General features: G+C 69.4%; 48 protein-coding genes (2 of these 48 running past the window's edge). 30 read left to right on the forward strand and 18 right to left on the reverse strand.

Features of this window, described 5'->3' with window-relative positions; all coding sequences use genetic code 11:
* The 3 genes from GZ67_RS0114320 to GZ67_RS0114330 form a co-directional block, all read left to right on the forward strand.
* Positions 1-1,013, forward strand: the 3' portion of a protein-coding gene (locus GZ67_RS0114320; protein ID WP_029262273.1) for a glycosyltransferase. 373 nt of this gene lie to the left of the window's left edge; only the last 1,013 of its 1,386 coding nucleotides appear in the window; its start codon lies off the left edge, out of view; it ends in the stop codon at positions 1,011-1,013.
* Between the two features lie 162 nt (positions 1,014-1,175).
* Positions 1,176-1,601, forward strand: a complete 426-nt coding sequence (locus tag GZ67_RS0114325) for a YciI family protein (RefSeq protein ID WP_029262274.1) — start codon at positions 1,176-1,178, stop codon at positions 1,599-1,601.
* Positions 1,601-2,896, forward strand: a complete 1,296-nt coding sequence (locus GZ67_RS0114330) for an RNA polymerase sigma factor (protein WP_029262275.1) — start codon at positions 1,601-1,603, stop codon at positions 2,894-2,896. Before GZ67_RS0114325 ends, GZ67_RS0114330 begins: the two co-directional genes overlap by 1 nt.
* A 61-nt stretch (positions 2,897-2,957) precedes the next feature.
* Here the strand turns inward: GZ67_RS0114330 and GZ67_RS0114335 are convergent, their stop codons facing one another.
* Positions 2,958-3,230: a GlsB/YeaQ/YmgE family stress response membrane protein gene (locus tag GZ67_RS0114335; protein WP_017203627.1), complete on the reverse strand. Its 273-nt coding sequence runs from the start codon at positions 3,228-3,230 to the stop codon at positions 2,958-2,960.
* Between the two features lie 160 nt (positions 3,231-3,390).
* Positions 3,391-4,317: a Bax inhibitor-1/YccA family protein gene (locus GZ67_RS0114340; RefSeq protein ID WP_029262276.1), complete on the reverse strand. Its 927-nt coding sequence runs from the start codon at positions 4,315-4,317 to the stop codon at positions 3,391-3,393.
* Positions 4,318-4,406: 89 nt separating this feature from the next.
* On the opposite strand from GZ67_RS0114340, the gene GZ67_RS0114345 reads away from it, so the two are divergent.
* Positions 4,407-5,393 (forward strand): glycerophosphodiester phosphodiesterase family protein, encoded by a 987-nt coding sequence (locus GZ67_RS0114345; protein ID WP_029262277.1) that lies wholly within the window; start codon positions 4,407-4,409, stop codon positions 5,391-5,393.
* A gap of 21 nt (positions 5,394-5,414) precedes the next feature.
* Here GZ67_RS0114345 and GZ67_RS0114350 read toward each other — a convergent pair whose 3' ends face one another.
* Entirely contained in the window at positions 5,415-5,813 is a 399-nt protein-coding gene (locus GZ67_RS0114350) for a YccF domain-containing protein (protein ID WP_029262278.1), read from the reverse strand.
* Between the two features lie 89 nt (positions 5,814-5,902).
* Between GZ67_RS0114350 and GZ67_RS0114355 the strand changes: the two genes are divergently transcribed.
* The 7 genes from GZ67_RS0114355 (at position 5,903) to GZ67_RS0114385 (ending at position 16,506) form a co-directional block, all read left to right on the forward strand.
* On the forward strand, positions 5,903-6,964 hold the full coding sequence (locus GZ67_RS0114355) for an ABC transporter ATP-binding protein (RefSeq protein ID WP_081860012.1): 1,062 nt from the start codon (positions 5,903-5,905) through the stop codon (positions 6,962-6,964).
* Positions 6,961-7,980 carry an ABC transporter permease gene (locus GZ67_RS0114360; RefSeq protein WP_029262280.1) on the forward strand — a complete coding sequence of 340 codons (1,020 nt, stop codon included), beginning with the start codon at positions 6,961-6,963 and terminating at the stop codon, positions 7,978-7,980. The genes GZ67_RS0114355 and GZ67_RS0114360 overlap by 4 nt, the downstream gene beginning before the upstream one ends.
* Positions 7,981-8,146: 166 nt before the next feature.
* A complete protein-coding gene (locus GZ67_RS0114365) occupies positions 8,147-11,278 on the forward strand; it encodes a lamin tail domain-containing protein (protein ID WP_029262281.1) in 3,132 nt (1,043 codons plus the stop codon).
* Positions 11,279-11,382: 104 nt separating this feature from the next.
* Positions 11,383-13,857, forward strand: coding sequence for an ATP-dependent helicase (locus GZ67_RS0114370; RefSeq protein WP_029262282.1), 2,475 nt, complete (start codon positions 11,383-11,385; stop codon positions 13,855-13,857).
* Between the two features lie 62 nt (positions 13,858-13,919).
* Positions 13,920-15,059, forward strand: a complete 1,140-nt coding sequence (locus tag GZ67_RS0114375) for an SseB family protein (protein ID WP_029262283.1) — start codon at positions 13,920-13,922, stop codon at positions 15,057-15,059.
* A 72-nt stretch (positions 15,060-15,131) separates the two neighbouring features.
* Positions 15,132-16,205 (forward strand): non-homologous end-joining DNA ligase, encoded by a 1,074-nt coding sequence (gene ligD, locus GZ67_RS0114380; RefSeq protein ID WP_029262284.1) that lies wholly within the window; start codon positions 15,132-15,134, stop codon positions 16,203-16,205.
* A gap of 37 nt (positions 16,206-16,242) precedes the next feature.
* Complete coding sequence (locus GZ67_RS0114385) at positions 16,243-16,506, forward strand: ribbon-helix-helix protein, CopG family (RefSeq protein WP_029262285.1); 264 nt, start codon at positions 16,243-16,245, stop codon at positions 16,504-16,506.
* Positions 16,507-16,606: 100 nt separating this feature from the next.
* Here the strand turns inward: GZ67_RS0114385 and GZ67_RS0114390 are convergent, their stop codons facing one another.
* On the reverse strand, positions 16,607-17,650 hold the full coding sequence (locus tag GZ67_RS0114390) for an ATP-dependent DNA ligase (protein WP_029262286.1): 1,044 nt from the start codon (positions 17,648-17,650) through the stop codon (positions 16,607-16,609).
* 60 nt (positions 17,651-17,710) lie between these two features.
* Positions 17,711-19,162 carry a phytoene desaturase family protein gene (locus GZ67_RS0114395; protein ID WP_029262287.1) on the reverse strand — a complete coding sequence of 484 codons (1,452 nt, stop codon included), beginning with the start codon at positions 19,160-19,162 and terminating at the stop codon, positions 17,711-17,713.
* A 64-nt stretch (positions 19,163-19,226) separates the two neighbouring features.
* Between GZ67_RS0114395 and GZ67_RS20595 the strand changes: the two genes are divergently transcribed.
* Positions 19,227-19,715 (forward strand): hypothetical protein, encoded by a 489-nt coding sequence (locus GZ67_RS20595; protein ID WP_029262288.1) that lies wholly within the window; start codon positions 19,227-19,229, stop codon positions 19,713-19,715.
* Positions 19,661-20,239 (forward strand): GNAT family N-acetyltransferase, encoded by a 579-nt coding sequence (locus GZ67_RS0114405; protein WP_081860013.1) that lies wholly within the window; start codon positions 19,661-19,663, stop codon positions 20,237-20,239. Before GZ67_RS20595 ends, GZ67_RS0114405 begins: the two co-directional genes overlap by 55 nt.
* Positions 20,240-20,272: 33 nt before the next feature.
* On the opposite strand, the gene GZ67_RS0114410 is transcribed toward GZ67_RS0114405, so the two are convergent.
* On the reverse strand, positions 20,273-21,508 hold the full coding sequence (locus tag GZ67_RS0114410; protein ID WP_029262290.1) for an acyl-CoA dehydrogenase family protein: 1,236 nt from the start codon (positions 21,506-21,508) through the stop codon (positions 20,273-20,275).
* Positions 21,509-21,571: 63 nt separating this feature from the next.
* Positions 21,572-22,231 (reverse strand): TetR/AcrR family transcriptional regulator, encoded by a 660-nt coding sequence (locus GZ67_RS0114415; RefSeq protein ID WP_029262291.1) that lies wholly within the window; start codon positions 22,229-22,231, stop codon positions 21,572-21,574.
* 59 nt (positions 22,232-22,290) lie between these two features.
* Here GZ67_RS0114415 and GZ67_RS0114420 point away from each other — a divergent pair, with 59 nt between their 5' ends.
* The 3 genes from GZ67_RS0114420 to sucD all read left to right on the forward strand — a co-directional run bounded on the left by GZ67_RS0114420 (position 22,291) and on the right by sucD (position 24,845).
* Entirely contained in the window at positions 22,291-22,644 is a 354-nt protein-coding gene (locus GZ67_RS0114420) for a DUF2510 domain-containing protein (protein ID WP_105711583.1), read from the forward strand.
* A 113-nt stretch (positions 22,645-22,757) separates the two neighbouring features.
* Positions 22,758-23,924: an ADP-forming succinate--CoA ligase subunit beta gene (gene sucC / locus GZ67_RS0114425; protein WP_029262293.1), complete on the forward strand. Its 1,167-nt coding sequence runs from the start codon at positions 22,758-22,760 to the stop codon at positions 23,922-23,924.
* An 18-nt stretch (positions 23,925-23,942) separates the two neighbouring features.
* A complete protein-coding gene (sucD, locus tag GZ67_RS0114430; RefSeq protein WP_029262294.1) occupies positions 23,943-24,845 on the forward strand; it encodes a succinate--CoA ligase subunit alpha in 903 nt (300 codons plus the stop codon).
* Positions 24,846-24,924: 79 nt separating this feature from the next.
* Here the strand turns inward: sucD and GZ67_RS0114435 are convergent, their stop codons facing one another.
* Complete coding sequence (locus tag GZ67_RS0114435) at positions 24,925-25,503, reverse strand: TetR/AcrR family transcriptional regulator (RefSeq protein WP_029262295.1); 579 nt, start codon at positions 25,501-25,503, stop codon at positions 24,925-24,927.
* Between the two features lie 71 nt (positions 25,504-25,574).
* Here GZ67_RS0114435 and GZ67_RS0114440 point away from each other — a divergent pair, with 71 nt between their 5' ends.
* Positions 25,575-25,982, forward strand: a complete 408-nt coding sequence (locus GZ67_RS0114440) for a VOC family protein (RefSeq protein ID WP_331280463.1) — start codon at positions 25,575-25,577, stop codon at positions 25,980-25,982.
* 53 nt (positions 25,983-26,035) lie between these two features.
* On the opposite strand, the gene GZ67_RS0114445 is transcribed toward GZ67_RS0114440, so the two are convergent.
* Positions 26,036-27,511, reverse strand: a complete 1,476-nt coding sequence (locus GZ67_RS0114445; RefSeq protein WP_029262297.1) for an NCS2 family permease — start codon at positions 27,509-27,511, stop codon at positions 26,036-26,038.
* A gap of 90 nt (positions 27,512-27,601) precedes the next feature.
* Here GZ67_RS0114445 and GZ67_RS0114450 point away from each other — a divergent pair, with 90 nt between their 5' ends.
* The 8 genes from GZ67_RS0114450 (at position 27,602) to GZ67_RS0114485 (ending at position 38,526) form a co-directional block, all read left to right on the forward strand.
* Positions 27,602-28,993 carry a cell division protein PerM gene (locus GZ67_RS0114450; RefSeq protein ID WP_029262298.1) on the forward strand — a complete coding sequence of 464 codons (1,392 nt, stop codon included), beginning with the start codon at positions 27,602-27,604 and terminating at the stop codon, positions 28,991-28,993.
* Between the two features lie 66 nt (positions 28,994-29,059).
* Complete coding sequence (purN, locus tag GZ67_RS0114455; RefSeq protein ID WP_029262299.1) at positions 29,060-29,647, forward strand: phosphoribosylglycinamide formyltransferase; 588 nt, start codon at positions 29,060-29,062, stop codon at positions 29,645-29,647.
* A 34-nt stretch (positions 29,648-29,681) separates the two neighbouring features.
* Positions 29,682-31,289, forward strand: coding sequence for a bifunctional phosphoribosylaminoimidazolecarboxamide formyltransferase/IMP cyclohydrolase (gene purH, locus GZ67_RS0114460; protein WP_029262300.1), 1,608 nt, complete (start codon positions 29,682-29,684; stop codon positions 31,287-31,289).
* A gap of 181 nt (positions 31,290-31,470) precedes the next feature.
* On the forward strand, positions 31,471-32,991 hold the full coding sequence (locus GZ67_RS0114465) for a DNA-3-methyladenine glycosylase 2 family protein (RefSeq protein WP_036303540.1): 1,521 nt from the start codon (positions 31,471-31,473) through the stop codon (positions 32,989-32,991).
* Entirely contained in the window at positions 32,988-33,485 is a 498-nt protein-coding gene (locus tag GZ67_RS0114470; RefSeq protein ID WP_029262302.1) for a methylated-DNA--[protein]-cysteine S-methyltransferase, read from the forward strand. The genes GZ67_RS0114465 and GZ67_RS0114470 overlap by 4 nt, the downstream gene beginning before the upstream one ends.
* 361 nt (positions 33,486-33,846) lie before the next feature.
* Positions 33,847-35,778: an ABC transporter ATP-binding protein gene (locus GZ67_RS0114475; protein ID WP_029262303.1), complete on the forward strand. Its 1,932-nt coding sequence runs from the start codon at positions 33,847-33,849 to the stop codon at positions 35,776-35,778.
* Positions 35,775-37,589 (forward strand): ABC transporter ATP-binding protein, encoded by a 1,815-nt coding sequence (locus GZ67_RS0114480; protein ID WP_029262304.1) that lies wholly within the window; start codon positions 35,775-35,777, stop codon positions 37,587-37,589. Before GZ67_RS0114475 ends, GZ67_RS0114480 begins: the two co-directional genes overlap by 4 nt.
* 121 nt (positions 37,590-37,710) lie before the next feature.
* On the forward strand, positions 37,711-38,526 hold the full coding sequence (locus tag GZ67_RS0114485) for a hypothetical protein (protein ID WP_036303542.1): 816 nt from the start codon (positions 37,711-37,713) through the stop codon (positions 38,524-38,526).
* 28 nt (positions 38,527-38,554) lie between these two features.
* On the opposite strand, the gene GZ67_RS0114490 is transcribed toward GZ67_RS0114485, so the two are convergent.
* The 7 genes from GZ67_RS0114490 to GZ67_RS0114520 form a co-directional block, all read right to left on the reverse strand.
* On the reverse strand, positions 38,555-39,994 hold the full coding sequence (locus tag GZ67_RS0114490) for a GH1 family beta-glucosidase (RefSeq protein WP_029262306.1): 1,440 nt from the start codon (positions 39,992-39,994) through the stop codon (positions 38,555-38,557).
* Complete coding sequence (gene yicI / locus GZ67_RS0114495) at positions 39,991-42,225, reverse strand: alpha-xylosidase (protein WP_029262307.1); 2,235 nt, start codon at positions 42,223-42,225, stop codon at positions 39,991-39,993. The genes GZ67_RS0114490 and yicI overlap by 4 nt, the downstream gene beginning before the upstream one ends.
* Positions 42,225-43,112 carry a carbohydrate ABC transporter permease gene (locus GZ67_RS0114500; RefSeq protein WP_029262308.1) on the reverse strand — a complete coding sequence of 296 codons (888 nt, stop codon included), beginning with the start codon at positions 43,110-43,112 and terminating at the stop codon, positions 42,225-42,227. Before GZ67_RS0114500 ends, yicI begins: the two co-directional genes overlap by 1 nt.
* A complete protein-coding gene (locus tag GZ67_RS0114505) occupies positions 43,112-44,077 on the reverse strand; it encodes a carbohydrate ABC transporter permease (RefSeq protein WP_029262309.1) in 966 nt (321 codons plus the stop codon). The genes GZ67_RS0114500 and GZ67_RS0114505 overlap by 1 nt, the downstream gene beginning before the upstream one ends.
* A 58-nt stretch (positions 44,078-44,135) precedes the next feature.
* Complete coding sequence (locus tag GZ67_RS0114510) at positions 44,136-45,443, reverse strand: ABC transporter substrate-binding protein (RefSeq protein ID WP_029262310.1); 1,308 nt, start codon at positions 45,441-45,443, stop codon at positions 44,136-44,138.
* 128 nt (positions 45,444-45,571) lie between these two features.
* Positions 45,572-46,585 (reverse strand): LacI family DNA-binding transcriptional regulator, encoded by a 1,014-nt coding sequence (locus GZ67_RS0114515; RefSeq protein ID WP_029262311.1) that lies wholly within the window; start codon positions 46,583-46,585, stop codon positions 45,572-45,574.
* Positions 46,586-46,790: 205 nt separating this feature from the next.
* Positions 46,791-47,249 carry a GNAT family N-acetyltransferase gene (locus GZ67_RS0114520; protein ID WP_029262312.1) on the reverse strand — a complete coding sequence of 153 codons (459 nt, stop codon included), beginning with the start codon at positions 47,247-47,249 and terminating at the stop codon, positions 46,791-46,793.
* 176 nt (positions 47,250-47,425) lie between these two features.
* Here GZ67_RS0114520 and GZ67_RS0114525 point away from each other — a divergent pair, with 176 nt between their 5' ends.
* A complete protein-coding gene (locus GZ67_RS0114525) occupies positions 47,426-49,645 on the forward strand; it encodes an NADP-dependent isocitrate dehydrogenase (protein ID WP_029262313.1) in 2,220 nt (739 codons plus the stop codon).
* A 63-nt stretch (positions 49,646-49,708) separates the two neighbouring features.
* On the opposite strand, the gene GZ67_RS0114530 is transcribed toward GZ67_RS0114525, so the two are convergent.
* Together GZ67_RS0114530 and GZ67_RS0114535 are read right to left on the reverse strand one after the other, a co-directional pair.
* Positions 49,709-51,199 (reverse strand): L,D-transpeptidase family protein, encoded by a 1,491-nt coding sequence (locus GZ67_RS0114530; RefSeq protein ID WP_231481818.1) that lies wholly within the window; start codon positions 51,197-51,199, stop codon positions 49,709-49,711.
* A 104-nt stretch (positions 51,200-51,303) separates the two neighbouring features.
* Complete coding sequence (locus GZ67_RS0114535) at positions 51,304-51,708, reverse strand: RidA family protein (protein ID WP_029262315.1); 405 nt, start codon at positions 51,706-51,708, stop codon at positions 51,304-51,306.
* A gap of 26 nt (positions 51,709-51,734) precedes the next feature.
* Between GZ67_RS0114535 and GZ67_RS0114540 the strand changes: the two genes are divergently transcribed.
* The 4 genes from GZ67_RS0114540 to GZ67_RS0114555 form a co-directional block, all read left to right on the forward strand.
* Positions 51,735-52,952: an alanine racemase gene (locus GZ67_RS0114540; protein ID WP_081860014.1), complete on the forward strand. Its 1,218-nt coding sequence runs from the start codon at positions 51,735-51,737 to the stop codon at positions 52,950-52,952.
* Positions 52,943-56,206 carry a family 20 glycosylhydrolase gene (locus tag GZ67_RS0114545; protein WP_029262317.1) on the forward strand — a complete coding sequence of 1,088 codons (3,264 nt, stop codon included), beginning with the start codon at positions 52,943-52,945 and terminating at the stop codon, positions 56,204-56,206. The genes GZ67_RS0114540 and GZ67_RS0114545 overlap by 10 nt, the downstream gene beginning before the upstream one ends.
* A 79-nt stretch (positions 56,207-56,285) precedes the next feature.
* On the forward strand, positions 56,286-57,473 hold the full coding sequence (locus GZ67_RS0114550; protein ID WP_029262318.1) for an ROK family transcriptional regulator: 1,188 nt from the start codon (positions 56,286-56,288) through the stop codon (positions 57,471-57,473).
* Positions 57,474-57,516: 43 nt separating this feature from the next.
* Positions 57,517-57,671, forward strand: partial view of an ROK family protein gene (locus GZ67_RS0114555; RefSeq protein ID WP_197021050.1) — the 5' portion only. Its footprint extends 811 nt past the window's final position; the window shows 155 of its 966 coding nt (coding positions 1-155); the start codon lies at positions 57,517-57,519; its stop codon lies beyond the right edge, outside the window.

Below are 57,671 nucleotides of genomic sequence, written 5' to 3' on the forward strand. Positions count from 1 at the left end.
GGCGCCCGTTCGCGGCGCTCCCGGTCATTCCGGGTAACCCCGACTGGCACCTCACCGCGGAGCCGGTCCTGGTCTACGACGGCGCGGGCGAGGTCTCCGGCGCGCTGCACGGTTTCCGTGGTCTCTACCGCGCGTGGCTCGATCATGTGGCGGCCGCGTTCGGTGACCGCCGCATCGTCGTGATCTGCGAGTCCCGCCAGCTGGGCGAGCTCATCGCGGACTGGTCGGATCCGCGGGTGCGCATCGTCCACACCATTCACACCATGCACGTCGAGGCGCCCTACACGCCGGATGCGTCGATGAACACGCTCTGGACCCGGTGGTTCCGCCTGGCCGACCGCTTCGACGCCGTGATCTGGCCCACCGCCACGCAGCGTGACGACGTCGTGGCCCGCTTCGGGGATTCGGCTCTGCACGCGGTCGTGCCCAATCCGATCGCTCCCGTCGAGGGTAGGGACGACCTGCGCGAAGACGGCCTCGTCGTGGTGCTGGGCCGCCTCGCACCGGGCAAGCGCGTCGATCACGCGATCCGCGCCTTCCTCGCGGCCGACGTGCCCGGCGCCCGGATGGAGATCTGGGGCGGCGGCCCGGAGCAGGAGCGCCTGCACGCGCTGATCGAGGAGCTCGACGCCGGAGACCGCGTCGTGCTCGCCGGATACACAGACTCACCCGCGACGGTTCTCGACCGGGCGTCGATCCTGGTCACCTCCACGGCCTTCGAGGGGCAGCCCCTCGGCGTGGTCGAAGCGCTGCTGCACGGCAGTCCCGTGATCTCGTACGACGTGCGCTACGGCATCCGCGACGTGCTACAGCAGGGCGGCGGTGCCCTGGTGCCGAGCGGAGACGTCGACGCGCTGGGCGATGCGATCCGTTCCCTGCTGACCGACCCGGATCGGCTCGCGGCGCTGAGCGCCGAGGCCCCGACGGTCGCCGCGGCGTGGAGCCCGGAGCGCTCGCTCGACGCCCTCACCGCCGTGATCGCTGCGGTCGCCTCTGCGCCACCGCGTCGCTGACACCCCCGCTCTCCTTGGCGCCGGAGTCGGCGTGACGAGGGGCTCCTCGCGACCGTGAAAGAAATCTCGAAGATTTCCGTCGCCGATGTCGATCCGCGGCATTCCCGTTCGACGTCTGGAATGAGAGGGTCGAGAGACGGCCCTTCGAACAAGGAGAACATCATGAAGTTCATGCTCATCATGCGCGCAGACGACACCGCCGTCGAGGCATACAAGGAGATGCCCTTCGAGCAGGTCATCGAGGCCATGGGCAAGTACAACGAGTCGATGATGAAGGCCGGCGTGCTGGTCGCGGGCGAGGGCCTGACCGATGCCGCCGAGGGATTCGTCGTCGACTTCAGCGCGGAGAAGCCGCTCATCACCGACGGCCCGTACGGAGAGACCAAGGAGCTGTTCAACGGCTTCTGGATCCTCGAGGTCTCGTCGCGCGAGGAAGCTGCCGAATGGGCGAGCCGTGCACCCCTCGGTGCCGGATCGTTCCTCGAAGTGCGCCGGGTCACCGGCGTCGAGGACTTCCCGGCCGACAACGAGTGGATCGAGAAGGAAGCCGGCTGGCGCGAGGAGCAGGCCCAGCGCGCACAGCAGTGATGGACGGATCCGCGAACGACGAGGCCGCGCGCTCCGCCCCCGATGACGGGTCGGCGGAGCGCGCGGTCGCCGCGGTATGGCGCATCGAGTCCGCGCGCATCGTGGGGGCGCTCACCCGCATGGTCGGCGATTTCGGGCTCGCGGAGGACCTCGCCCAGGAGGCGCTGGTCGATGCGCTCCGGCAGTGGCCGGTCGAGGGGGTGCCGCGCAACGCGGGGGCCTGGCTCACGGCGGTGGCGAAGCGCAAGGCGATCGACGGATGGCGCCGGGCGGAGCGTCTGGATGCCCGGGTCGCCGCTCTCGCCCGCGACCTGGAGCGGGAGCAGGCCGAGTCTCCGGACGTGCTGTGGGACCCGGATGCCGTCGACGACGACGTGCTGCGCCTGATCTTCATCGCCTGCCACCCGGTGCTGTCGAAGGAGGCGCAGGTCGCCCTGACGCTGCGGGTGGTCGGTGGCCTGTCGAGCGAGGAGATCGCCCGTGCCTTCCTCGTACCGACGGCGACCGTGCAGCAGCGCATCGTGCGGGCGAAGAAGACGCTCGCGGCGGCGAACGCGCCCTTCGAGGTGCCGCCTCGCGAGGAGCACGCCGCGCGTCTGGGCGCGATCCTCGGCGTGCTGTACCTCATCTTCAACGAGGCGCACGCGGCGAGCAGCGGGCCGGAATGGATGCGACCCGAGCTGAGCGACGAGGCCATCCGGCTCGGCAGGGTGCTCGCAGCGCTGATGCCGCGCGAGCCCGAGGTGCACGGCCTGCTGGCGCTGATGGAGCTGACGGCGGCCCGGTTCGCCGCGCGTGTGGACGGAAACGGCGACCCCGTGCTGCTCGCCGACCAAGACCGTGGGCGGTGGGATCGCGGGCGCATCACCCGCGGTCGAGCGGCGCTGGGGACGGCCGACGCGCTCGGGCGCGGTCGCGGTGCCTACTGCCTGCAGGCCGCGATCGCCGAGTGCCACGCGACCGCGGCATCCGTGGACGACACCGACTGGGACCGCATCGTGCTCCTCTACGAGGCTCTCGGCCGGATCGCACCCTCGCCGGTCGTGGAGCTCAACCGTGCCGCCGCTGTCGCGATGGCGACCGGCCCGGCATCCGCGTTGCGCATCATCGATCAGCTCTCGAGCGCGGGAGCGCTGCGCGGGTACCACCTGCTGCCCGCGACCCGGGGGGAGTTGCTGCGGCGGCTCGGGCGCGAAGAGGAGGCACGGAGCGAGTTCGCGGTCGCCGCCGGCCTCGCGGGCAACGATCGCGAACGGTCGTTGCTCGAGCGGAAGGCTGCCGGGGCAGAGAAATGACCCGCCCCCTTCGGGAAGCGCGAAGCTGCCGAAGGGGACGGGCGTCGAGTATGCGGGAGCGTCAGTCGTTGACCTTCTGACCGCGACCCGCGATCAAGCCGTAGATCAGCAGGACGATGATCGAACCGGCGATGGCGAGGAGCCAGGTGCCCAGATCCCAGAACTCGGTCAGCGGGCGGTTGAGGATCAGGCTGCCGAGCCAGCCGCCGAGCAGGGCGCCGACGACACCGAGAAGGAGGGTGATGAACCACCCGCCACCCTGCTTGCCGGGCAGGATCAGCTTGGCGATGGCCCCGGCGATGAGGCCGAGGAGAAGAAAGCCGAGAAAACTCATGGTCAGCTCCTATGTGTCGGGAGCCCCGGGGGGCCAGGGCTCGTGACACCCACACTGCCGGTCTTCGCGACCGCACGACAACCCCTTGCGCACACCTCCCCGGGTGTGCCAAAAGGCCCGCCTCCACGGGGGAGACGGGCCTTTTGAACGGTGGTTCGCGTCAGTTGTTGCCGCGGACGATCGCGATGATGCGCAGGATCTCGACGTAGAGCCACACGACCGTGACCATGATGCCGAAGGCGCCGAGCCAGCCGTACTGGCGGGGAGCGCCGTTGCGGACGCCCTGCTGGATCTGGTCGAAGTCGAGCACCAGCGAGTACGCGGCCATGATCACGACGAGGACGCCGATGATGACGCCGAGCGGGATGCCCATGATGGTGGCGCTGAGCATGCCGAACGCCTGATCCTGCGGCAGGACGCCGGTCCACATGAGGACGAGGTTCAGCAGCGAGAAGACCAGGTAGCCGATCATCGCGATCATGAAGATCTTGGTCGCCTTCTTCGACGCGCGGATCTTGCCGCTTGCGAAGAGGGCCAGGGTCACGCCGACGACCGAGACGGTCGCGAGGGTGGCCTGGAACACGATGCCGGGGTAGATGACCTCGAAGAACGCCGAGATGCCACCGATGAAGAGGCCCTCGAGCGCGGCGTAGGCGAAGATCAGCGCGGGGCGCACCTTCTTGCGCGAGGTGAAGGTGATGACCATCGCGAGCACGAAGCCGCCGAGCGCACCGATGATCCACGGCATCATGTTGACGGGCGCCGGGTTCTGGGGGTTGTACGGCGGAGCGTCGATCCCACCGAGCGTCCACACCCAGCCGATGGCTGCGGTGACGAGCAGGATGGCGAACAGGCCGGCGGTCTTCCAGACGGTGTCCTCGACGGACATCCGGTCGGTCTCGATCGCACCGGCAGGCGGGGCCGCGTACATGCCCTCGAGCTGCGCGTTGGCCGCGACATCCATCGCCCCGTGCTGGAGCGAGGCGTTCTGCGCGCCCTGAGCAGCCTGAGGTCCGCCCGGGTAGGTCGCGACGTTGCGCGGGTCCTGCTGCTGGAAAGCAGGGTTGTTGAAAGCGAAGTTGCTCATTGGTGGGCCTCACTCCAAAGGGGGTTGTAGGTCTCTTGCCTCCACGATACTCGGGTGGTGCCGCTCCAGGCGTGTTCTACGCTGAGAGCGTGCCCAGGAAATCACCCCTCGTCATCGGGCACCGCGGTGCGCCCGGCTATCGCCCGGAGCACAGTCGCTCCTCCTACGAACTGGCGCTCGCGATGGGCGTGGATGCCGTGGAGCCCGACGTCGTCGCGACGAAGGACGGTGTCCTCGTCGTACGGCACGAGAACGAGATCTCGGGCACGACCGACGTCGCCCTGCATCCGGAGTTCGCCGATCGCAAGACGACCAAGCGTGTCGACGGACAGGCGCTGACCGGCTGGTTCACCGAGGACTTCACCTGGGCGGAGCTGTCGACCCTACGTGGGCGGGAGCGGCTGCCCGAGGTGCGGGTCTCGAGCGCGAGCTTCGACGACTCGCAGGCCATCCTCCGCCTGCGGGACGTGCTCGACATCGTGCGCGACGGTTCGACCGAGCACGGGCGGGAGATCGGCGTGGTGCTCGAGGTCAAGCACGCCACCTACTTCGCGAGCATCGGCCTCGACCTGGCTCCGCTGATCGAGCGTGAGCTGCGGGATGCGGGGTGGGCCGACGGAGAGCTGCCGCTGGTGATCGAGTGCTTCGAGTCGACGGTGCTCGGGCAGCTGCGGGAGCGCGGCGTCGCGGCGTCGTACATCTACCTGATCGAGGCGACCGGTCGCCCGTACGACCGGCTGGTGGCCGAGGGCAAGCAGGCGCTCACGTACAAGGCGACCGTCACCCCGCAGGGGCTCGACGGCCTCGTCGGACGTGTCGACGGCATCAGCGTCAACAAGAAGATGCTGCTCGACCGCGGCAACACGATCGTCGCCGATGCGCATGCGCGCGGCCTGCAGGTCTTCACCTGGACGTGCCGGCCGGAGAACGCGTTCCTGTCGCCGGAGTTCCGCGGCTCGGGTGGACGCTCGGCGTTCGGGGACTACGAGTCGGAGTGGGGCGTCATCGCGCGCCAGGGTATCGACGGCGTGTTCGTGGACCACCCCGATCTGGGCGTGGCGTTCTTCCGCAGCTGAGTGGAGCCACCGGAGGCCGGGTCAGAGGGTGCGGTCGAACGCGCCGCGACGGGTGGAGACGATCTCCTTGCCGAGCGGCATGAGCGAGATCGGGACCATCTTGAAGTCGGCGATTCCCATCGGGATGCCGATGATCGTGACGCACAGCAGGATGCCGGAGACGATGTGGCCGATCGCGAGCCACCAGCCGGCGAGGATCACCCACAGGACGTTGCCGAGGAACGAGCCGACGCCGGCCGTCGGCTTGCTGATGACCTCGCGCCCGAACGGCCAGATCGCGTACGCGGCGATACGGAACGAGGCGATCGCCCACGGGATCGTGATGATCGGGATGCACAGCAGGATGCCGGCCAGGACGTACCCGAGGAACAGGGCCCATCCGGCCAGGATGACCCAGATGATGTTGAGGATCGTGCGCATGGGGAGATTGTGTCACCCCCGAGGCTCGGTGTCTGAGCATCCGCCCCGAGGTCCCGGGCGCGCGGCGGTCCGGATGCCAGACTGACCGCATGACCGGAATCGTGGTGCAAGACGTCAGTAGAGCGTTCGGAACGGTGCAGGCGGTGCGAGGGGCCACCCTGCGAGCCGAGCCGGGCCGCGTGACCGGGCTGGTCGGGCCGAACGGAGCGGGCAAGACGACGCTGCTCCTCATGCTCGCCTCGCTCCTCGCGCCCGACTCCGGAACGATCAGCATCGGCGGCGTCGACCCCTCGGTCGACCCGCTCGCGGCTCGGCGTCTGCTGGGCTGGATGCCGGACGCACTCGGCGCCTGGCCGTCGCTCACGGCGCGGGAGACCATCGTCACCACCGCCCGCCTGTACGGCATCGAGAAGCCGGATGCCGCCGCGCGGGCGCAGCAGCTGCTCACACTCGTCGGGCTTGGGGAGCTCGCGGACTCGCCCGCGAAGGTGCTGTCGCGGGGGCAGAAGCAGAAGCTCGGCCTCGCCCGCGCCCTCGTGCACGACCCCCAGGTGCTGCTTCTCGACGAGCCGGCATCCGGACTCGACCCCGAGGCGCGTGTCCAACTGCGCGAGCTGCTGCGTCGCCTGGCTGCCGAGGGGCGCACGGTGCTGATCTCGAGCCACATCCTCTCGGAGTTGGAAGAGGTGGTCGACGATTCGGTCTTCCTCGTGGCCGGTGCCGTGGTCGACGCGGCTCCCCTGCAGACCTCTGTGCGCGCGTGGCGCGTGCGCCTGGCCGGCGCGACGCCGGAACGTCTGAACGCCGACACCTGGCAGGTGGCATCGAACCTCGGTCTGTCCCCGGACTCCCTCGCCACGGATCGCGGAGCGGTACTCGTCGGATTCGCGGGTGAGGATGCGGCGGCGCAGTCATTGCGCACGCTCGTCGAAGCGGGCCTGCCGGTAGCGGAGTTCGCCCCGGCGCAGAGCGATCTGGAGCACACGTTCCTCAACCTGTCGCATGCGCCGCTGCCGCAAACCGCCGCTTCCACCCCGCAGCATCCGGCACCGCCTGCACCCTCTTCGCCCGCCGCACCACCCGCACCACCCGCCGCGCCTCCGGCGCCACCCGCCCCCGCAGCACCGACCGGAACGGAGACGGGAGCATGAGCCTCGCGAACATCGGGATCATCGCCCGACTCGAACTGACCCAGCGGCTGCGGAGCGTCGGCTGGTACGTCCTCCTGGGTGTCTTCGCCCTCATCCTGCTCGGGGTCACCGGACTCGCGTTCGCCGTGTACTCGTGGGGCGACTTCGTCGGCGCCGGCGTCTATTCGATCGTCGTCAACATCGTGCTGCTGCTGGTCGTGCTGGTGTCACCGACCCTCAGCGGCAACGCGATCAACGGCGACCGTGATGCGGCGACCCTCGCCGCGGTCCAGGTGACCGCGGCGTCGACCGGCGACATCATGCTCGGCAAGCTCCTCGCCGCCATCGCGACCGGCGGCGCCTTCCTGCTCGTCGCCGTGCCGTTCCTCGCCCTGTCGCTCCTGGGCGGGGGAGCGGATGCGCTCGTGCTGCTGGTCTCGCTGCTCGTGCTCGCGGTCGAGATCATCGTGGTCGCGGCCATCGGCGTCGGCCTGAGCGGACTCATCGCCCGCCCGCTGTTCTCGGTCGCGGCGACGTATCTCGTGGTCGCCGGCCTCGTGTTCGGCACGCTCATCGCCTTCGGGCTGGGCGGCATGGCCGTGCGCAGCGAGGCGACGACATACTCGCGCCCGTACGACGCGAACGGCGCCCCCATCTGCGACGAGTGGGAGGTCGGCACCACCTACGAGGTGCCGCGATTCGACTACGTCTGGTGGGCGCTGTCGGCCAACCCGTTCGTCGTGCTCGCCGATGCGACCCCCACGGAGTTCTCGGCCGAGGGGTACCCGGTCGACCTGTTCGGCCAGATCAAGCTCGGCGTGCGCAGCGCGCAGCAGTCGCCGCTCGAACAGCGCTGGGACGAGTGCGACCCGAACGGCGGCTACCGCACGCCGGAGGAGATCATGGACTCGTCGGTGCCCAGCTGGTTCGTGGGACTCGGCGTGCAGATCGTCATCGCCGGCTCGCTGTTCGCCGGGGCATGGGCACGTACGCGTACGCCCGCGAAGCGTCTGCCGCCGGGCACCCGCATCGCCTGAGGATGTGAGAACGGAAGGGCGAACGGGAAGTCGCCACCTCCCGTTCACCTTCCGTGCACCGGAAGGATTCTTCGCGGCCACGCGGGATCGGTGGTCTGGGCTGGTACCCGACTGAGCCCGGTCGGGCCCCGCCTGGGGTCTGCCGGCCGACCCCCAGGAGTCCTCCATGCCCCGCCTGCAATCCGCAGCCGCGGTCGCGGCGGTGTGCGCACTGAGCGCCGCCGCCCTGCTCGCCACTCCCGCCGCCGCCATCGGCGCCTCTCCCGGCATCCGCCCGGCGGAGACGGTGTCGGCCGCGCCGAGCCTCGTGCTCAACGAGATCGTCTACGACGACGCGGCGACCGGCCTCGCCGACCAGATCGAGATCTACAACGCGGGCACCGAGACGGTCGACCTCGCCGGTTGGAAGGTCGCCGACGAGAAGCGCGACAGCTTCGGCGCGGCGCCCGAGGGCACGTCGCTCGCCCCCGGTGAGTTCCTCGTGCTCGTGAAGGACGTCGACTTCCCGTTCGGTCTCGGCAAGGGCGACGAGGTCATGCTCTTCGACCCGAGCGGCGCCGAGGCCGACTCCTATGCCTACGAGAACACCGCGCCGCTGTCGGTGTGGGCACGGTGCGCCGACGGCACGGGCGAGTGGGCGCATGCCACGACAGCGACCCCCGGCGCAGCGAACGACTGCACGGTCGCTCCCGTCGTCGGCTCGATCGTGATCAACGAGGTCGACTCGCAGCCCGCCGACTGGGTCGAGTTCTACAACCCCGGAACCGAGGCGCTCGACATCTCGGGCTACGAGATCCGCGACAACTCCGACGATCACCGCTGGCAGTTCCTGGCCGGCACGCAGATCGGAGCGGGCGAGTTCCTCGTCGTCGACGAGGGCACGATCGGTCTCGTCGGAGGAGCCGAGGCCGCGTTCCGCGACCCCATCGGCATCGGCAGCGCCGACCGCATCCGCCTGTTCGACGCGGCAGCAGCGCAGATCGACGACACCCTCCCGTGGGAGGGGCACGCGGCGATCGACGGAGACTTCTCCGCCGCCACGCTCGCACGCTGCCCGGACGGTGTCGGCGCGTTCGTGCTCGCTCATTCGACGCCCGGAGCCGCCAACTCGTGCGTCATGCCCGACGTCGTGATCAACGAGATCGAGTCGAACGGGGACACCACCGACTGGGTCGAGGTCGCGAACACCGGCAGCACGGCCGTCGATCTGTCGGGCTGGAGCGTCATGGACAGCGACCCCAGCGGTCATGCGGGTGAGACCACACCGCTGCCGGCCGGCACGACGTTGCAGCCGGGCGCATACTTCGTCTTCGACCAGCCGGCGAACTTCGTCTTCGGTCTCGGCAACGGCGACACCGTGACGGTCCGCGATGCGAACGGCAACACCGTCGACGAGCACGTGTACACCGCCCACGCCGCGGGCGTGCTGGCGCGCTGCGCCGACGGCTCCGGTGACTTCGTCGATGTCGCGGTCTCGACCAAGGGGCTGCGCAACGCCTGCGGCAATCCGGTGCGCCTCAACGAGGTCGAGTCCGACGGCGGCTCGCCCGACGACTGGGTGGAGCTGGTGAACCCGACCGACGCGGCCCTCGACGTCTCGGGCATCGTGGTGAAGGACGACGACGACACCCACGCGTACTCGATCCCGGCCGGAACCACGATCGGCGCGGGGGAGTACCTCGTGATCGAGCGCGAGCAGCTCGGCTTCGGCCTGGGCGGCGGCGACGCGGTGCGGCTGTTCGACGGCGAGCTGCTCGTCGACGAGACCAGCTGGGGCGAGGGTCACGCAGCCATCACCTGGGGGCGCTGCCCCGACACGACGGGTGCGTTCGCCGCGACGACAGAGTCCTCGAAGGGTGCCGCGAACGTCTGCGCCGGCGAGGTCACCGTCTCGCCGTGGCCCGGATCGGCCGAGGTCCGCGTGCTCGACAGCATCCCGACGTTCCTCGAGGACAGCTCGGGGCTCGACGTGCAGGAGACCGCCGACGGCGCGTTCCTCTGGGCAGTCGACAACGGCGAGGGCCGCATCTGGAAGCTCGAGGCGCACGCCGACGGCTCGGTCGAGAAGGTCGACGGCTGGGATGCGGGCAAGCGCGTCCGGTTCCAGAAGGACGCCGCTGACGCGGGTGCCGCAGGCCCGGACACCGAGGGCATCACGGTGGACGGAAACGGCTTCGTGTACGTGGCCTCGGAGCGTGACAACAGTGCCAAGGGCGTGAACCAGAACAAGGTCCTGAAGGTCGACCCCGAGGCGTCGAACGGCGACCTCGTCGCACAGCAGGAGTGGGACCTCACCGCGCTGCTGCCCTCCGTCGGGGCGAACCTCGGTATGGAGGCCGTGCAGTGGGTGCCGGATGCCGCGCTCGCCGGAAAGCTCTTCGACGACAACACCGGTGCGGCGTACAAGCCCGCGGACTATGCCGGCCACGGTGGCGGGCTGTTCCTGGTGGCGGTCGAGGACAACGGCCACGTGTATGCGTTCGCGCTCGGCGGTGACGGCTCGGCCACCCTCGTCTCGGAGGTCGCTCCCGGGCTCGCCGGCGTGATGGCTCTCGACTACGACAGCGTGCGCGGCACGCTGTGGGCTGTCTGCGACGACGGCTGCCAGGGCCGTTCGGCCGAGATCTCCCTCAACGGCACCGCCCAGCCGGGCATCGTCCAGTACGCGCGTCCGGCCGGCATGCCCGACATCAACAACGAGGGCTTCGCGACTGCGCCGGCTTCGCTGTCGGTCGACGGTCAGCGTCCGGTGTGGTGGTTCGCCGACGGCTTCGCCTCCGAGTCGCTGCGCACCGGGACGCTTCCGGGCGTCGCCGGTGAGAACCCCGGCGGCGAGAACCCCGGCGGCGAGAACCCCGGCGGCGAGAACCCCGGTGGGGAGAACCCGCCGCTGCCCGGCACGGACCTGGTCGACGGCAACCGCAACGGCGTGACGGTCGATCCCGCGGTCGCCACCCGCGGACAGAAGGTCACGGTCACCGTCGGCGCGGACGCGGCGGGGGAGGGCATCGCGGTGTGGATGTACTCCGACCCGGTGCAGCTCGCGACAGGCGCGCTGTCCGCGGCAGGGTCGATCACCGTGACGGTCCCGACCGATGCCGCGCTGGGTGCACATCGGATCGCGGTGTACGACGCCGACGGGGCGCTGCTCGGCTGGGCCGACATCCGCATCTCCGAGGGCGCAGGCGGGCTCGCCGCGACCGGTGCCGAGTTCCCCGTCGCCGCGCTCGCGCTGGCGCTGATGCTCCTGGTCGCGGGAGGGGTGGCGGTCCGCCGCCGCCGCACACGCACCGTCTGAGATCGGAGGGGTGCGCGGGTTCGCCCGCGCACCCCACCGCAGCATCACCGGGCGCCGCCTCCTCGTGCCGCAGTGTCGGTGCCGACGCCTAGACTCATAAGGCCATGACCGAAGCTCCTCTCATCGTCCCCGGATCCGTCGGCCCCCGCTCCTCCGGGGCCCCGGGGCAGGACGATCTCCTCGCCGGCCTGAACCCGCAACAGCTCGAGGCCGTCACCTATCGCGGGCCCGCGCTCCTCATCGTCGCGGGTGCCGGATCGGGTAAGACGAGCGTCCTCACCCGGCGCATCGCCTCGCTGCTCCACGCGCGTGAAGCCTGGCCGAGTCAGATCCTCGCGATCACCTTCACCAACAAGGCCGCCGGTGAGATGCGGGAGCGCGTCGAGGGACTGATCGGCGACGCCGCCCGCGGCATGTGGATCTCGACGTTCCACTCGGCCTGCGTCCGCATCCTGCGGCGCGAGGCCCAGCAGTTCGGCTACACGAAATCATTCACGATCTACGACTCCGGCGACTCGCGTGCGCTGCTGAAGCGCCTGGTCAAGGAGCACGAGGCCGACGCCTACGGGCTCACCCCGGCATCCGTGCAGTCGCGCATCTCCAAGCTGAAGAACGAGCTGTCCGACGCCGAGTCCTACGCCCGGCAGGCCAACATGAGCGACCCGGCCGAGCGGGTCTTCGTCGAGGTCTTCGCCGACTATCAGCGGCAGCTGCAGAAGGCCAACGCCTTCGACTTCGACGACCTCATCGGTCAGACCGTCTACCTGTTCCGCGCCTTCCCGCAGGTCGCCGACACGTACCGCCGACGGTTCAGGCACATCCTCGTCGACGAGTACCAGGACACGAACCACGCGCAGTACTCGCTCATCCACGAGCTCACGCGCCCCGTCTCCGGTGCTGCGGGCTCTGCCCCCGACCCGTATGCCTCCAACGGCATGATGATCTTCGAGCCCGATCCCGCGCCCACGGCGGATGCCGGCGAACCGGGCGCCTCGCTCACTGTGGTCGGCGACTCCGACCAGTCGATCTACGCCTTCCGCGGTGCCGACATCCGCAACATCAGCGAGTTCGAACGCGACTTCCCGGGCGCCCGTGTGGTGCTGCTCGAGCAGAACTACCGCTCGACGCAGAACATCCTCTCCGCCGCCAACGCCGTGATCGGCAACAACTTCGACCGCAAGGACAAGAAGCTCTGGAGCGACAAGGGCGACGGCGACGCCATCATCGGCTTCACCGGCTACTCGCAGCACGACGAGGCGCAGTTCGTCGCCGACGAGGTCGAGGCGCTGCACCGTGCGGGCATGCCGTACTCCGAGATGGCCGTGTTCTACCGCACGAACTCGCAGTCCCGTGCGCTGGAAGAGATCTTCATCCGCTCGGCCGTGCCCTACAAGATCATGGGCGGCACCAAGTTCTACGACCGCGCCGAGATCAAGGACGCGCTCGCCTACCTGGTGTCGGTCGCGAACCCGGCCGACGAGATGTCGGTGCGACGCATCCTGAACAAGCCGCGGCGCGGCATCGGAGATGTGACCGAGACGGCCATCGCCCGTTTCGCCGAAGAGCATGGCATCAGCTTCCGCGACGCGCTGTCGATGCCGGGGCAGCTCGGCGTCGGCCCGAAGATCCAGGCCGCGATCGGACAGCTCGACGCCGTGCTCGCCGAGGCTGCCGCGATCCTGACTCCCGCCACCGGCGAGGTGCCGCCTCCCACGAGCGTGGCCGACGGTCTGGGCGTGTTGCTCGGCAAGAGCGGCTACCTCGACGCGCTGCGCGCCAGCCGCGACCCGCAGGACGAGGCCCGTGTCGAGAACCTCGACGAGTTCGTGGCCGTCGCCCGCGACTTCGCCCGCAACAACCCCGAGGGCACGATCGTCGACTTCCTCACCGAGGTCGCGCTGGTGTCCGACGCCGACGACCTCGACGACGAGTCCGGTTCGGTGTCTCTCATGACCATGCACACGGCGAAGGGCCTCGAGTACGACGCCGTGTTCGTCACGGGTGTCGAGGAAGACCTGATCCCGCACCGCATCTCGGCGGGAGAACCCGGTGGGCCGCAGGAGGAGCGCCGGCTCTTCTATGTCGGCATCACGCGCGCCCGCAAGCGACTGCACCTGTCGCTCGCCATGACGCGGGCGCAGTTCGGCGAGGTCACCGTGGCGATGCCCAGTCGCTTCCTGCAGGAGATCCCGGCGAACCTCATCGACTGGCGGCAGTCGCCGGGAGATGTGAACTCCCGCGGCGGAATGCAATCGCGGGCACTGAACGCCCGTCGCCAGGGCGGTTTCGGCGGCTCCGGCTCGGGCGACCGGTTCGCCGTCAAGACGCTGCCCGGCCGTGACTCCCTCAAGCCGCTGTCGACCGCGATGGACAAGTTCCCCAACCGGGTCACGGCCAAGATGCGCGACAACGGCGACCTCGAGCTCACCGCGGGCGACCGCATCCGTCACGTCGACTTCGGCGAAGGGCGGGTGGATGCCGTGACCGGCGAGGGCGCGAAGCGCATCGCCCATGTGCGGTTCGACTCGGCAGGGCAGAAGAAGCTGCTCATCAAGGTCGCGCCGATCGAGAAGATCTAGCCCGCGCCGCGCGCCCGGCACCGGCGGAGCACGCAGGGGAATGCCGGTTAGGCTGGCTGATTATGGCCCTCTTCTCCCGCCGCAAGAAGTCCGCAGACGATGCTGTCACCCCCGCCCCCGACGCGGAGGAGACCGCGACCGGGTCGGATACCGTGAACGCCGATCAGGGCGGGGCCGAGGCCGAGCAGCCCGTCGAGGCGCCGTCGATCGGCATCTCGGTGCAGGCGTTCCGCGGCGTCGGTGCCCAGGCCGGGCCCGAGGTCGCGCTGCCGACCTCCGATGCGCAGTCCGAGGCAGCAGCCGCGGACCCGCGTCCGGCGCAGCCCGCTGCTCCCGCGCAGCCCGCAGCTCCCGAGGAACGGCGTCTTCCGCTCGCCTCGCCCCTGCCGCCCGAGCAGACCGAGACCGTCGCAGGGATGAAGGACAACGTCCTGCTCCGCGAAGCCCTCACCGAGATCGAGGCGGGCGCGAGCAACGACCAGCTCCTCGGTGTGATGCGTCAGGCGCTCCAGGGCCACCTCTACATCCGCGTGAACGGCGACGCGCGTGCGCAGATCAGCGAAGGAAAGCCGCTGTCGGTCGCTGTCGTGCGCGACAACGACGACCGGCAGTTCATGCTGGCCTTCAGCTCGGCCCGTGCCGTGCGCGATTCGGTGCAGCTCGAGGCCGACCCCGCCGCGACCTCTGCCGTCGCGCAGCCGGTGACCTCGGTGCTCCAGCAGGTCGTGTCCGGTGACTTCGCCGGCCTCATCGTCGACAACGCCTCCGCCCCGCATCGCGTGGTGTTCCCCACCGATCTGCTGCAGAAGACGCTCGAACAGGCCGACGTCGACATGACGGTCAAGAGCATCCTCGCCGCTCCGCGCGAGCAGGACTCGACACTCAAGGTCGGCGAAGCGCTCGCGGTGAAGCGGATGTGGGTCGCCGTGAACGAGGGTGACGGCAGCGGCCAGGCCGGTATCGCCGAGGCGCAGACCACCGACGGGCGCCGCTTCCTGCAGCTGTTCTCCCACCCCCTCGAGGTGATCGCGCTGGGCCGCGGCGACCGTCCGCTCCCGTTCGAGCCGGAGCAGCTGGCGAAGGTCCTGTCGAGCCATTCCGACATGGCGGGTGTGATCGTCGACTCCGCGGGTCCGTCGATCGTCGTCGAGCGGGATGCGCTCACCCCGGTTCTCGCGCTGGCTGTCGCCCTCGGCGACTGAGCGGTACCGGAGTCCGTCGTCCTCCACCGGCGCGGGGTACCGCCCGTCGGGCCATCGCTCTAGGGTCGGAGCATGGCCTCAGAACGTGTGACCCTGACCATCGCCGACTCCGACGGAGAGCGCGATGTGGCCCTCTCGAGCCCGAACCGGGTGGTGTGGCCCGACCTCGGCATCACGAAGGCGGAGCTGGCCGAGTACGCCCAGCTCGTCGCAGTTCCCTTCCTCGCGGCCAACGGCAACCGTCCGGTGTCGCTCGAGCGCTTCCGCGACGGCGTCGGCGCGTCCGATGGACCGCGCGCCGAGGGCTTCTTCTCGAAGAACCCGCCCAAGGGGACGCCCGACTTCGTCGACGCCGTCACCGTCACGTACAACAGCGGACGTCAGCATCCGCAGATCGTGCTCAACCGGGCGAGCGCGATCGTCTGGGCCGTGCAGATGAACACGATCGTGTTCCACCCCTGGGCGTCGCTGGCCACCGACGCGGACAACCCGGTCGAGTTGCGCATCGACCTCGACCCGCAGCCGGGCACGGACTTCGCGGATGCCGTGACCGCGGCGCACACGCTGCGCGAGGTGCTGCGCGAGGCGGGACTCGAGGCGTTCGCCAAGACCAGCGGCAACCGCGGTCTGCATGTCTTCGCTCCCATCGAGCCGACCCACGAGTTCCTGGATGTGCGGCACGGCGTGATCGCGGCCGGGCGCGAACTGGAGCGGCGGATGCCGGAGCAGGTCATCACGAACTGGTGGAAGGAGGAGCGCGGGGAGCGGATCTTCGTCGACTTCAACCAGGCCAACCGCGACCGGACGATGGCCGGCGCCTACAGCCCCCGCGCGCTGCCGGGGGCGACGGTGTCGACTCCGGTGCAGTGGGACGAACTCGACGGCCTGGATCCGCGCACGTTCACGGTGCGCAGTATCCCGAAGCGCCTCGAGGAGGTAGGTGACCCCTGGGCGACGATGCAGGCTTCTCCCGGCCGCATCGACACCCTGCTGGAGTGGTGGGAGCGCGACAGGGCGAACGGACTGGGAGAGCTGCCGTTCCCGCCCGAGTTCCCGAAGATGCCGGGGGAGCCGCCCCGCGTACAGCCGAGCAAGAAGGTCGCCGCGAACTGGGACGAAGACGGTACTCCCGCCGAGAAGGACTGACCTTGCGGGCCGGGCATTTTCGTATAACACTATTGATATGATCTCGCGCGAAACCATCAACGGCAGTCCGGTCACCGAGGAGCAGATCGCCGCGTGGTCTGCCGAAGCGGAAGCCGGATACGACGCAGAGGTTCTCAAGAAGCGCGGTCGCGGGCGGCCGGGACGCGGAGCGGCACCATCGCAAGTCGTGGCGCTGCGGCTTACTCTCGACGAGATCGCGGCGCTCGACGCCCGTGCGGAACGCGAAGGCAAAACTCGATCCGAGGTGATCCGCGAGGCGTTGTCGTCTGCAGCCGTGTGAAGGTTCATCCACGCGATGCCGGCGAGGCCTCAGATGATCGCTCTGCTCCCGTGAACGGCGAAGGGTACGAGACCTCTGTGGGACCTCTCCGAACGGCCCGTCAGCGGAGGACGTCGGCGAGGTCGTAGCCGGCGACCGTGTCGAGCTGGTCGTAGGTGCAGGAGCGGGCGTCACGGTCGGGCCGCCACCGCTCGAACTGCACCGTGTGGCGGAAGCGGGCGCCTTCGAGCTGGTCGTAGCGGACCTCGAGCACCCGCTCGGGGCGCAGCCGCACGAACGAGACGTCCTTGCTGCCGCTGAACCGTGACCGCTCGCCTTCTGCGGTCAGCGCTTCGCCGCTGTCGTCGCGCTCGACGAGGGGAGCGAGCTCGTCGACGAGCTCCTGCCGCCGCACGTCACTCCAGGCGGCCACACCGCCGACCTGCCGCAGCACCCCGTCGTCGCTGTACAGACCGACCAGCAGCGATCCGACGCCGGATCCGGACTTGTGGATGCGGTAGCCGAGCGCGACCACATCGGCCGTGCGGGCGTGCTTGATCTTGAACAGCGTCCGCTTCCCCGGCGCATACGGCTGGTCGAGGGGCTTGGCGACGACACCGTCGAGTCCTGCTCCTTCGAATTCGGCGAGCCAGCGGACGGCCGCGTCGCGGTCTCGAGTCGTGCGGGTGATGTGCAGCGGATGGTCGACGCCGTCCATGAGTGTCTCGAGACGGGACCGCCTTGTCTCGAAGGGCTCCGTCAGTAGATCGTCGTCGCCGAGGGCGAGCAGATCGAAGGCGATGAACATCGCCGGCGTCTCCGCCGCGAGCTTCGCGACGCGCGAGGCCGCCGGGTGGATGCGCTGGCTCAGCGCCTCCCAGTCGAGGCGCTGCGAGCCGAGTGGTCCGGTGGCGACGACGATCTCCCCGTCGAGCAGGCACGGCCCGGGCAGCAGGTCGGGGATCGCCTCGACCAGCTCGGGGAAGTACCGTGTCAGCGGCTTCGCGCCCCGAGAGCCGATCTCCACGGTCTCGCCGTCCCACGCGATGAGGCCGCGGAAGCCGTCCCACTTGGGTTCGAACAGGAGCCCACCGGAGGTTTTCACCGGGTCCGGAACCGCCGGCACCGCCTTGGCGAGCATCGGCGCGGGGATCTCGTAGCGCATGGTCCCATCCTGGCCGCGGGGCATCGATTCCGGTACCCCGGCGTCGCCGCCGATCGAGCGTCAGCCGAACACGTCGTCGAGCCCGGCCGGCATCCCCGCGTCGTGCAGCACGGTGCGGGCCGCGTGCCAGCCGGCCATACCGCTCACCGCGGGTCCCGGCGGAGTCGACGCCGATGCCAGATACACCCCGCGCATCGGGGTGCGCCAGGGCAGCGGAGACACCACCGGGCGCCGCACCGCCTGCCGGATGTCGAACACGCCACCGGAGATGTCGCCGCCGATCTCCCCGGGGTTGATCGCCTCCCGAGACGACGCGGGCACCGCGTGATGAGCCAGGATCAGATCCCGGAAGCCCGGCGCAAAGCGCTCCACCTGCGCCGTGATGAGCTCGGTGGGATCGAGGTCGGAGCCGTTCGGCACATGGATGTACGCCCACAGGACGGCCTTGCCCTCGGGCGCGCGCGTCGGGTCGAAGACGGAGGGCTGCACGGCGAGCACGTAGGGGCGCGCGCTCACACGACCCGCGGCCACGGCGTTCTCGCTCGCCCACACCTCTTCGCGGGTGCCGCCGAGGTGCAGGGTCACCGCGTTTCGCACCTCCGGGTTCGACCACGGGATGGGGCCGTCGAGCGCGAAGTCCACCTTGGCCGCGGCGGCGCCGTATCGGTAGCCGCGGAGCGCTCTGGCATATCCGGCCGGCACGTCGGGGTGGGTGAGGGCGAGGCGGGGCGAGGTGTTCAGCAGGAGCACGTCCCCGCGGGAGGGGTCGCCCGCGTCCAGGGTGCTCAGGTCGTTCACGCGCGCACCGGTCTCGACCGTTCCCCCGTGCGCTTCGAGGTCGGCCACCAGTGCATCGGCGATGGTCTGCGACCCGCCGCGCGGGTAGGGCCAGCCCCCGGCGTGGGCGAGAGCGGCGAGGAGGAGCCCCGCTGCCGCCCCGGCGAGGGTCGGCTGCGGGGAGTTCGCGTGGGCCACGACTCCCGACATCAGGGCGGCGGCCTCCTCGGCCCGGAACGAGACGCGGGCGAGAGGGGTGCCCTGGTCGAGCATCCGGATCGCGTAGCGCACCGCGGTGACGGGGTCGGCCGGCATCCGGAGGAGCTGATTGCCCGTGAAGTCCGTCACCCCTTCGATGTGCGTGCTGAGCGGACGCAGGCGGGTCAGCCAGGCGTCGCGGTCGGGTCCGAGGGCGGCGGCGGTGCGCTCGATGTCCCGCCAGGCGACGGCCGCGCGGCCGCCGTCGAGGGGGTGGGCGAACGAGATGTCGGGGCGGATCCATTCGATGCGCTCGTCGAGCCGGAAGGCGCGGAAGAACGGCGAGGACACCGCTGCCGGATGCACGGCGGAGCACACGTCGTGGCGGAAGCCCGGAAGCGTCCCTTCTCGGGTGCGCAGCCCGCCGCCGATCGTGTCAGCGGCCTCGAGAACGCGGACCTCATAGCCGGTGCGGGCGAGCGCCACCCCGGCGGCGAGGCCGTTGGGTCCGGATCCGATGATCGTCGCGCGTGCCATGCGGCCAGTCTCGCACGGGCAGAGTGGTCGAAAGAGGGGGTTGCGGCGTGCGATCCTGGAACAAATGAAAGAAGTACAAGGGCCGACCCCCGCAGGCACCTCCCGTCCATACCGTTCGCTCCAGGAAGCGCTGCGCGCGCACCGCATCGACCCGTCGAACCACGCGTTCATCGCGGAGATCACCCAGACGATCGGAATCAGCTCGTTCATCGACCGTGGTCGCTACATCGAGGCCATCCGTCGCGGTGAGGGCGCCGCGCTGCACATCGGACGCACCTACACGAACGGTTTCACCGAGGACGAACGGCTCGTCGTCGGGTCCACTCCGCTTCGTCTGCAGCCGAGCGAGGGTCGCGCGCCCTACTTCTACGTCAGCCACCCGAGCGAGTTCATCCCGCTGACCCCGCCTCGCGCTGCCAAGCGCACCACGACTCCTCGTGTCTCCGCTCCGCGTGCCGAGAAGGCACCCAAGCCGGTGGAGGAGCGGGACTACGGCGTGTGCGACCTGTGCTTCATGGTGAAGACCCCGTCCGGCGGCTGCGGCTGCGACTGACGGTGAGCGTCGACGCGCACCGTCCGCTCGAGCGACCGGTGATCCGCGTAGCCGATCTGACCGGGCCCGATGCGATCGAGGTCGGTTCCGCGGTGCGGGCCTATCTGCTGCAGACCGAGCTCGAGAAGCACCAGCAGGAAGAGACCGTTCCGGACCCTGACGCCCCGCTCCCGGAACGCTATCGCCGCGAGGTGGAGACCCCGGCCGCCGCGTATGCCGGGCATCGGGTTCTGCTCGCACAGTTTGAGGAACGCGTCGTCGGTGTGGTCGTGCTCTCGGAACGGGACGGGATCGCGGAGATCAAACGTCTCTGGGCGGTTCCCGCAGCCCGCGGCCGCGGTGTGGGGTCGGCGTTGCTCGACAGTGCCGTGCACGCGGCGGCCGAATCAGGCGCGACCGAAGTTCGGCTGTCCGTCTGGGACTGGCGACAGGGTGCTCTGCGCCTCTACGAATCGCGCGGCTTCGAGCGCGTGCCGTCCTGGGATGACCGGGAGCGGCTCGTGTGCCTGGTGCGCCCGATCTGACGAGACCGCGGCGAACGCTCGCCGGCTGCGATCTCAGGCGAACGCGCTCATCCCGGTGATGTCACGCCCGAGCAGCAGCGCCTGCACGCTCTCCGTGCCCTCGTAGGTGTGGATGGCCTCGATGTCGGCCATGTGCTGGATGACGCCGTTCTCGAGCAGGATGCCGTTGCCGCCGAGCAGGTCGCGGGCGGTCGAGGCGATGCGTCGCGCGGCGCGCGTGTTGTGGAACTTCGCGAGCGACGCCTGGGTCGGCCGCAGCTCGCCCGCGGTCTCGAGATCGGCCATCCGCCGGCAATACAACTGCATGGCGGTGAGATCTTCGAGCATGTGGGTGAGGCGCTCCTGCACCATCTGGAACTTCGCGAGCGGCTTGCCGAACTGCACGCGCTGTGTCGCGTAGGCGAGCGCGGCCTCGTAGCAGGCGGTCGCGTGTCCGAGCGCCGACCAGGCGACGCCGGAGCGGGTCGCGTACAGCACGGTCGAGGCGTCCTTGAAGCTCTTCGTCCCCGGCAGCACGGCGTCGAGCGGCACGCGCACATCATCCAGGACGATGTGGGCCTGGTGGATCGCCCGCAGCGAGGCCTTGCCGCGGATCACGCTGCCCGCATAACCCGGGGTTTCCTGCTCGACGAGGAAGCAGCGGACCGCTCCGTGTTCGTCGGCGCCCTCGTCGTCGACCCGCGCCCATACGAACGTGATGCCGCCGGACGCGCCGTTGCCGATCCACTTCTTCGCGCCGCGGATGACCCACGAGTCACCGTCGCGGCGGGCGACGGTCTCGAGGGAGACGGAGTCCGAGCCGTGGTCGGGTTCGGTCAGGGCGAAGGAGCCGAGGACCGAGCCGTCGGCGAGAGCGGTCAGCCACCTCTCCTGCTGGGCCGGAGAGCCGAACAGGGCGAGGGTGCGCAGGGCGAGTCCGCCCTGCACCGCGAGGATCGTGCCCAGCGAGCCGTCGCCGCGGGAGATCTCCATGTTGACGAGCCCGGCAGCCAGCGGCGACACGCTCGTGAGAGCGGGGTGCTGGACGCCATCGACGACGAGATCCATCTCGCCCATCCGGCGCGCGGCCTCGAGCGGGTACTCCGCGCGGTCCCAGGCGTCCGCCATCTGCGGGGCGACCTCGTCGACGTAGGACTTCGCCCGGTCCCACGCCTCGCGATCGGCTGCGGGGATGTCGGTGAAAGCGGCGTAGTAGTCGCTGTCCTGACGCGCGGTGATGTCGTACGACGAGACCCGTTCGCCGGGGAACGGGGTGGCTGCAGTGCTCATGGGGCTCCTTCGTGGACCTGAGTATCGTACTCCTCGATACTCGGTTCCACGACCCTGACGCGGCTAGTCGAGCTCCGACTGCAGGCGGCGGGACACCTCGGCGATCGGCATCGAACGTGGGAACACCGCGACGACCATGTCGTCCGGGGCGGTGGCGGCTTCGCCCGCCACACCGTAGCGGCGGCGCACATCGGCCAGTGCCGTCTGCAGGGTAGACAGCGGCACTTTCTTGCGCCCCCGCAGCAGCTGGCGCAGCACGTGGTTGTGCACGGCGGTCACGAGGGCGGCGAAGCCCACGGCGTCCAGCGGGTCGACGCCGGGAAGCGCACCGCGCAGGTACTCGTCGAACAACCTCTCGTATCGGAAGACCGTGATGATCTCGCGTTCGCGCAGCACGGGCACCTCGCGGACGATCTGGTAGCGACGGCGGGCGAGCTCGGGGTCGTGCGCGAAGTGCGCGAAGACCGACTCGGATGCTGCGCACACCGCGCCCCACGGATCGTCGTGCCCCTCGGCGAGGAACTCCCTGAGCTGCTCGAGCAGCACCTCGTGGTCGGCGAACACCACGTCCTCCTTGCCGCCGAACTGGCGGAAGAACGTCGAGCGCGAGACACCGGCGGCCTTGGCGATCTGTTCCACCGAGGTCTGGTCGAACCCCTGGGCGCTGAAGAGCTCGAGCGCTGCGGCCACGACGCCGGTGCGCAGTTCTGCGGATTCGTGCATGGCGAAAGCCTAGACCTCGGCGGGCGGAGACGCCGAGGCGAGGCCGTCATACTGAGAGCGTGAGTGAGCGCGGAATTGCGGCCGGATGGTTCGAGACCCGGCGACGCGGCACCCTGCGCTGGTGGGACGGCTCGCGCTGGACCGAGCACATCGCGGTGCGAGGGCGGACGACCACGCTCGCCGAGGACAGGGCGTCCGTGCGCAGGCAGCTCATCCTGACAGAGGTGGTGCTGGTCGCCCTGATGGTCGTCTCCATCCTCATCGCCTTGTGGGGCTCGCTGCCGGTCGTCGCCGTCCGCCCCGTGATCGTGGCGGCCGGCACAGCGGCGGTGTGCGTCCCGATCGTGATCGCGCGCCAGCTCCGTCTGGTCGCGCTGCCGTCGCGGCGCTTCGGTGTACCGGCACTGCGCTGACCCGGCGATGCCGCGGCCGCAGGAGCGTCCAGGCCGAGGTAGTAGGCTGGGGGACTGGTCGATGTCTCGACATCGAGAGAATTACCAGACAGCAGCCCAGTGAAGGAACCACAGTGGATCTGTACGAGTACCAGGCACGAGACGTTTTCGAAAAGTACGGAGTGCCGGTCCTCGCCGGCATCGTCGCGGACACCCCTGAAGAGGTGAGGGCGGCCGCCGAGAAGATCGGTGGAGTGGTCGTCGTCAAGGCTCAGGTCAAGACCGGCGGCCGTGGCAAGGCGGGCGGCGTCAAGGTCGCCAAGACGCCCGATGAGGCGTACGAGGCAGCGAAGGCCATTCTCGGCCTCGACATCAAGGGCCACGTCGTCAAGCGCGTCATGGTCGCGCAGGGCGCGCGCATCGCCGAGGAGTTCTACTTCTCCGTGCTGCTCGACCGCGCCAACCGCTCCTACCTGAGCCTCTGCTCGGTCGAGGGCGGCATGGAGATCGAGGAGCTCGCGGTGGAGCGTCCCGAGGCGCTCGCGCGCGTCGAGGTCAACCCGCTCACGGGCATCGACAAGGAGAAGGCCGTCGAGATCGCTCGCGCGGCGAACTTCCCCGAAGACCTCGTCGAGAAGGTCTCCGACGTGTTCGTCAAGCTCTTCGACGTCTACAAGGGCGAGGACGCGACGCTGGTCGAGGTCAACCCGCTGGTGCGCACCGAAGAGGGCGACATCATCGCGCTCGACGGCAAGGTCACGCTCGACGACAACGCCTCCGAGATCCGTCACCCGGAGCACGAGGCGCTCGAGGACAAGGACGCCGCAGACCCGCTCGAGGCCAAGGCCAAGCAGTCGGGCCTCAACTACGTGAAGCTCGACGGCGAGGTCGGCATCATCGGCAACGGCGCAGGGCTCGTCATGTCCACGCTCGATGTGGTCGCCTACGCGGGCGAGAACCACAACGGCGTGAAGCCGGCCAACTTCCTCGACATCGGCGGCGGCGCCTCGGCCGAGGTCATGGCCGCGGGCCTCGACGTCATCCTCGGCGACCCGCAGGTCAAGAGCGTGTTCGTCAACGTGTTCGGTGGCATCACGGCGTGCGACGCCGTCGCCAACGGCATCAAGGGTGCACTCGAGACGCTGGGCGCCACGGCCTCCAAGCCGCTCGTCGTGCGCCTCGACGGCAACCGCGTCGACGAGGGTCGCGCGATCCTCGCCGAGTACGCGCACCCGCTCGTGACCCTGGCCGCCACGATGGACGAGGGCGCCGACAAGGCCGCCGAGCTCGCCAACGCCTGAGACTGAAGGACTAGAAGAATGTCGATCTACCTCAACAAGGACTCCAAGGTCATCGTCCAGGGCATCACCGGCGGCGAGGGCACCAAGCACACCGCGCTGATGCTCAAGGCCGGCACCCAGGTCGTCGGTGGCGTGAACGCCCGCAAGGCCGGCACCACGGTCGCCCACACCGACAAGGACGGCAACGCCGTCGAGCTGCCCGTCTTCGCCTCGGTCGCCGAGGCCATGAAGGAGACCGGCGCCGACGTGTCGATCGCCTTCGTCCCCGGCGCCTTCACGAAGGACGCGATGATCGAGGCCATCGACGCCGAGATCCCGCTGCTCGTCGTCATCACCGAGGGCGTCCCCGTCGGCGACTCGGCCGAGGCCTGGGCCTACGCGCAGAGCAAGGGCAACAAGACCCGCATCATCGGCCCGAACTGCCCCGGCATCATCACGCCGGGCGAGGCGCTCGTCGGCATCACGCCGGCGAACATCACGGGCAAGGGGCCGATCGGCCTCGTGTCGAAGTCGGGCACCCTGACCTACCAGATGATGTTCGAGCTGCGCGACCTGGGCTTCTCGACCGCCATCGGCATCGGCGGCGACCCGGTCATCGGCACCACGCACATCGACGCGCTCGCCGCGTTCGAGGCCGACCCTGAGACCAAGGCCATCGTCATGATCGGTGAGATCGGCGGCGACGCCGAGGAGCGCGCGGCCGACTACATCAAGGCGCACGTCACCAAGCCGGTCGTCGGCTACGTCGCGGGCTTCACGGCTCCCGAGGGCAAGACCATGGGTCACGCCGGTGCGATCGTCTCCGGCTCGGCCGGTACCGCTCAGGCGAAGAAGGAGGCCCTCGAGGCCGCCGGCGTCAAGGTCGGCAAGACGCCGTCCGAGACGGCAGACCTGATGCGCGCGATCATCGAGTCGCTCTGATCTGAGTTACGCTTGATCTGAAGGCCCCGGACTCCACTCCGGGGCCTTCTTTCATCCCCTCGGTTGGTGGACCGTCGAGTCAGGTGCGCGGGGCCACCGCGTCCAGAATGTCGTCGAGCGCCGTGTGGGCCTGCGTCCGCGCGTCGGTATCGTCCGGGTGCGCGGCGAGCCAGAGCGCGAGTTCGTTCATCGCTCCGGACAGCGCCGCGGTCAGGGCGTCGAGGAGGGCGGGGGCGGCCCCGGCTTCGAGTAGTCCCAGGCGCAGTTCCCGCTCGGGCCCATCGGCATCCAGCTTTCGCCATTCCTGCCAGCCGAGCACGGCCGGGCCGTCGACGAGGAGGATGCGCGAAGCCGCTCCTCGGGTGATGGCGTCGAGGAACGCGTGGCTGCCGTCGCGGAGCGCGGCGTCCGGAACGCCCGCAGCAGTGGCCTGCACGATCGCCCCCGCGACGACCTCCTGCTGTTCCGCAGCGACCGCCGCGAAGAGCAGCGGCTTCGACGAGTAGTGGTGGTACGCGGCGCCGCGGGTGACTCCGGCCGCCTGGGCGATCTCGTCGACGGACGCGGTGGCGTATCCCTGTTCGGCGAAGTGCGCGGTCGCGGCATCGAGGATCCGGCGTGCGGTCTCAGCGGCGTCGGCGGCGGATGCTCGGGGCATGGGGTTCCTTTACGTGCGGCGTGTATGTATTCTAACGGAAGGATACAAACACACTGTACGTAAAAGGAGAGATGATGGAGATCACGAGCTTCTATCCGGTGCTGATGGTCGACGACGTCGCCGCTGCCACGCAGTTCTACCGCGAGGAACTCGGCTTCGAGACGACGTTCGAGGCCGACTGGTACGTGAGCCTGCGCTTCGCCGGCGGAGAGCTCGCGCTTCTGGACCGGACACACGAGACCATCCCGGAAGGCTTCCGCGAGCCGGTGCGCGGACTGCTGCTCAACGTCGAGGTCCCCGATGCCGTAGCCGAACACGCGCGGCTGGTCGGGGAGCGCGGGCTGCCGGAGCGGCTGCCCCTGCGGGACGAGGCCTTCGGGCAGCGGCACTTCATCGTCGAGGCTCCCGGTGGTGTGCTGATCGACGTGATCGAGCCGATCGAGCCGTCCGCGGAGTTCGCCGCCGCCTACGGGGGCTGAACACCACAGAGGGGCGGATGCCGCAGCATCCGCCCCTCTTGTGATGCTTCGGGTCAGATCCCGACGCCGAAGAGCGCCTCGATGGGCCCTCGCGCGAAGAAGATCAGGAAGCCGGCGCCGACGACCCACAGCAGCGGGCTGATGGTCTTGGCCTTACCGGAGAAGGCGTGGATGAGCACCCAGCTCACGAAGCCCGCGCCGATGCCGTTCGCGATCGAGTAGGTCAGCGGCATGACCGAGACGGTGAGGAACACCGGCAGCAGCACGCGGAAGTCGCTGAAGTCGATGTAGCGGATCTGCGCCATCATCATGGCTCCGACGATGATCAGCGCGGCCGCGGCGATCTCGGTCGGGACGATCGAGGTGAGCGGGGTCAGGAACATCGCGATCAGGAACACGACGCCGGTCACGACGTTCGCGAGTCCCGTGCGCGCGCCCTCGCCGATGCCCGCACCCGACTCGATGAAGACCGTGCTGGACGACGACGAGGTCGCCCCACCGGCGATCGCACCGACACCCTCGACGACCAGCGCGGACTTGATGCGCGGGAAGTCGCCGTTGTCGTCGGCCAGGTTGGCCTCCTTCGCGAGACCGGTCATGGTGCCCATGGCGTCGAAGAAGTTCGTGAACAGCAGCGTGAAGACGATCATCACGATCGCCACGAGGCTGACCTTGCTCAGGTCGAAGCTGAAGTCGACTGCGCCGATCAGGCTGAGGTCGGGGATGCCCACGGGGGAGCCGTTCAGCGCCGGGACGGTGAGTCCCCATCCGCCCGGGTTGACCACGTTGCCCTCGTCGTCGAAGCCACGGGCTCCGATGTGCCAGATGGCCTCGACGATCACCGCGAGCACGGTGCCGCCGATGAGGCCGATCAGCATGCCGCCCTTGATCTTGAGGGCGACGAGGATGCCGGTGAGCAGGAGCGTGATCACGAAGAGCAGTGTCGGCACGGTCGCGACCGAGCCGTTGACGCCGAGGCCCACCGGCGGCGAGGAAGCGCCGGTCGCGGTGACGAAGCCCGAGTTGACGAAGCCGATGAAGGCGATGAACAGGCCGATGCCGACCGTGATCGCGATCTTCAGCTGGAACGGCACGGCGTCGAAGATCGCCTTCCGAAGTCCGGTGGCGGCGAGCAGCACGATGACGACACCGTTGATCATCACGAGCGCCATGGCCTCGGGCCAGGTCACCTGGCCGACGACCGAGAACGCGACGAAGGCGTTGATGCCGAGGCCGGCGGCGAAACCGAAGGGGAGACGCGTGACGAGTCCGAACAGGATCGTCATCACACCGGCGGTCAGCGCGGTGGCGGCTCCCACGGCATTGAACTCGAGCATGTTCCCGGCGACGTCGGGCTTGCCGGAGAGGATGATCGGGTTCAGGATCACGATGTAGGCCATCGTGACGAACGTCACCAGACCCCCTCGGATCTCGGTGCCGATCGTGGATCCGCGCTTGCTGATCTCGAAGAAGCGGTCCAGGGAGTTCTTGGGCTCGGTGGATGCCGGGGCGGGCGGGGCAGTTGTCATCGGGAAACCTCCGGAGAAACGCTATCGTGTCGCCGACCTCACGCGCGCCCCCAGGGCTTCGTCGGCAACTCGTCGTAGTCTCGAAACGCTATGCAACGCCTCCTCGTCGCGCTCCTCGCCGCCTTCGACGCCGCCATCGCCGCGGCGGTCGGCCTCGTCGTGCTCCTGGCGCCGTTGACGCTGCTCTGGACCGTCGCCTTCGGGATCACGGCCGACTGGGGAGCCCTCTGGCCGCTCACCGGGACGCTCTGGGAGTTCGGTCACGGCGTTCCGCTGACGGTCACGATCCCGGACGCGCTCCTCGTCGCACTCGCGATCCCACCGGCGGCGGCGAACTTCGTCGTGTCGATCACACCGCTCGCCTTCCTGGTGTTCACGCTGCTCTTCGCGGCGCGTTCGGGCAGCAGAGCGGCGAAGGCCGGAGCCTGGCTGCTCGGCTCGCTCACCGGAGCCGCCGTGTTCACCCTCATCGCCGCCGGCGTCGCGCTGACGGCACGACTCGACGCCGCGCAGACGCCGTTCGCGCCGGCGATCATCCTCCCCGCCGCGGTCTACCTCGTCGGTGTGCTCTGCGGCGCGGTGCGCATCGCGTGGGAAGAGGGCGACGGCGGCATCCTCGACCGACTGCACGACTGGTTCGACGCCCGCGAGGACTGGGCGCCCGTTCCGGCGGCGATCGTGCGCGGCGGCGCCTTCGCCCTCGTCGGAGTGGTCGGCGCGTCCGCCCTCGCCCTGGCCGTCGCCACGCTGCTCCGCGGGGGAGAGGTCGTGGCCCTGTTCCAGGCCGCCAGGGTCGACGCGCTCGGCGCGACGGTGATGACCCTCGCCCAGCTCGCCTACCTGCCGACCATGCTCGTGTGGACGGCGGCGTGGCTCGCCGGTCCCGGCTTCGCCGTCGGCGCCGGAACGGCGGTGTCGCCCGCGGGTACGCAGCTCGGCGTCGTCCCCGGCATCCCCGTGTTCGGGCTGCTGCCGGAGAACAGCTCGATCTGGATGCTGATCGTCGTGCTCATCCCCATCGCCGCCGGTGCGTTCGCCGGCTGGGCGGTCCGCTCGCGCCTCGTGTGGGAGGGCACACCCCTCGGGATGCTGCAGCGTGCGGTGATCGCCGTCGGCATCGCGGCTCTTAGTGCCGGCGTCGGCGGGCTCGCAGCCGCCCTCGCGAACGGCTCGATGGGGCCGGGGCGGCTGGCTGTCGTCGGACCGGCTGCCTATCCGTTCGCCCTCGCGCTCGGTGCGGAGGTGCTGGTCGGTGCGGCCATCCTGCTGCTGTCTCCGCGGAACCGTGATGAGCTCGCCGAGGAGCGCACGGACCGGTGGATCGCCGAGATGACCGAGCTCGACCCGAATGCTGTCGTCGTCGCCGGCGCGGCGCCCGCTGTGCCCTTCGCAGACGTGTCGGCCGCCGACGACACGGCACCGCTCGATGACGTGCGCGGGTTCCTCGCACCGCCGCGTGATCCGGCGGAACCGCGCGACTGACGGCGGGGTCCGGTCGGCCCCGGACACCGGGCGGGAGCAGTATGCACACCCCGGTAGACTGGGCGCGTGCTCACGGTCGCCGTTCTCATCTCGGGCACCGGCTCGAACCTTCGCGCCCTCCTCGAGGCCGCTCGTCATCCCGATTTTCCCGCCAGGGTGATCGTCGTGGGTGCCGACCGCGAAGCCGACGGGCTGGCCCACGCCGAGGAGTTCGGCATCCCCAGTTTCACCGTGCCGTGGCACGAGCACGAGAGCCGTGAGGCCTGGGGGGAAGAGCTCGGCCGTCAGCTCGCCGTCTGGAACCCCGATCTCGTCGTCCTCTCCGGACTCATGCGTCTGCTGCCGCCGTCGCTCGTCGCGCAGTACTCCCCGCGCCTCATCAACACGCACCCCGCCTACCTGCCGGAGTTCCCCGGAGCGCACGGCGTCCGCGATGCGCTCGCCGCGGGCGTCAGCGAGACCGGCGCCAGCGTGATCGTCGTCGACGACGGCGTCGACTCCGGACCGATCCTCGCCCAGGAGCGCGTGCCCGTCCTCGACGGCGACACCGAGCATAGCCTGCACGAGCGCATCAAGCCCGTCGAACGCCGACTGCTCATCGACGTCGTCCGCGGCATCGCCACTGGCGAGCTCACCCTCACGCCTTCTTCCTGACCCCCACCCGACGCCCCCGCACGAAGGAGCCATCATGGCCGGCCCCCGCCACGACCCCACGCTCTACCGCGATCGCGACACCGTGCCGATCCGGCGCGCGCTCGTCTCCGTGAGCGACAAGACCGACCTGTTGGTGCTCGCCGCAGCCCTCGCCGATGCCGGCGTGGAGATCGTCTCGACCGGGTCGACCGCCGCGACGATCCGCGACGCCGGCTTCACCGTGACCGATGTGGCCGCCGTCACCGGCGTCGCCGAGATGCTCGACGGTCGGGTGAAGACCCTGCACCCGAAGGTGCACGGAGGTCTGCTGGCAGACCTGCGCCTCGAGGAGCACGAGCGTCAGCTCGAGGAGCTCGATATCGCGCCGTTCGAGCTCGTCGTGGTGAACCTGTACCCGTTCGTCGAGACCGTCGCCTCGGGCGCGGTCGGCGACGACGTGGTCGAGCAGATCGACATCGGCGGCCCCGCCATGGTGCGCGCCGCGGCCAAGAACCACGCCAACGTCGCGATCGTCGTGTCGCCGCAGTCCTACCCCGCGATCGTCGAGGCCGTGGCCGCCGGCGGCACCTCCGTCGCGCAGCGCCGCGAACTCGCGGCCCGCGCATTCGCGCACACCGCCGCCTACGACACCGCGGTGGCGCAGTGGTTCGCCGAGGGCACGCTCACCGAGCCCGGCGACCTGCCCGCACACCTGACGATCCAGGCCGAGCGCCTCGCGACCCTCCGCTACGGCGAGAACTCGCACCAGCGCGGCGCGATCTACACGCGCGCCGGCGGTCACGGCATCGCCCAGGCCACGCAGCTGCAGGGCAAGGAGATGTCCTACAACAACTACGTCGACGCGGATGCCGCGCTGCGGGCCGCGTACGACATGGTCAAGCCGGCCGTCGCGATCATCAAGCACGCCAACCCGTGCGGCATCGCCACGACCGCCCCGAATGCCCTCGACCCGATCGCCAGCGCCCACCTGCGCGCGCACGAGTGCGACCCGGTCTCCGCCTACGGGGGAGTGATCGCCGCGAACGGCACGGTCACCCTGAAGATGGCCGAGAACCTCAAGGACATCTTCACCGAGGTCATCGTCGCGCCCTCGTTCGAGCCCGCCGCCCTCGAGGTGTTCAAGGCGAAGAAGAACCTGCGACTGCTGCAGCTCCCGCAGGACTGGCAGCAGGAGCGCATGGACGTGCGCCTGGTCTCGGGTGGACTGCTGCTGCAGGACGCCGACCGCTTCCCCGACGACATCGGCTCCGTCGCCAAGAACTGGGAGCTCGTGTCGGGCGAGCGTCCGAGCGACGAGGAGATGGAGAACCTCATCTTCGCGTGGAAGGCCTGCCGCGCCGTCAAGTCGAACGCCATTGTCCTCGCGAAGGACAACGCCACGGTCGGCGTCGGCATGGGCCAGGTCAACCGCGTCGACTCGTGCCGCCTCGCGGTCGAGCGCGCCGGCGACCGCGCGGCCGGTTCGGTCGCCTCGTCGGATGCCTTCTTCCCGTTCGCCGACGGCGCCCAGGTGCTGATCGACGCCGGTGTCACCGCGATCGTGCAGCCCGGCGGATCGGTGCGCGACGAGGAGGTCGTGGACGCGGCTCGCAAGGCCGGCGTCACGATGTTCTTCACCGGAGAGCGTCACTTCTTCCACTGAGCGGCCGGCGTCCGCGCCGACGCCCCCGCTTCTCGCCGAGACCCCGGCCTGCCCACGTGTGCAGGTCGGGGTCTCGGCGTTGTGACGGGGCTTCGTGTCAGCTCGGGGGTTCGGTCTTGAGGCGCACAGCGATGTCCGATTTCCGCCAGTCGAGGTCGGTGGTGCGTGGCAGGGTGGAGGCATGAGCTTCCCCGTGATCGACTTCGACGAGCGCTACCGTGCCATCAGCGCGCGCGACACCCGCTTCGACGGGCAGTTCGTGACGGCCGTGCGCTCGACCGGGATCTACTGCCGTCCGAGCTGCCCTGCTCGCACACCCAAACGGCAGAACGTGACGTTCTATCCGACGAGCGCGGCCGCACACGAAGCCGGATACCGCGCGTGCAAGCGCTGCCTGCCCGAGGCGGCCCCCGGGTCTCCGGCGTGGGACATCCGCGGCGACGTCGCGGCCAGGGCCATGCGCCTCATCTCCGACGGCGTCGTCGAGCGCGAGGGGGTGCCGGGGCTCGCCGCGCGTCTCGGGTATTCCAGCCGGCACCTCACCCGTCTGCTGACGACCGAACTCGGTGCCGGGCCCCTCGCCCTCGCCAGGGCGCATCGTGCGCACACGGCGCGGATGCTGCTCGTCGGCACCGACATGCCGATCTCCGATGTGGCGTTCTCGGCCGGCTTCGCCAGCATCCGCCAGTGCAACGACACGATCCGCGAGGTCTTCGGCCTCGCCCCCGGCGAGCTCAGGGCGCGTCGACGTCTGCCGGCGTCCGCGGTTCCCGGCGCCATCGACCTCGTCCTGCCGTACCGCGGTCCGCTCGACGCGAGCGGCATCTTCACCTGGATGGCGGCACGCGCCGTACCCGGGGTCGAAGAGACCACAGCGTCGTCTTTCTCCCGGCATCTGCGGATGGCCGGCGGTCCCGCCTGGTTCGAGGTGAGTCAGGATGCGTCGGAACGCCTGCACCTGCGGGCTCGAGTCGCGCGCCTCGGCGATCTGGCGCCGCTGGTGGCTACCGTGCGCCGCATCTTCGACCTCGACGCCGATCCGCTGGCGATCGACGAAGCGCTCTCCGCGCACCCCGAGCTCGCCCCGCTCGTCGCCCGCACGCCCGGCATGCGGGTTCCCGGCTCCGCCGACCCGCACGAGATGCTGATCCGCGCCATGGTCGGGCAGCAGATCACGGTGGTCGCCGCCCGCACGGCCCTCATCGCGCTCACCGAGGCGCTGGGGGAGCGCACCGCGCAGGGGCTGCTCTTCCCCACGATGCCCGCGATCGCCGAGCACGGCGCCGAGGTGCTCCGCGGACCCGCCGCCCGTATCCGTGCGATCACGGGTGCCGCCGCGGCCCTCGCCGACGGCTCGTTGACGCTCACGGTCGGTGACGACGGTATCGAGCAGCGCGAAGCTCTCCTCGCGATGCCGGGGATCGGCCCCTGGACGGCCGACTACGTGCGCATGCGTGTGCTCGGCGACCCCGACATCCTGCTCCCCGGCGACGTCGCGCTGCGGGCAGGAGCCGCGGCCTCCGGACTCCCGGGAGAGGCGCGACCGCTCACCGCCTGGGCGGAACGCACCGCCCCCTGGCGCAGCTACCTGAGCGCGCATCTCTGGCGCGCCGCCCCGGTGCGACCGGCAGGGCCCCGGCGCGCGGCATCCACCGCCCGCGCTGCCACCACAGCTGACACGACATCGAAGGAGACCTCATGACCGCTCTCATCCAGACCATCGAGACCCCGGACGGGGCCTTCACGATCCTCGCCGACGAGCGCCAGCGGGTGCTGTCGTCGGGGTGGACCTCCGACGTCGAGGCGATCCTTGAGCGACTGTCTCCGGCGAACCGCCCCGAGGAGCTCCGCGAGGCGGAGACAGACGCTGGGGACGCCGCACTGGCCTTCTACGCGGGCGACCTGTCCGCGATCGACACGGTCACGGTGAAGCAGTCGGGCACCGTGCTGCAGCTCGCCGGATGGTCGGCGCTGCGGGCGATCGAACCCGGCGCCCCGCTCACCTACACCGGCTTCGCGGCGCGGCTCGGCAACCCGAACGCCGTGCGCGCGGCTGCCTCGATCTGCGCGCGGAACGCCCCGGCGCTGTTCGTGCCGTGTCACCGCGTGCTGCGCACCGACGGCAGCCTCGGCGGCTTCGCCTGGGGTCTCGACGTGAAGGAGAGCCTGCTCGCGCGCGAGAGCATCGCCGCCTGAACGTCCTCTCCTCGCCGCGCTGCCCACCCCCGGCGGTGCGGCGTCGGCGTGCCGGAAGGCGGGCTGATCACGGATTGCCGCGAAAGACGCCGAACAAATCGGGAATGCGTCTTGTGTTCAGCTGGTTCACAGCAATAGGCTGGTGGGCTGTCGCGCCGACCGGACGACACAGCCGAGCCCTGAGGAGGACACCATGACCACGATCGCCACCGCGCGGATCGCAGCTCTCGGCTCGACCCCGGCGCGCCCGCTCTCCTAGAGCCACTCCGCCCCTTCTGCACCGGATGCCGGACTCTGTGAGTCCGCTCTCGCATCCGTCCCCTTCCGCAACCGCATTCCATACGAAACTCGTCTGAGAGACATGTCTTCCTCGCCTTCCGCGCAGAATCCCTCGCCTTCGTCCACCCTTTCCACTCCGGCCGCACTGTGGCGGCTGAAGCCGTTCGTGAAGCCCGTCATCTGGCGGCTCGCCGGCGGTGCTGCCAGCGCGCTCATCGCGGCCATCATCGCCCTGATGATCCCGATCGTCCTCGAGCAGATCATCAGCGGACCGGTCCGCTCCGGTAACTTCACCGCGATCGTCTGGGGTGCCCTCGCCGTCTTCGCGCTGGGCCTCGGCGAGGCGCTGATGGTCTGGCTGCGTCGTCAGTTCGTGCTCAACCCCTCGACCGAGGTCGAGTACAAGATGCGCACCGAGCTGTATTCGCGCCTGCAGACGCTGCCGGTGTCCTTCCACGACAGGTGGGGCTCCGGTCAGCTGCTCAGCCGCATGATGCAGGACATCGGCCTCATCCGCCGCTGGCTGGCCTTCGGGCTCGTGCTGCTCGTCGTCAACGTGCTCACCATCATCATCGGATCGGTGCTGCTGTTCCGCTGGCACTGGCTGCTCGGCACGATCTTCCTGGTCACGGCGATCCCGCTGTGGATCCGCGGCTACCTCTTCGAGAAGCGCTACGGCGCGCTCACCCGCCGCAGCCAGGACCAGGCCGGCGACCTCGCGACCAGCGTCGAGGAGAGCGTGCACGGCATCCGCGTGCTGAAGGCTTTCGGCCGCGGCAAGCACGCGCTCAGCCGCTTCAGCCGCCAGGCCGAGACGCTGCGCGAGACCGAGATGAGCAAGGCCGGTGCGATCGCGTCGATCTGGTTCTGGCTCGACATGATGCCGCAGATCGCGTTCGGCCTCAGCCTGATGTCGGGCATCTGGCTGATCTCGCAGGGGCAGATCGACGAGGCGCAGCTGTTCGCGTTCTTCGCGATGGCAGTGGTGCTCCGCTGGCCGATCGAGTCGATCGGCTTCCTGTTCTCGTTCATGCTCGACGCCCGCACGGCGACGGACCGCGTGTTCGACATCTTCTCCGAGACCAACACCATCACGGACCCGGAGAACCCCGTGCACATCGAGAACCCGCGCGGCGAGCTCGCGTTCGTGAACGCCCACTTCCGGTATCAGGACGCCGGTGCGAACGAGCGCGATCTGCTCGACGGCATCGATCTGGTCCTCCGCCCCGGCGAGACCATGGCGCTGGTCGGTCTCACCGGCAGCGGCAAGACCACGCTCACGACGCTGCCCACCCGCCTGTATGACGTGACGGGCGGCAAGGTCACGCTCGACGGCGTCGACGTGCGCGATCTTCCGCTGTCCGAACTGCGTCAGCACATCGCGATGGCGTTCGAAGACGCGACGCTGTTCTCGGCGACCGTGCGCGAGAACGTGTTGCTCGGCCGTGCCGACCTCGACGTGCACAGCGAAGAGGGGGAGCGCGTGCTCCGGGAAGCGCTCGACGTCGCGCAGGCGTCGTTCGTGGACTCGCTGCCCGACGGCGTCGAGACCGTGATCGGCGAGGAGGGGCTCAGCCTCTCCGGTGGGCAGCGTCAGCGGCTCGCCCTCGCCCGCGCGGTGGCGGCGGCGCCGAAGGTGCTCGTGCTCGACGACCCGCTCTCGGCGCTCGACGTCGACACCGAGGCGCTCGTCGAAGAGGCGCTGCGGCATGTTCTCGCCGAGACGACGGCTCTGATCGTGGCGCACCGTCCCTCGACCGTCGCGCTCGCCGACCGCGTCGCGCTGCTCGAAGCCGGCCGCGTGACCGCGGTGGGCACCCACTCCGAGCTGCTGAAGACGAGCCGGCACTACCGCCACGTGATCTCCAGCCTGGAGGCCGAAGAGGCGGCGCGGACCGGGGCGATCCCGATCATCCGCGACGAACAGCTCGAGGTCGAAGCCGAGGTCCGTGACGGCCGCAGAGCCGAGGCCGCCGACGAAGACCCGATCACCGAGAAGGAGGTGCAGCGATGAGCTCCGCCATCACCGGAACCCAGGACGAGGATCGTTCCGAGTACACCCGCGAGGAGAGCAGGGAGATCCGTCGTCGGTCTCTCCGGCTGCTCGGATCGCTGGTGCGCCCGCTGAAGCCGCAGATCGTGCTGGCCGCCGCGGTACTGATCATCTCGACCGCTCTGCAGGTCGCCGGTCCCATCCTGATCAGCATCGGCCTCGACCGTGCGTTGCCTGCAGCCATCGACCAGGCCGACTGGATGCCGACCTTCATGATCGGCGGCATCTACTTGGCCGCCGGCATCCTGGCCGCCGTGATGATCGCCTGGTACGTCATCATCGCCGCCAAGCTGACGCAGGCCGTGCTGCTCGATCTGCGCAAGCGGATCTTCCTGCACACCCAGCGCCTGAGCCTGGAGTTCCACGAGTCGTACACGTCGGGTCGCATCATCTCGCGCCAGACGAGTGACCTCGATTCCATCAAGGAGCTCCTCGACGGAGGTCTGAACGAGCTCGTCTCGGGCGTGCTCTTCGGACTCTTCACCTTCATCGCCCTGTGCTTCTGGGACTGGCAGTCCGGCCTGATCCTCGCGATCGGCGGCGTCCCGCTGTTCTTCCTGATGAAGTGGTTCTACTCGCGCTCGCAGCTGGTCTATCGCGAGTCGCGTGTGATCAGCGCGAAGGTGATCGTCCAGTTCGTCGAGACGATGACCGGAATCCGCGCCGTCAAGGCGTTCCGCAAGGAGCCCCGCAACGACAAGGCGTTCCAGGAGATCGCGGGAGAGTACCGCGATGTGAACCGCCGCTCGATGCTGCTGTTCGGCACGTTCGAGCCCGGTCTCATGGGCGTCGCCGCGCTGGTGCTCGGCATCGTCGTGCTGTGGGGCGGCATCCGCGTGTCCGAGGGCGCGCTCACCGTGGGTGTGCTGCTGTCGGCGGTCCTCTACGTGCGCAACTTCTTCGCTCCGATGCAGGAGATCGCGATGTTCCTGAACTCCTACCAGTCGGCCACGGCCGCGCTGGAGAAGGTGTCGGGCGTGCTCGAAGAGGTGCCGACCGTTCCGGATCCCGAGAAGCCGGTCGACCTGTGGGAATCCCGCGGCCACATCCGGTTCGACGAGGTGACCTTCGGCTACAACGGCGAGAAGACGATCCTCCCGAACTTCTCGCTCGACATCCCCGCCGGTGAGACGATCGCCCTGGTGGGCACGACCGGTGCGGGCAAGTCCACGCTGGCCAAGCTCATCTCGCGGTTCTACGACCCCTCCCAGGGGCGGGTCACTCTCGACGACGTCGACCTCCGCTCGCTGCACCCGAAGGACCTCCGCCGCGCGATCGTCATGGTCACGCAGGAGGCCTACCTGTTCAGTGGCACCGTCGCGGACAACATCGCCCTCGGCAAGCCGGATGCGTCGCTCGACGAGATCAGGGCCGCCGCGCGTGCGGTGGGAGCGGACGAGTTCATCTCGTCGCTGCCCGACGGCTACGGCACCGACGTGAACAAGCGCGGTGGACGGGTCTCGGCCGGTCAGCGCCAGCTCATCTCGTTCGCCAGGGCGTTCCTCGCGGACCCCGCGGTGCTGATTCTCGACGAGGCCACGGCATCGCTCGACATCCCGTCGGAGCGGTTGATCCAGGATGCGCTGCAGACCCTGCTCAAGGACCGCACCGCGATCATCATCGCGCACCGCTTGTCGACGGTCGCGATCGCGGACCGGGTGCTGGTGATGGAGCACGGGCAGATCATCGAGGACGACACTCCGGCCGCGCTCATCGGCGGTACCGGCAAGTTCGCCCAGCTGCATGCGGCTTGGCAGGAGACACTGGTCTGATGATGCCGATCACCTCAGCTCTGCGGGCGCGGGACCTCCCCGTGCTCGCAGAGGTGGGGATCGGCTTCGGGAGTGCGGCACGGGGGATCCGTCCGTCGCCGCGCCTGGGTAGCATCGAATCATGGACCCCTTGCTGCTCGCCGCCGAGTGGTGGTGGATCGCGCCGACCGCCGTCGCTGCGGGAACGGCCGGTGCGATCGGTCTGCGTCGCAGGAGCAGCACGATGAGCGGGCGTCGGCTCGAGGTCGATGCGGCGCGCCACGACCTCAGGACGGCGCAGCGGATCGCGTCCGAGCGACGCATCGCCCTGAAGATCGCCCGTGCCGATCTGGCTCGCGTGACCGCGGAGCGCGCAGCGCAACGCGCGACAGCGGAACAGGTGGCCGGAGCGCGGCGCATGCTCAAGGAACGGGAGCGCGACGCCAAGGCGGCCTCGGCCGACGTGCGCGCCCGGCAGGTGCGTCTGAACGCCGCACGCGCGGCGATACCGGCGTCCTCCGAGCCCGGCCCCGTGGAACGGCTGCATGCCACGCACGACGCCGTGACGGTCCGGTGGATGCGGTACGAGACCGACCCCGCGCTCCAGATCGCCTATCCCGCGATGACCGATGTCAAGCTCCCCGCCACGGCGGCGTACCTGCGGGCAGCCGGACACGCGGCCGAGATGCGGCGCGCGGTCTCCGGCAAGACCACACCCGCCGACTTCGCGGCCTACCGAGACGCGGTCGCCGAGCTCGAGCGCGCCTTCGAGGCCGCCGAGCACGCGGCGAGGGTCCAGGCCGGCGAGGCCCCGCCGAACGCGGCGTGGCAGGACGCGGCCCAGGACATGCTCAGCCGTTCCGCCGAGGCGATCGACCGTGCTGCCGGTGCGGCGGCATCCGCCATCGCCGCCTGGACCAACCGGAAGAAGCCCGGCAAGCCGGACGACCGCCCCTGACGGCCGCCCGGCGAAGCGCGTCAGGCGGTCAGCCCTCCACGGTGCGGGTGCGGATGAGTTCCCGGTACCAGAGGCCGGAGTCCTTCACGGTGCGTGCGAGGTCGTCGAAGTCGACCCGCACGATGCCGAACCGCTTGGCGTAGCCGTATCCCCACTCGAAGTTGTCGAGCAGCGACCACACGAAATACCCGCGCAGGTCCACACCGCGCTCGATCGCCCGGTGTGCGGCGGTGAAGTGCCGGCGCAGGTAGTCGGTGCGCTCGACGTCATGCACCGCACCGTCCTCGGTCACCTCGTCTTCGAACGCGGCGCCGTTCTCGGTGACCATGAGCGCCTGCTCGGGGAACTGCTCGGAGAGTGACACCAGCAGCTCCTCCAGTCCCTCCGGAGCGATGTTCCAGCCCATGGCGGTGTAGGGACCGGGCTGCTCGACGAACTCGACCAGCTGGTCGCTGCCGGGCCAGGCCGTTCCGCCCGCGGCACCCTTGTGGCCGTCGTTCTGCTGCTTCGGCGAGACGCCGTCCCAGAGGCGCACGGTCGCGGTCGAGTAGTAGTTCACTCCGAGCGCGTCAATCGGCTGGGCGATCGTGGCGAGGTCGCCCTCCTGCACGAAGTTCCAGTCGGTGACCGATGCGGTGTCCTCGAGGAGATCGGCCGGGTATTCGCCGCGCAGGATCGGTCCGGTGAACGCGCGGTTGGCGAGGGCGTCGATCCTGCGCATCGCCTCCGCGGCGCCGTCGCCCTGTCCGCGGAGCACGTGGAAGTTCAGGGTGACCGAGTAGTCCGGGTCGCCCGTCGAGGTGGATCGCAGCGCTTGCACCGCGCGACCATGGGCGAGGTTCAGGTGGTGCACGGCAGACAGTGCCGATTCCGGTTCGTGCCGTCCGGGTGCGTGGCCGCCCTGGCCGTAGCCGAGGTAGGCAGAGCACCACGGCTCGTTCAGTGTCGTCCAGGTGTGCACGCGGTCGCCCAGGGCCGCACCCATGATCTCGGCATAGCGCTCGAAGGCGTCGGTGGTCGCCCGCGACGTCCAGCCACCGGCATCCTCGAGGTACTGCGGGAGGTCCCAGTGGTAGAGCGTCGCCACCGGCCGGATTCCGCGTTCGAGCAGCCCGTCGACCAGGCGCGAGTAGAAGTCGATCCCGGCTTGGTTAACCGCGCCCGATGCGGTGGGGACGATGCGCGGCCAGGCGATCGAGAACCGGTAGGCCTCGAGCCCGAGGTCGGACATCAGATCGAGGTCCTCGTCCACACGGTGGTAGTGATCGCACGCGACGTCGCCGGTGTCGCCGTTCCAGACCCGACCCGGTGTCTTGCTGAAGGTGTCCCAGATCGAGGGGGTGCGCCCGTCCTCGGCCGCGGCTCCCTCGATCTGATAGGAGGCGGTGGCCGACCCGAACGTGAAGTCCTCGGGGAACACGAGTCCGGAGCCGCGGTAGTCGTCGCGGGGCGTGAGCAGGCTGGTCATGCGGTGATCTCCTCGAGGTCGACGGTGTAGTCCTCGGCGCGTCCATCCGGGTCCGTGACGGTGACCGTGGCGCTGCCGGCGCCGCCGGGGAAGACCCGGAGCCGCAGTCCGTCATGGTAGTCGTAGTCCGGGCGGTCGACCCGGGCGCCCCAGGGGAGCGCCGTGCCCGGCCGTACGTACAGCGGCAGCGAGTCGAACCCGTGCTTCTCGCGCCGCCAGCCGCCGCCCGTGACGGTCTCGCCCGTCAGCAGCGAGGTCCATTCGCCGGCGGGGAGGTAGAACTCGACCTCTCCGCCTTCGGCGAACACCGGGGCGACGAGCAGGTCGGAGCCCAGCATGTACTGCCGGTCGAGGTAGGCGGTCGCCGGATCCTCGGGGAACTCCAGCACCATCGGCCGCATCAGCGGCACCCCCGTCGCCGCGGCATCCAGCCCCTGCTGGTACAGGTACGGCATCAGGCGCATCTTGAGGTGCGTGAACTGCCGCGTCACCTCCACGGCCTCCTCGTCGAACGCCCACGGCACCCGGTACGAGCTCGAGCCGTGGAAGCGCGAGTGCGACCCCAGCAGCCCGAATGCCGTCCAGCGCTTGAAGACACCGGCATCCGGCATGCCTTCGAACCCGCCGATGTCGTGGCTCCAGAACGCGAACCCCGAGAGCGCGAGCGACAGGCCTCCGCGCAGCGTCTCGGCCATCGACGTGTAGGTCGAGGTGGAGTCGCCGCCCCAGTGCACCGGCATGGTCTGGCCGCCGGCGGTCGCTGACCGGGCGAACAGCACCGCGTCGCCAGCGCCGCGCGTCTCGGTGAGCACGTCGAACACCGCGCGGTTGTACAGGTCGGTGTAGAGGTTGTGCATGCGCTCGGGGTCTGCGCCGTCGGCCCACACCACATCCGTGGGGATGCGCTCGCCGAAGTCGGTCTTGAAGCAGTCGACGCCCTGCGCGACGAGGCCCCGCAGCTTCGACTGGTACCAGGCCGTGGCATCGGGGTTCGTGAAGTCGACCAGACCCATGCCGGCCTGCCAGAGATCCCACTGCCACACCGAGCCGTCGGCCCGCTTCACCAGGAAGCCCTGATCGGCCGCCTCCCGGAACAGCGGGGAGCGCTGGGCGATGTAGGGGTTGATCCACACGCAGACCCGCAGATCCTTGTCGTGCAGTCGCCCGAGCATCCCCTCGGGGTCGGGGAACACCCGCGGGTCCCATTCGAAGTCGCACCACTGGAATTCGCGCATCCAGAAGCAGTCGAAATGGAAGACCGAGATCGGCAGCTCGCGCGCGGACATCTCGTCGATGAACGAGTTCACGGTCTGCTCGTCGTAGTCGGTCGTGAAGCTGGTCGACAGCCACAGGCCGTACGACCAGGCGGGGACCACGGGCGGGCGACCGGTGAGGGCCGTGTAGCGACCGAGCACGTCCTTCGGGGTCGGGCCGGCGATCACGAAGTACTCGAGAACGTCGCCGGAGACCGAGAACTGCACGCGCTCGACGGATTCCGAGCCGATCTCGTACGAGACGTGACCGGGGTCGTTCACGAGCACGCCGTAGCCGCGATCGGAGAGGTGGAACGGCACGTTCTTGTAGGCCTGCTCGCTGGAGGTGCCGCCGTCGGCGTTCCAGATCTCCACGGTCTGACCGTTCTTGACCATCGGGCCGAAGCGCTCTCCGAGTCCGTAGACGTGCTCCCCGACGCCGAGGTCGAGCTGCTCGTGCACGTACGCGGATGAGTGGGGAGCCGCGCCGCCTTGACGCCCGTTGCCGACGATGCCCCGATCGACCTGCGCATCGTCCGTCAGGCGCACGTAGCCCTGCGCCTTGTGGCCGCTGCCGGTCACCCGGCGCCCGTCGACCTCGAACGAGAGATCCCACGGATCGCCGGGGGCGATGCGGGCGACGAGGGAGCCGGCGTCCAGAACGCCGCCCTCCTCGCCGACGGAGATCGAAGCCGTGCTCGCGCCCGCACCCGGCAGGGTGAATCCGCCGTGCCAGCGTCCGCCGGCATGATGCGCGATCCGCACGCGGATGACACCCTCGGCGGGGGAGGAGAGGGTGGTGGTGAGCACGGGGCGGTTGAGGGTGTCGCCGCGCTTCGCGATGACCATCGTGGGCGCGGTGATGACGATGCCCGCTCCGTCCGGCGTCTCGTCGGTCTCGGCGATGTCGTACGCCTCCTGCGCGTAGAGCGCGGTGACCCCGGGACGCAGCTGCCAGAACCCGTCGGTGAACTTCATTACTTGACTGCTCCTGCGGTGATGCCCTGAGTGAGGGTGCGTTGGAAGATGAGGAAGAAGATGAGCGTCGGGATGATGCCGAGCAGGGCCGAGGCGCTCGTGGTGGTGACGTCCATCAGCCGGTCGCCCTGGAGCACGCTGATCGCGACCGGAACCGTCTGATTCGCGTTCGAGGCGAGGAACGTCAGCGGGATCAGGAACTCGTTCCAGGTCCAGATGAAGAAGAAGATCAGGAGCACGGAGAGCGTCGGACGGCTGATCGGGAAGATCACGCGCCACAGGATCTGCCAGCGGCTCGCCCCGTCGAGCGATGCGGCCTCGAGGATCTCCTTGGGGAACGTGCCGTAGACGGAGGAGAGCAGATAGGTGCCGAACGCCGCCTGGATGACGGTGAACACGATGATGACCGACCAGACGTTGTCATACAGTCCGACGGACTTGAACATGTAGTACAGCGGGTAGAGCAGCGCCTCCTGCGGCAGCAGGTTCGCCATGAGGAACAGCAGCACGATCCACGAGCGCCCGCGGACGCGGCCGATGCCGATCGCGAAGGCGTTGAGTATCGAGATGACGACCGCGAGCACCGACACGATCCCGGCGATGAAGATCGAGTTCCAGACCTTCTCGGGGAAGTTCACCCGCTCCCAGAACTTTATGATCCCTCCGAAGTCGAGCGTCTCGGGGAGGGCGAGGGGGCCGGACGTGGCGTAGTCGACGGGCGACTTGAACGAGTTCACGAGCACCAGGTAGAAGGGAGCGATGACGAGCAGCGCGCCGACGATGACGAGCGCGAGCAGGAGCCAGTCGATCGGGCGCTTCTTGGTCATGCCGCCGCGCGGGCGCGTCTTGGCGGGCTTTCCGGTGACGATGGCGGTGGTGGCGTGCATCACAGACCCGCCCTTTCCTTGCGCTCGAGGGAGTTCTGGACGCGGATGAAGATGATCGACACGATCACGACCACGATGGTGAGCACCGTCGCGATCGTGGCGCCGTAGCCGACGTTCCGTTTCGTGAAGAACTCCTGGTAGGCGTAGTAGGCGGGCACCAGGGTGGCACCGGCAGGGCCGCCGCGGGTGATGATGTAGACCGGTCCGAAGACCTTGAGCGCCGCGATCGTGCAGGTCAGGGTGACGACGAAGATCTCGGGGCGGATGATGCTCATCGTGATCGCCGAGAACCGCTGGAACCAGTTCGCGCCGTCGAGCTCGGCGGCCTCGTACAGCTCGGGGTCCACGCGCTGGAGCGCGGCCATGAAGACGACGACGGGGTAGCCGAGCTGCACCCACACCATGACGACCATCAGCACGATGAGCGCCGACGGCATCTGGCCGAGCCAGTCGTAGGCGGGCAGCCCGAACCATCCGAGCATCTGGTTGAGGGCGCCGTCGCCGCCGGGGCGCACGATCCAGCCGATCACGATGCCGGCGACGGCGATCGGGAGGATCTGCGGCAGGTAGTAGGTGGCGCGGAGGAAGCCGCCGACCTTGCCGCCGAACTTGCGTCCGACGACGTCGAACAGGAGGGCTGCGACGATGAGGCCGACGATCGTGGGCACCACGACCATCGCGATGATCATCCATACCGAGTTCGTGAACGACGTCCAGAAGTCGTCGTCGGTGAGGATCTTCTGCCAGTTCTCGAGGCCGATGAACTCCGGTGTGCGCACCCCCTTCCACTTGGTGAAGGTCAGGTACACGTTCCAGATGAGCGGGACGATCACGACGACGAGCAGGAGCACGAAGCCGGGCAGCAGGTAGATCCAGTAAGCCCCGGTCCCACCGTGGCGCTGCGGGATCGACGGCTGTTCGGGCGGCAGCTTCGTGCGGCCCTCGCGGCGGGTGGCGAGTGACATGTTCATCTCCAGGAGGTGCGGGGGCGGCGTCCCTGCGGATGCCGCCCCCGCAGGTCGATCAACGGAAGTCGGCGGTGCCTTCGTCGTACTGCTCGCCGAGGTTCTTGTTCGTGGTCTCGACGTCCTGCACGCCGGTGACGAGGCCCTGCAGCTCCTGGACGATCACGTCGTAGAAGCCGGGCGCGGGCCAGTCCGGGTAGAACGAGAGGCCGTCGGCGTCGAGGACCCCGTTGAACGTCTCGATGAGGGCCGCGCTCTTCTCGTCGGTGATGTCGGCGGTGTCCGCCGCGACGGGGAGACCGCCGTTGTTGCCGATGATCGCCTGGATCTCGGGGCGCATCGTGATGTCGATGAACTCGTAGGCGAGGTCCTTGTTCGACGCGTTCTCGGGAACGACCCAGAGGTTGCCCGACGAGCCGAGCGAGAGGTCTGCTCCGGGGAACGCGGCCATCGACCAGTCGAAGCCGGTGGCCTCGGCGACGAAGCGGCCGAACCACCACGAGCCCGAGACGAAGATCGGCGACGAGCCGTTGATGAACGAGACGCCGGCGTCTTCGGCCTTGACCGACGACACGTCCGAGGCGATGTAGCCCTTGTCGACGTACTCCTTCAGGGTCTCGGTCGCCGACGTGACCTCGGGACCCTGCCAGTCGACGGGCTCCTTGTAGAGCTGGTAGTCATCGACGAAGCCGCGGTCGGCCTCGAGCAGCGCGAGCTGATACCAGAGCTGTCCCAGCGGGTACTCGGCGCCGGCTTCCGCGAGCGGCGTGACGCCCTGGGCGACGAAGGCGTCGAGCACGTCGACGAACTCCTCGTACGTGGTGGGAATCTCCAACCCTGCTGCGGCGAAGGCATCCTCGTTGTAGTAGACGCCGACGAACTCGCCGTAGTTCGGAACGCCGAACCAGGTGTCGCCGCCCATCACGCCGTCTTCCGAGTACTTGGCGGTGGTCTGCAGCGACGGCGCCAGCTTCTCGTCCCATCCGTACTCCTCGACCGCGTCCGAGATGTCGGCGATCAGGCCGGTGGAGGCGAGGAAGCCCGCGGTCGCGTTGCCCTTGTTGAACTCCATGAGGTCGGGCGCGGCGTCGGTGTCGAGCACCTGGCTCGCCGTCTTCTGGATCTGCTCGAAGGACTTCTCCTCGAACTCGACCTTTGCTCCGGTCTCCTCTTCGAAGATCTTGATGGACTCGGCCCAGGCCTTGCCCATCGCGCTGTCGGCGCCCTCGTAGTGCCAGAGCTTGAGGGTCTGACCGTCGCCGCCCTCTTCGCCCGAACCGGCTGTACAGCCGCTCAGCGCGATGCCGGTCGTCGTGAGCGCGGCCACCAGGGCCAGCGCCTTCGTCCTGCGGGTGCTGCGTGCCATCGTCGGCACTCCTTTCTCAATGGCCCCATGGGCCGGACACTTCACTGGGTCGGATTGTTCAGTTGTGGGCGAGGCATCGTCGAAGCGTTTCGATCGCGAACATGCCGGCGAGCGGGTGAGGAGGGTGGTCAGTCCTGGGCGGGGGAGACGGAGCCGACCGAGCGGTACTCGGGCGGGATGAGGTGGATCTCGGCGGGGGCGAGAGGGTCGTCCAGGCGGCGAACCGCCAGGTCGACCGCGAGTTCGCACGATCGCTGCGGCACGAGTGGGATCGTGTCGACGGGGACCGGCAGTGCGGCGGTGTCGAAGGATGCGGCGGCGGAGATCACCGAGACGTCGTCGCCGACCCGCAGTCCGTGTTCGGCGAGCACGGACAGCAGCACCTGGTGCACGTCGTCGACGGCGTGCACGATGAACGCGCGGTCTCCGCGGGCGAGCGCGGTCTCCGTGCACGCACGCACGGCGGACGCATCCGTCACCGCCGAACCGGAGGCTGACCAGTCGAGAGTGACGCCACGGGCGGCGGCCTGCTCCTGCGCGCCCCGGAGCAGGCGTCGGGGGAAGTTCGACTTGCGGTACGAGACCTCGGTCTGCCCGAGCAGGGCGATGCGTCGGTGACCCACGTCGGCGAGACGGTCGACCGCCAGCCGACCGGCCGCTTCGAAGTCGAGGTCGACGCAGGTCAGACCCTCGCGGTCGTCGGGCAGGCCGATGAAGATGGTGGGCGTGCCGACCGAGCGGGCTATGGGGACGCGCTCGTCGTCGGGCGCGACGTCGAGCACGAGGATCGCGTCGACGAGGTTGCTCGCCGCCACGCGGTTCATCCCCTCGGACGCCTGCTCGTCGGTGAGGAGGAGGATGTCGAAGCCCTGCCGCCGTGCGGCGACCGCGGTCGCGAGCACGAAGGCCATGTGGGTGGGGGCGTGCGTGTCGGCGCGCAGCGGCTCGGTCAGGGCGAAGATGTGCGTGCGGCGACCGGCCAGCATGCGTGCGCCGGCATCGGGCTCGTAGCCGAGCGCGTGCACCGCATCCTCGATGCGCATCCGGGTCTTCTCCGACACCGGGCGCTTGCCGCTGAGTGCGTAGGAGACCGTGCTGATCGACACACCGGCGGCGCGTGCCACCTCATGGATCGTCGTCATCGGGACTCCATCGTCATCGTGCGGAAAGCAATCGTCGAAGCGCTTCGCTCACGCTTCTCCAGCGATGATAGACACGACCCGTCGCCCTGCGCAAGCCTTTTGTGGTCATGCGCAACAAATACGCTTCCGCAACCGTGGGAGCGATCCCGCGGTCTAGGGCGACGAGGTCTCGATGGGGGAGGGGATTCGAGACCCCGCCGCCGGCCTAGGACGTGACGCGGATCTCGGCGATGACCTCGCCGTAGGCGGTCTCGCCGACAGGCGTGAAGCCGACGCGGTGGAAGAAGGTCTCGGGCCCGCCCTCGCCGGCCTCGTAGATGACGTTGACGTGGTCGACGTCGCGCGCCTTGGCCTCTTCGACCAGCGCCTCGACGGCGAAGCGGCCGACGCCGCGACCCTGATCGTCGGCGTCGACGTTGATGCGCCACAGCACGGAGCGGAAATGCTCCTCCGGTGCTTCGGGATCGAAGTTCGCGCTGACGAAGCCGACGACCTCGTTGCGGTCGAGGATCACCCGCTGCCAGGAGGTCTGCGGGTTGATGACTGTGGCTGCGATCCCGTACGAGACGGGAGCGAGGAACTGCTCCTGTCCGGGCTTGAGCGACAGGTTGTTCACGGCGACGATCGTCGCAGCGGAGAGTTCGACCATGCGCAGTTCGGACATGGACCCAGGCTAACCCCTCGGGCCGGCACCGACACGTCTCGGTCGAACATTTCGTCCAGAACTGGCCGATCGTCACCACTCGCCGGACGTCGGTGAGGGGCCGGGGCAACGGGCCCGAAGCCACTCAGGTATCTTGGTATCGAGACAAATAGACCACAAGAGCGGAGAACCTCCCGGTGACCGACGAAGCCATCATCTACACCCACACAGACGAGGCGCCGGCACTGGCCACCGCCTCGTTCCTGCCGATCATCCAGGCCTACACGGGTCAGGCGGGCATCGACTTCGAGACCCGCGACATCTCGCTGGCAGGCCGCATCCTGGCCGCCTTCCCGCAGAAGCTCACGCCGGAGCAGCAGGTGGGCGACGCGCTCGCCGAGCTGGGCGGCCTGGCCACGCTCCCCGAGGCGAACATCATCAAGCTGCCGAACATCTCGGCATCGATCCCCCAGCTCAAGGGCGCCATCGCGGAACTGCAGAAGCAGGGCTACGACATCCCCGACTTCCCGGACGAGCCGTCGTCGCTCGAAGAGAAGGACGTGCGCGCGCGCTACGACCGCATCAAGGGTTCCGCCGTGAACCCGGTGCTGCGCGAGGGCAACAGCGACCGCCGTGCGCCTCTCGCCGTGAAGAACTACGCGAAGAAGCACCCGCACCGCAACAAGCCGTTCGCCGCGGGATCGAAGACGCGCGTCGCCACCCTGGGGCACGACGACTTCAAACACAACGAGCGCTCCTGGGTCGCTGCCCACGACGACGTGCTGAGCTTCCGGCACACGGCCGAAGACGGAACGGTCACCGTGCTGAAGGAGGGCCTCAAGGTCCTGCCGCGCGAGATCATCGACGCGACCTTCCTCTCCGCCAAGGAGCTGGATGCCTTCCTCGCCGAGACGCTGAAGACAGCCGCGGCCGACGACGTGCTGTACTCGGTGCACCTCAAGGCGACCATGATGAAGGTCAGCGACCCCATCATCTTCGGCCACGTCGTGAAGGCGTTCTTCGCCGACGTGTTCGCGCAGTACGGCGACAAGCTCGCCGCGGCAGGACTCAGCGCGAACGACGGGCTCGGCTCGATCCTCGCGGGGCTCGCGAACGTGGCGGGTGGCGACGAGATCGCCGCCGCCTTCGACAAGGCGATCGCCGAGGGGCCGCGCCTGTCGTATGTGAACTCGGACAAGGGCACGACGAACCTGCACGTGCCGAGCGACGTGATCGTCGACGCATCGATGCCCGCGCTCGTCCGCAACGGTGGAAAGCTCTGGGGCAAGGACGGGGAAGAGGCTGACACCCTCGCGGTGATCCCCGACTCCTCGTACGCGAGCGTCTACCAGGCCGTGATCGACGACGTGATCGCGAACGGTCCGCTCGACCCGGCGACGATCGGCACGGTTCCCAACGTGGGGCTCATGGCGCAGGCCGCCGAGGAGTACGGCAGCCACGACAAGACGTTCGAGATCGCCGCAGACGGCATCGTCCAGGTGCTCGACAGCGAGGGCACGGTGCTCATCGAGCACACGGTCGGCAAGGGCGACATCTGGCGCGCGACGCAGACCAAGCACATCCCCGTCATGGACTGGGTCAAGCTCGCGGTCACCCGTGCACGCGCGACCGGCGACCCCGCCGTGTTCTGGCTCGACGCGAACCGCTCGCACGACGCCCAGATCATCGCCAAGGTGCACCAGGGCCTCGCGACGCTCGACACCAAGGGCCTCACGATCACGATCCTCGCGCCCGAGGAAGCGACGCGCTACACGCTCGCCCGCATGCGTCACGGGCTCGACACGATCTCGGTCACCGGCAACGTGCTGCGCGACTACCTCACCGACCTGTTCCCGATCCTCGAGGTCGGCACGAGCGCCAAGATGCTCTCGATCGTGCCGCTGCTCGCGGGCGGCGGGCTCTTCGAGACCGGCGCGGGCGGGTCCGCACCGAAGCACGTGCAGCAGCTGGTCGAGGAGAACTACCTGCGGTGGGACTCCCTCGGCGAGTTCTTCGCGCTGGCCGCATCACTCGAGCACTTCGCCGACCGCACGGGCAACGAGAAGGCCCGCGTACTGGCGGAGACGCTGGACGCCGCGACCGGCACCTTCCTCGAGGAGGACCGCTCCCCGGGCCGCGCGCTGGGCACCATCGACAACCGCGGCAGCCACTTCTACCTGGGCTTGTACTGGGCTCAGGAGCTGGCGAAGCAGTCGAAGGACGCCGAGCTCGCAGCGGCGTTCGCCCCCATCGCCGCGACGCTCGCCGAGAACGAGGAGAAGATCGTCTCCGAGCTCAACGCGGTGCAGGGCAAGCCGGTGGAGATCGGCGGCTACTACCGTCCCGACGAGGATCTCGTCGCCGCGGTCATGCGTCCGTCCGCCACGCTGAACGGCATCGTCGACGCACTGCGCTGACACACGAGAAGGGGGTGGATGCTTCGGCATCCACCCCCTTCTTCATGTCCGCGGGAGAGCGGTTCAGTAGTAGACCGAGACCTCGAGGCCGACCGGCGACCAGTCGTAGACGTACTTGGCGAGATCGATCGGGAGGTTCACGCAGCCGTGGCTCATCCGCTGGCCGAAGTTGTTGTGCCAGTAGGTGCCGTGGAAGCCGATGTTCGGCGCGAACCAGGTGATCCAGGGGACGTCTTCGGTGCAGTAGGGCGCGCCCTCGTAGCAGCCCATGTCCTGGATGGCCGTGTGCGCGAACACCTTGAAGTTGCCGGCCGGGGTCAGCGTGCCGGGCAACCCGGTCGACACCGCCCAGGACTGCACGACCTCGTTGTTCTGGAACAGGTAGGCGCGCTGCGAGCTCAGGTTGATCTCGATGCGGCGGAACAGGTTGACCGTCTCGAAAGCGGTCTCGCCCACGGTGAGCTTGTAGACCCCGTCGCCGGCGGCGAGCTGCTGAGCGAACTGCTCGGCGATACCCGACGTGTCGCCGACGGCGCGGCCCACGACGCCCTCCTGCTCGGCACGCAACACGGTGCCGGCGGAGTCGACGATGTTCGTGGCGTTGACCGGCGCCCGGTCGACGAGACCCGGAAGCGTGTCGACGGTGGCCTGGATGGCCTGGGCGTCGGCTTCGATGCGCAGCTGGCCGTCTTCGTCGACCACGGTCAGCCAGGTGGCTGCGACCGCGGGCTTGACCGGGACGGTGCGTTCGTCGCCGACGTAGAAGCCGATCGTCCCGAGCATCGTGTTCAGCTCGGTGGCGGTGGCGGTGGCGTCGTCGTCGGAGACGGCAGGCAGGGCCTCGGCAGGACCGCCGGGGTATTCGAGAGACGTCTTCCCCGCGGCCACCGCATCGGTGAAGGCGGCGGTGAGATCATCGACGTCGATTCCGGTGCCGGGCTCCGAGGCCGTGACGATGTACTTACCGCCGGCGGGGTCGAATGCGACACCGGCGTCCACCGGGTCTTGGAAGCTCGACGGCACGGCGCTGCGCAGCGCCGCGGAGGCCTTCTCCGTATCGAGGGCGATGTCGGCGGGAACCGGATCGCCCATCCACATGCCGAGGTTCCACAGCGGTCGGGCGGCGAAGGCGGCATCGGCGAGAGCGGTCGCATCGAGGGACGCGCCGAGGTCGGCGCCGGTCAGGACCGCGTCATCTCCGTCGCCGGTGAGCGTGACCTCGGTCTCGGCGAGATGCGTGCTGATCGCTTCGGCCGCGGCGCCCGGTGTCATCCATCCGACCGGGATTCCGGCGACGGTGGTTCCCGGGGCGATGAGTACCAGCGAGGCTGCTCCCGCGCCCAGGGCGACGACGCCGAGTCCGAGCCCGATCCAGAGGCCGAGGCGGCGCTTCTTGGGGGCCGGCTCGACGGGGGCCCACGCCAACGGCTGTTCGCCGGTGGTGGGCGGGACGGCGTCGGTGGCCGAATCCCGCGGCGTGAGTACGGCGGTGGGCGTGGCGTCGTCGCCATGCGCCTCGGCTGCTGCGCCCGGCGCAGAAATCAGATCGGTCACGAACTTCACCCCCCGGATCTCAAACGTGTCCTGAGGTCCAATGGTACGGGATGGGAGGTAACGGGGAGGCAACGGTCCGTGATATCGTCCCTCCCCGCGCCAGGTCAGTCGACGATGGCGATGCCGTCGATCTCGACGAGCATCTCCTCGCGGGGGAGACCGGTGAAGACGGTGGTGCGCGACGGGAGGACTCCGCTGAGGGTGTTCGCGGTCACGAAGGCGCCGTAGGCATCGTTCATGATCGGGAAGTCCTCGCGCTTGGTGAGGTACACGCGCAGCATCACGACGTCGTCGAACGTCGCGCCCGATGCCTCGACGATCGCCTTGACGTTCTCGAGGGTGCGAGTGGTCTGCGCGGCCACGTCGCCGGGGAAGAGGTACTCGTTCGTCTGCGGGTCGACCGGGCCCTGGCCGGACACCTGGACGAACGGGCCCTTGCGGATCCCCTGCGAGAAGGTGTGCGCGGGAGCGGGGGCGGCATCGGTGGAAACTCGGATCTTCGCGGTCATGCCGTCCAGCCTAGTAGCCTTGTTAGATGCCTCTACAAATTCCGGATCCCGTTCTCGGCGCCTGGACGAAGGGCTTCCCGGCGCATGCTGCGGGACTCCGACTCTCGGAGGTCGCGGGCGCCGATCTGCGCCTCTCCGACCTGGTCACTCCGGTGCTCACGGTGCACGAGGACGCGCTCGTGCACAACGAGAGGACCGTCTTCGCGTGGGCGCGCGAGCAGGGTGTGCTGCTCGCGCCGCACGGCAAGACCACGATGGCGCCGGCCCTCTGGCAGCGGCTCCTCGAAGCGGGCGCGTGGGGCATCTCGGTCGCGACGCCGTGGCAGGCTGAGGTCGCCGTCGACGCCGGTGTCGCGACGGTGCTGATCGCCAATGCTGTGACGGATGCCGCGGCGGTGCGCCGCCTGAGCGCACTGCTCGCCGCCGATGACGGGCTGCGGGTGCTGTGCTGGGCGGACTCTCTCGCCGGCGTCTCGATCCTGGCGGACGGGATGCGCGGTGCTGAGCGGCCGCTCGACGTGCTCGTCGAGCTCGGCGGCGCGCAGGGCCGCACCGGCGCCCGCAGCGTGGAGGAGGGCGAGCGGATCGCGCAGGCGATCTCGGAGGCTCCCGGGCTGCGACTCGCCGGTGTCGCCGGGTACGAAGGTCCGTTCGGGCCGGATCGCAGCGACGCTTCCGTCGCGGCCGTCGACGCGTATCTCCGGACGATCGTCGAGCTGCACACGCGCCTGGTGTACCCCGCGGACATCCGCCCTGTGCTCAGCGCGGGCGGCAGCTCGTTCCCCGATCGGGCTGCCGCGGTACTCGCGCCCCAGGGCGCGGAGGCCGACGTCGTCCTGCGGTCGGGCGCCTTCCAGATCCACGACGACGGCTTCTACTCCCGCATGTCGCCGTTCGGTCCGTCGGTCGGAACCGCGCCACTTCGTTCGGCCATGCATGCCTGGTCGCGTGTCGTCTCGCAGCCGGAACAGGGCCTCGCCCTGTTGGACGCGGGCCGTCGAGACGTGCCGTTCGATCTCGATCTGCCGGTCCCGCAGTCGGTCGACGGTGAGATCACGGCGCTCAACGATCAGCACGCGTTCCTGCGGCTCGCGGACGGCGCTTCGGCGGGGGTCGGCGACGTGGTGCGTCTGGGCCTCTCGCACCCGTGCACGGCGTTCGACAAGTGGCGGGTGGTCGCCGTGATCGACGATCCCGACGCGGATGACCCGCGCGTGATCGGGGCGGTCGCGACATGCTTCTGAGTGCGGAGAAGGCGGCGGCCGGCCTGGTGCGGGTCTACCGCGGAGCGACGGTCGTCGACGGGACGGGGGCGGCGCGCTACGTGGCCGACGTCGCCGTCGAGGGTGCCCGGGTGGCCGCGGTGCTGACGAAGGAAGCCACCGAGGGCCTCGAGCTTCCGGATGGGGCGACGGAGATCGATGCGGCCGGCCTGGTGCTGGCCCCGGGATTCATCGACATGCACGCGCACAGCGACCTCGCCGTGCTGAGCGGCGCTGCCCACGAGGCGAAGATCCGGCAGGGGGTCACCACCGAAGTGCTCGGTCAGGACGGCCTTGGCTACGCCCCGTCGGACGACCGCGCGGCCGCCGTCATCCCCGGCCAGATCGCCGGATGGAACGGGATGCCGGCCGAGGTGCCGTGGCGGACCGTGGACGACCTGCTCGCCGCGATCGACGCCGCGACCGTGGCGAACGCGGCGGTCCTCGTGCCGCAGGGGAACCTGAGGATGATCGTCGTCGGGCACGAGAACCGTCCGGCCACAGCCGCCGAGATCGCTGCCATGGCCGATCTGCTCGGCGCGGCGTTGGATTCCGGTGCGTTCGGGATGTCGAGCGGCCTCACCTATACGCCGGGGATGTATGCCGACACGGCGGAGCTCGAGGCGCTGTGCCGCGTGGTCGCGGAACGGGGTGGTTACTGGGCGCCGCACACGCGCAGCTACGGCGGGGGAGCGCTCGACGCCTACCGGGAGGCGCTCGATATCGGCCGTCGCACCGGGTGTCCCGTCCACCTCACCCACGCCACAATGAACTTCACCCCGAACCGGGGGCGGGCAGCGGAGCTTCTCACCCTGATCGACCAGGCCATCGCGGATGGCGTCGACGTGACCCTGGACACCTATCCCTATCTGCCGGGAGCCACCACGCTCGCCGCACTGCTGCCGAGCAGGCTCGCCGCGACGGGCGACCTGTTGCGTGCCGTCGCCGAGCTCGACGCGGCCGGTCGGGAGGCGGTCCGCGTGGAGCTCGAGGAGGTCGGCTGTGACGGCTTCCACGGCGAGAGAGCCGACTGGACGCAGATCCAGATCTCCGGCACGGCCCATCCTGACCTGGTCGACCTGGTCGGTCGGACGGTCGCCGAGATCGCCGAGACCACGGGGCGTCGAGCCGTCGACGTCGTGCTCGACACGATCATCGCCGATGCCGGGGCCACCGGCATCCTGATGCACATCGGCGATGAGGAGAACGTCCGCGCGATCATGCGCCACCCGCAGCACACCGGCGGAAGCGACGGCATCCTGATCGGTGCGCGGCCGCACCCCCGTGGCCGGGGCACGTTCCCGCGCTATCTCGGACACTACGTGCGCGAGCTCGGCATCCTCACGCTGGAGGAGGCGGTGCAGCACCTGGCGGGTACACCGGCCAGACGGCTGGGCCTCGACCGCGACGATGCTCCGCGCGGTGTGATCCGCTCCGGCGCGACCGCCGACCTGGTGCTCTTCGATCCCGAGACCATCGCCGCCGGCGCGACCTTCGACGAGCCGTTCACCCCACCGCTCGGCATCGTCGAGGTGCTGGTCGGCGGAGTGCCCGTGGTCTCCGACGGCGAGCCCACCGGTGCCACGCCGGGGCGGGCGCTGCGGATGCCGCCGGTGGCCCATCGAGCCACGGTGCCGCGCATCGACGCACGCATCGACCCGCTGGCAACAGGTTTCGCTTGGTCGGACGAGACACCCGTGCTCGCCACCGCGGAGCTCGCCACCGTTGCGGGCCGGCTGGGTGGAGTCGGTCGCGACGACGGACGGCCGGGCATCCGCCTCGTGGTCGATGAGACGCTCGGCGCCGATGCCGCAGCGGCGGGTCGCATCGCACCGGAGGCGTTCCGTGTGAGCGTGAGCGCCTCGGGCATCGAGGTCCGGGGTGCGAGTCCTGCCGGCGTGTACCGGGGTGCCACGGTGCTGCGGCAGCTCCGTGACCCGGACGGAGCGACGACGTCGATTCCGGCCGGAGTCTGGGAGGGAGCGCCCGCCTATGCGTGGCGAGGCACGATGCTCGACGTCGCACGTCACTTCCGGACCGTGGAGGAGGTCCGTCGTCTCATCGACCAGCTCGCGGATCACCATCTCAACGTCCTGCACCTGCATCTCTCGGATGACCAGGGCTGGCGGTTCGAGGTGCCGGGCTTCCCCCGCCTCACCGAGATCGGTGCCCGTCGAGCAGCGACGCAGCGCGGCCACGGTCCGCTCGCGACCGTCGAGCCCGGCGTCCATGAGGGCTTCTACACGACCGCCGAGTTGCGTGATCTCGTGAGGTACGCCGCCGAACGCTTCGTCACGCTCGTCCCGGAGGTCGAACTCCCCGGTCACGTGCAGGCCGCGCTCGCCGCCTATCCCGAGCTCGGGAACACCGACGTCGGCGACCCGGTCGAGTCGCCGTGGGAGCGGTTCGGCGTGAACCCGCGCACGCTCGCGCCCACCGAGGCCTCGCTCGCCTTCGGGCGCGCGGCCATCGACGCGCTGTGCGACGTGTTCGACTCGGAGTGGATCGGCATCGGCGGTGACGAGGTTCCGGTGACCGAGTGGGCGCAGAGCGCCGCGGCCGCCACGCGTATGCAGGAGCTCGGACTCGCCACCGCGCACGACGTGCAGCCGTGGTTCACGACCCATTTCGTCGCTCACGTACGCGCCAGAGGTCGTACGGCGCTGGCGTGGGACGAGGTGCTCGAGGGCGACGTGCCCGACGGCGTCCGGATTCTCGCATGGCGTGGCCCGGTCGCGATGCGCGCGGCTCTCTCGCGGGGCATCGAGGTCGTGGCCTGCCCCGACCTCGAGGCGTACCTCGACTACCCGCAGTCGGAGTCCGCGGAGGAGCCCATCAGGGTCGGCCCGCCACTGACGATCGAGCGGGCGTACACCCTGCGCGTCGAGGACGGAGCCGTCGGCGGTCAGGCCAACGTCTGGAGCGAGCATCTGCCCACCCGTGATCGGGTCGACTTCGCGATGTTCCCTCGTCTGTCGGCGATCGCCGAGCGGCTCTGGGAGGGTGGTGACCCGGCACCGTTTGCGGACTTCGGTCGACGTCTGCCGACGCAGCTGCGCCGTCTCCGCGCGGCGGGGGTGCGGTATCGTCCACTGGACGGACCTGCACCCGATCAGCGTCGCCCCGGAGTGCCCGGCAAACCACTCACGGTCGAGGCACGCGAGCGCATCGTCGCCGGTCTGGTGACGCGGCTTCTCGAGCGTTCGGAGGACACCTCCGCCGAGCTTCGAAAGTAATGTAACGTTTCGGTAACCCTCCTCGCGCGACCGCGGGGAGAGGTTGCACAAATTTTGTTCGTAAGGTCTACTAACAAACATGTCCGTTTCGGATGAACAGCGTCCCGCGCCGCCGGTAGAGTACCTCGGCGCGAACACGCATGCCTTCGGCCCGGGGCGCCACCTGCGCTCGCGCGCGAAAGTGCTTCCCGAGCATGCACGCGGCCACAACCGTGCACTCGTGCTGCAGACGCTGTATCACGCCGGTGCGATGAGCCGTGCGGATCTCTCGCGAGAGACCGGGCTGACCCGAGTCACGATCTCCGACCTGGTCGCCGAATTCATCGCCGACGGCATCGTCATCGAGATGGGCGTCCGCGAGGCCGTAGGTCCGGGCAAGCCGCCCATCCTGATCGACATCGACCGCGTCGGCCACCAGATCCTCGGCCTCGATCTCTCGGGTCCCAGCGCTTTCACCGGCGCGGTGCTGAGCCTCGACGGCGACGTGCTCGAACGGCGTGAGGTGCCGCGGCCGGACTCGCCCGACGGCGAAGCGGCGTACGCGGCCCTGCACGAGCTCGCCAAGACCCTGGTCGCCGCTTCCACGCAGCCGCTGCTCGGCGTCGGCATCGGAACTCCCGGTGTCGTGCGGCCCGATGGGCTCGTCCTCAGCTCGCCGAACCTCGGCTGGACGAACTTCCCGCTCGAGGCGAAGCTCGGCATCGACCTGGATCTGCCCGTCCTCGCCAGGAACGACGCCAACGCGGCGGTGCTCGCCGAATACACGTTCGGCGATGCGAAGGCCGACTTCATGCTGATCAAGATCGGCAAGGGCGTCGGTGCCGGGCTCATCACCGGCAGCCAGCCGCTGCTGGGCAGCCGCTTCGCGGCGGGGGAGATCGGGCACGTCGTCGTCGGCACCGACGGCGGTCCCCGATGCGCCTGCGGCAAGGACGGCTGTCTCGAAGCGTGGCTGAGCGTCAGCCGCCTGCGTGCGGCGCTGGAGTCCGAACCCGACGCTCGCGACGAGATCCTGCGCGACGCCGGAACGCGGATGGCGATCGCCGTCGCTCCGATCGTCGCTGCGCTCGATCTCTCCGAGGTCGTGCTCTCCGGCCCCGCAGATCTGCTCGACGGCATCCTGATCGATGCCGCGATCGAGACGCTGCACGCCCGCACGCTCGAGGGCGTGTTCGAGGACGTGGTCGTGCGCCGGACCCACCAGGAGGACATCGTCCTGCGCGGCGCCGCCGTCATGGTGCTCTCCGGCCAGTTGGGCGTGTCGTGACGCTCCCCTTCGCCACCGCGGAGACCGCGGGGAGCAGCATCCGATGAGCGATGCGCGTGCTGCCGACCCCGCCGGTCGGCGGATTCGAGTGGGCCTGGACGTCGGCGGTACCAAGATCGACGCCGTGGCCGTCGACTCTTCCGGGGAGATCATCGGCCGACTCCGCCGGGTCACCGGCTGGGGAGACGATGCCGTCGT

Origin of the sequence: Microbacterium sp. Cr-K20 (genome assembly GCF_000708325.1) — a bacterium.
GTDB lineage: Bacteria > Actinomycetota > Actinomycetes > Actinomycetales > Microbacteriaceae > Microbacterium.

Bases quoted from the DNA above. Each gene is read 5' to 3' on its own strand.
- ligD (WP_029262284.1), top strand. From the start codon at position 15,132: ATGGCCTCAGAACGTGTGACCCTGACCATCGCCGACTCCGACGGAGAG.
- GZ67_RS0114535 (WP_029262315.1), bottom strand. From the start codon at position 51,708: ATGACCGCGAAGATCCGAGTTTCCACCGATGCCGCCCCCGCTCCCGCG.
- GZ67_RS0114440 (WP_331280463.1), top strand. From the start codon at position 25,575: ATGATGGAGATCACGAGCTTCTATCCGGTGCTGATGGTCGACGACGTC.
- GZ67_RS0114515 (WP_029262311.1), bottom strand. From the start codon at position 46,585: ATGACGACGATCCATGAGGTGGCACGCGCCGCCGGTGTGTCGATCAGC.
- GZ67_RS0114490 (WP_029262306.1), bottom strand. From the start codon at position 39,994: ATGACCAGCCTGCTCACGCCCCGCGACGACTACCGCGGCTCCGGACTC.
- GZ67_RS0114350 (WP_029262278.1), bottom strand. From the start codon at position 5,813: ATGCGCACGATCCTCAACATCATCTGGGTCATCCTGGCCGGATGGGCC.
- GZ67_RS0114550 (WP_029262318.1), top strand. From the start codon at position 56,286: ATGTCCGTTTCGGATGAACAGCGTCCCGCGCCGCCGGTAGAGTACCTC.
- GZ67_RS0114505 (WP_029262309.1), bottom strand. From the start codon at position 44,077: ATGTCACTCGCCACCCGCCGCGAGGGCCGCACGAAGCTGCCGCCCGAA.
- GZ67_RS0114390 (WP_029262286.1), bottom strand. From the start codon at position 17,650: ATGCGCTACGAGATCCCCGCGCCGATGCTCGCCAAGGCGGTGCCGGCG.
- GZ67_RS0114470 (WP_029262302.1), top strand. From the start codon at position 32,988: ATGACCGCTCTCATCCAGACCATCGAGACCCCGGACGGGGCCTTCACG.
- GZ67_RS0114385 (WP_029262285.1), top strand. From the start codon at position 16,243: ATGATCTCGCGCGAAACCATCAACGGCAGTCCGGTCACCGAGGAGCAG.
- GZ67_RS0114330 (WP_029262275.1), top strand. From the start codon at position 1,601: ATGGACGGATCCGCGAACGACGAGGCCGCGCGCTCCGCCCCCGATGAC.
- GZ67_RS0114325 (WP_029262274.1), top strand. From the start codon at position 1,176: ATGAAGTTCATGCTCATCATGCGCGCAGACGACACCGCCGTCGAGGCA.
- GZ67_RS0114410 (WP_029262290.1), bottom strand. From the start codon at position 21,508: ATGAGCACTGCAGCCACCCCGTTCCCCGGCGAACGGGTCTCGTCGTAC.
- sucD (WP_029262294.1), top strand. From the start codon at position 23,943: ATGTCGATCTACCTCAACAAGGACTCCAAGGTCATCGTCCAGGGCATC.
- GZ67_RS0114335 (WP_017203627.1), bottom strand. From the start codon at position 3,230: ATGAGTTTTCTCGGCTTTCTTCTCCTCGGCCTCATCGCCGGGGCCATC.
- GZ67_RS0114475 (WP_029262303.1), top strand. From the start codon at position 33,847: ATGTCTTCCTCGCCTTCCGCGCAGAATCCCTCGCCTTCGTCCACCCTT.
- GZ67_RS0114355 (WP_081860012.1), top strand. From the start codon at position 5,903: ATGACCGGAATCGTGGTGCAAGACGTCAGTAGAGCGTTCGGAACGGTG.
- GZ67_RS0114415 (WP_029262291.1), bottom strand. From the start codon at position 22,231: ATGCACGAATCCGCAGAACTGCGCACCGGCGTCGTGGCCGCAGCGCTC.
- GZ67_RS0114435 (WP_029262295.1), bottom strand. From the start codon at position 25,503: ATGCCCCGAGCATCCGCCGCCGACGCCGCTGAGACCGCACGCCGGATC.
- GZ67_RS0114545 (WP_029262317.1), top strand. From the start codon at position 52,943: ATGCTTCTGAGTGCGGAGAAGGCGGCGGCCGGCCTGGTGCGGGTCTAC.
- GZ67_RS0114485 (WP_036303542.1), top strand. From the start codon at position 37,711: ATGGACCCCTTGCTGCTCGCCGCCGAGTGGTGGTGGATCGCGCCGACC.
- GZ67_RS0114395 (WP_029262287.1), bottom strand. From the start codon at position 19,162: ATGGCACGCGCGACGATCATCGGATCCGGACCCAACGGCCTCGCCGCC.
- GZ67_RS0114360 (WP_029262280.1), top strand. From the start codon at position 6,961: ATGAGCCTCGCGAACATCGGGATCATCGCCCGACTCGAACTGACCCAG.
- GZ67_RS0114445 (WP_029262297.1), bottom strand. From the start codon at position 27,511: ATGACAACTGCCCCGCCCGCCCCGGCATCCACCGAGCCCAAGAACTCC.
- GZ67_RS0114540 (WP_081860014.1), top strand. From the start codon at position 51,735: ATGCCTCTACAAATTCCGGATCCCGTTCTCGGCGCCTGGACGAAGGGC.
- GZ67_RS0114480 (WP_029262304.1), top strand. From the start codon at position 35,775: ATGAGCTCCGCCATCACCGGAACCCAGGACGAGGATCGTTCCGAGTAC.
- GZ67_RS0114450 (WP_029262298.1), top strand. From the start codon at position 27,602: ATGCAACGCCTCCTCGTCGCGCTCCTCGCCGCCTTCGACGCCGCCATC.
- GZ67_RS0114465 (WP_036303540.1), top strand. From the start codon at position 31,471: ATGAGCTTCCCCGTGATCGACTTCGACGAGCGCTACCGTGCCATCAGC.
- GZ67_RS20595 (WP_029262288.1), top strand. From the start codon at position 19,227: ATGAAAGAAGTACAAGGGCCGACCCCCGCAGGCACCTCCCGTCCATAC.
- GZ67_RS0114510 (WP_029262310.1), bottom strand. From the start codon at position 45,443: ATGGCACGCAGCACCCGCAGGACGAAGGCGCTGGCCCTGGTGGCCGCG.
- GZ67_RS0114340 (WP_029262276.1), bottom strand. From the start codon at position 4,317: ATGAGCAACTTCGCTTTCAACAACCCTGCTTTCCAGCAGCAGGACCCG.
- GZ67_RS0114365 (WP_029262281.1), top strand. From the start codon at position 8,147: ATGCCCCGCCTGCAATCCGCAGCCGCGGTCGCGGCGGTGTGCGCACTG.
- purH (WP_029262300.1), top strand. From the start codon at position 29,682: ATGGCCGGCCCCCGCCACGACCCCACGCTCTACCGCGATCGCGACACC.
- GZ67_RS0114375 (WP_029262283.1), top strand. From the start codon at position 13,920: ATGGCCCTCTTCTCCCGCCGCAAGAAGTCCGCAGACGATGCTGTCACC.
- GZ67_RS0114370 (WP_029262282.1), top strand. From the start codon at position 11,383: ATGACCGAAGCTCCTCTCATCGTCCCCGGATCCGTCGGCCCCCGCTCC.
- GZ67_RS0114500 (WP_029262308.1), bottom strand. From the start codon at position 43,112: ATGCACGCCACCACCGCCATCGTCACCGGAAAGCCCGCCAAGACGCGC.
- GZ67_RS0114520 (WP_029262312.1), bottom strand. From the start codon at position 47,249: ATGTCCGAACTGCGCATGGTCGAACTCTCCGCTGCGACGATCGTCGCC.
- yicI (WP_029262307.1), bottom strand. From the start codon at position 42,225: ATGAAGTTCACCGACGGGTTCTGGCAGCTGCGTCCCGGGGTCACCGCG.